The following is a 57,374-nucleotide window of genomic DNA, read 5'->3' as shown; positions in this document are numbered from 1 at the left end:
AATCTTCTCCCGTCGATACGACACCGCCACCGGCATAGTCGATCCCTGCATATCCTTTATAATTGGTGATCTTATTTTGATTGGCATAGAAGTCTGCGACAGCTGTAGTTTGTTTATCTAGTGGTTCGGAATCGTATAATATAGATGAATTCATCATTTCGAGAGGTTCGTAAATATATTGTGTGATCGCTTCATGGAAAGGCAAGTTAGTAAGGTTTTCAATGATTAACCCCAATAGATGGTAGTTTGTGTCTGTATAATTAAATTTAGTACCAGGAGGAGCGATAGGATGTTGATGATTTTTAGCCCAAGTGATTGTCTCCTCAGGACTCATGTAGAAATCCGGATCGTTAAGAAGTTGTTCGAATAATGGTCGGAAATTGTCGGGTAAGCCAGATGTATGATTTAATAGATGTTTTATTTTGATTTGATGCGAATAGTCGTTCCCGTTGAATACATGTAATTTTTCAATTAGTGAGTCCTCTAAATACTTACTGATATGGTCATCGTACGTTAACTTCCCTTTTTCAACCAACATACCGATGAGGACGGATGTAAAGGTTTTCCCTACACTAGCCATATAGACGGGTTGATTCGAATCGCTCAGTCCTTCCTGAATATTTAAATGAATATCGTTTGTGTCTGAATGAACGAGTAAGCAAGCACTTTTTACGTTTTGGTCTTTTTGGACTTGTTTCCGAAATGACTTTTCAATGGACTGGATCCCTTTTTCAGGTGATTTCGTTTTCATTATTTTTCCCCCATGTTTAATTTCCTAAGTCTACTTTAAAGCTTTAATGATACGGATCATCGCATGGAATGCCGCACTGTGACCGAACCCGCTTAATTGGTTGATGGTCCCTGTAAAATACAGGTCCCGTTCTGGATTGTAAAAGGCAAATGCGCCCGACTGTCCCCAAAACCCTAACACCTCTTGTATGGGGCGTAAAGGTGAGACTAACCGAGGAGTCCATAGCTTTTCTAGACCAATTCCATAGTAAAATTGTCCAGGAAAAAAGACCATATTCCATTGCTTCAGTTCCTCGATTTCTCCTTTTGGGAAAAAGCGGCCGGCAAAGAACGCTTTCATAAAGATCATCGTTTCTTTAGCGGTAGACACAATTCCACCTTCTGAAGGGATGGAAGTAAGATAGTTCGGCAGGTGTATTTTATTAGATTTATAGTTTAAGGATACAGGTTTTGTGTCATTTACATCTTCGTACACGTACGTTTTCGATAAGTTTAGCTCTTCGAAAATATAGGTCCGGAATACGTCCGCCATGCTCATTCCCGTTACCTTCTCTATAATTCTACCTAGTAACTTATAGTTCGTATCGCAATAGTTTACTTTGCCCTTTTGTCCTGGGGCGAACTTCGGTTTTAATCCTTTTACAAGAGTTACTGTTTCTTCCAGTGTCCATTTCTGATCTTTTCCTTTCATAAGCTCTGAGGCTACTGACTCTCCACTCGGTTGTTTGTAAGCAAAATAGTCTGGTAATCCTGAAGTATTAGAGATTAAATGTTTAATCGTGAGGTCTTTGGAATAATCGAATCCGTTTAAAACATGGAGACGATCCATGATATCCGCTGAAAAATAATTTGAAATCGGATCTTCCAATGCCAACTTTTTCTCCGCTCTTAGTTTTAATACAACCGCTGTCATATAAAATTTAGTGACACTAGCGATGAAATATTGATCGTCTACATTCAGGTTGCCGGCAGCTCCTTCCCATGAAAAATCTTTTCCTTGCTCTACACACAGAATTGCTCCAAAGTTGTTTTTCTTTTTAACCATTTGCCTTACTGTTTGTTGTAGGAACACATCGTCCAATTTTTTCCCCATCGTTCTCCTCCTCAAAAACTGAAAATATACAAAACAACTTCCCATGACCAACCATTATCCTTTTTCTTTTCTTAATCTGGTCGCACTTATAATGTCTTCGGCAGCACTTCCGGATAGCTCTATCATCTGATCCATCGTCAACTCCTTTGGCAATAATCGATTAGCCACCATCATCGTCAAGCCCAATTGAAATGCTCTCATTTTTAAAAAAATCATCATCAGTTCTTCATCTGTAAATCCTTCTAGCGTCGGATCTTGTTTCATCAGGGACACAAAGTCCATTTCTTGGTCGTATTCTTGGATATACTCGTTCGGATTCAATGCTAAATCCCTTACAAGTACCGGGTACTCTTCGGCAAATTTAAGACTGGCTATACCAAGATCTTTGAAGGGGTTCCCTGAATTTTGTTCTTTTATTTTTTGTTCACTTAATTCCATTACTTTTTTCATCACTGCACGCTTAAGATCTTCTACATCCGTAAAATTCACATAAATAGGTGCGATGGAACTTCCAAGTCGATCGGCTACCTTACGAATGCTGATGTGGCTGAGACCTTCATTCTTTGCGATTTCAAAAGCTGCATCGATAATTTGCGATTGAGAAAACTTCTTCTTTGGCGGCATATATGACAAGCACTCCTCTTTTTATATCACTCGATATATAACAGGTGTTATTTAATAATTATTATACATATTATTCCTTTTGTGTAAAGCCTATTTTGAAAATTCTAATTAGAGCAGGTTATTGTAGTAACAGGTACATTGGAATGGGTTAGTAATGAAAAATTGGGAAAATGATATATGTAGTATGGAGCTATCTCTGGTGACGATGACAACTGCATCAACAGAAAGGTCTTAGAGTGAGGCGCATTGCAGTTAATGCTAAGGGCACTGAGAGGCCTTTATTTAGAGAAAAACCGACTGATAAGCAGTTATGCGGACTTGAGAGGCCCTTATTTGCTCAAATACATGTGATTTAAAGTGAAAAATCATGAAATAAGAGCCCTGGAGTTCCCTAAAGTACAATAAAAACTAATTTTTATGAAAATAAGGGCCTGTGAGTGCCTTGCTTATTGTTTTACATAAGTCCACCTTTGAGAAATTAGCTTTTAAATAAAATAAAGAAGCAAGGGGAATTCCCTTGCTTCTTATTAGGCGCACCACTGAATAGGTTTATCTGTTCGTTTAATAAGAATAGTAGTGTAAGACAAAAAAGATATTAAAATTTGGTCCAAAGTGATTTTTTAGATCGTTTACTTTTAATATACAAAAGGAGTAGCAAGTTGAGGCTATAAACAACAATGTATACTAAAAATGACATATAACTTTTCCAGCCATTAAATGTAAAGACATTGAGTTCCACTGCAACCCATTCCAAAATTGTGGTTAAAAATGCACATACAATAATAAAAAGAACAATTTGTTTTTTGGAAAAAGCTCGAGGCTTAAAGTAATTCATGGCAAAATAGGCAAAGGGAAAATAACCAAAGAAAAACATAATAAAATCAAAAATTTCATGTTCCAGTCGATCCATAGTATCATATAACTCTACCGGTGGGACGGCAAGTGACATATCTGCTGTAAACACTAAATACACATTTAGAGTCCAAATCAGAAAAATTTCAAGAGCGCTTAGATGTCTCTGGATAGCAAATACTAAAATCCAGACAAATACTAATAGAATAATGACGAATATTTCATTTTCATCCATTTTTTTGGGCGGGTAAAGTAACATTAGACAGTCAGCTCTTTTATAATTAATTTCCTAAGAATTTTTGCGTATAAGGCAGTAAAAATAATAACTCCAAGGTAGCGTAAAAATTCATAAAATGTGTTCCATTGAACAAATTCTAAGAATCCCACTTTAATAAATAGCAATTCAAAAGAAACTAGACTAGAAATTAATAATGTTACAATGATGCCTTTGCTGAAGAATTTTAAATTAGAATAGATAATAAATATGCACCAAATCACTATTATTGGTTTAGTCCAGATGGATGCTAATTTTTGTGTCCATAAACTAATGGCTTGATCGGGACTTTGTGTGAATTTTAAATTAAGGTTAATTAAAATACCTGAAAATTCAATTAAAATATTTGATGACATATAGCACCCAATAATGCTCAACCAATTCATTTTTTGTTTCAGGATGTATAGTGAAGTCATTAACAATATGGTTAAGATGATGAATGTCCATAATATTAACATAGCTTAGTTCTCCCACCGTAAGTTTTCAAATTAATCATTCCATTTTTCTACATTAATGATTAGTATGACCGTTATTTATTTATTTATATATTTAATGTCAAAGAGACGACCTGAAATTTGTTGAGATTATTTCCGTTGTTATACAACTCTACAATTATTGGTAAATTAAAAGCTAGGGTATTTAATGGGGGACCACAACTAAAGAAAGACCTTTTTGAGAGTTCCCAACCAATCTAGTTTTTTAGAAGTAAAGTGTGGTAATGCTAAGCGGACTGAGAGGCTCTTATTTAGAGGAAAACCGACTGTTTGTGAAGTTAAGCGGACTGAGAGGCCCTTATTTGCTCAAATACCTGTGATTTTAAGCGGAAAATGAAGAAATAAGGGCCTTGGAGTCCTCTAAAGTACTGAAACTACTAATTTTAATGAATATAAGGGCCTGTTAGTCCGTTAAAATGTTCTACTGTCACCAATTAAGTAAAAGGCCGTGCGCTAACAGCAACGATTTTTACCTGATGAATTCCAATAAAAAAAGCCTCCCCCCTAATAGTGGAGACAGACGTTCTTCATATATGGTCAGGCAGATCTTCCGCTGCCCTACTTAGAAAATTTATTGTAGATCTTTTTAGCATACTGTTTAAACGACTTGGTTTCTTTTGTCTGTCGTTCCTCTAATAAGTCGTCTAATTTGGCACCTTTCGTTTGCTCCTCAATTTCTTTTTCAACTTCTAAAGGATCAAATCCGGCATTCCGCAACATTTGATAAGCCATCTTTGTTTCCTGGGGCATTCCTGGCAGAACATCTTTAAACACGATCGGTTTCCCCATGCCCTTCAAGTTATCGAGTTCCCCATTTTTGATGGCTGCCTTAATTTTATCCTCAGCTACAATCCAAATTGCATCCACCGTCGACACCCCTTTCAATTTATAACATTTACTACATAGAGTGTTCATTACAAGTCTTTAAAATCGTTCATGCTAATAACGGCATATCTAATATTATATAATCAAGGCGAACAAGAAATCGATAATAAAAAAATGTAAATAGTATGGGTCTTAAAAGTACTCTCACCCTATTTAAGAAGAGTACAGTTTAAGCTACAAGATCATACCTTCGCGATAACCACTGGTGTTTACAGATATCCTTAAAGGAAGAAAAGGAACTGTCGATATCCTGGCTGAAACCAAACTAAAAGGACAAGATGCATTAATAATTGTTCATATCGAACCACAATCCTATTATGATAGTCATTTCAACGACCGTATGTTCTTCTATTTTAGTCGCCTATACGAAACTTACCGCCGTCCGATTGTACCAATTGCCATATTTAGTTACGATCAACCGAGACGCGAAGTGGATCACTTTATTATTCATTTCCCTTTTAAAAAAGTACTTTCATTCAATTACCTTACTGTTCATTTGAAAAATAAAAACTGGCGTGAATATATTAATCAACCAAATCCTGTAGCGCTTGCGTTATTAGGGAAAATGGGCTACGATCAAAGTGAAAAAGTAATGATAAAACTTCAGTTTTTACGGATGCTGCTCAAGCTTGAACTTGATCCGGCACGACAACAATTAGTCGCTGGTATTTTTGAAAACTATTTTAATAGTAGAATAGAAGTACCGCCTTGCACACCCTAAAAAGTGACACATTTCAATACTCATTCCCATTTCTTCTATTGCCTCTCGCTTCAAACATTCTTCGTGTGTCTCATTGTTTTCTATACCACCACCTGGAAGAAAAAACTTCTCATCACTCGTTTGAATAATCGCAACTTTTTTTCTTTCGTCTTTGAACATAAGGCCGTATACAGCAGGTCTCCATATGTATTCTTGACCAAACTTCCTTTTTACCAAATGTAATGATACTCATAAGAAAAAACGACCCCCTCTTCCACTCATTCTTATTAAACCAATTACGTCATTAGCACATCAATTGATATGATAATTCTTTAATTCAAGTTTTTTTGGTTAGACAAAAGATAAAGTGATCATCAGGATTCCAAACGTGCAGATGATCAGCAATGTAACCGCGCAGCCACAGCTCGCCTTTCATTCGTCTAAGGTAAAAGCCTTTCGGAAATTCATCCTCTTCAGCGATTATCTCAGATGCTATTGTGATGGAACCCGTTGGAGCTTGATGTTGCTGTGAAGGACTTACCGAACAACTTTCAGGCTGATCCATGTACTCTAGCCTTAAGTAAGGCCCGAGTTCAAGCGGACACAAATCCAATCCGAGTTCGCTCGCTCTCTTAAAAACCTGATCCGTAGTACCTCCATCAGGAAAGCCCAAGTCCATAACGGTTAGTTCAACGGTCTTCAATCTGTACTTTGTATTAGAAGTAGGAAATCTCTCATCAGAAAATAGCCTATCTCCATACTCATTCATCAAGATGGAGTATTGTTGCATTTTCGCATATAGCTGCGATTTCGTTAATCCGCCAACCTCTATTGTTCTAGTAATCATTGGACAATCAGGATATATTCCCATTTGTTGGTCACTCCTTACTTAGTCAATACCTGGATTAAATCTAGTTACCTACTATGTCCTTAATAATTCAAGGTATTATAACTCTTTAGTAAAAAAACATAAATCATGCAGATGTTGAAAGCCGACTTTTTTATATAAATTAATGGCCTTTTGATGATTGGAATTAACGCACAGTTGAATAGACTTTATATTTTTAATCGTAAATAGCCAATTTAAAGCCGCCGATAATAATTGACGCCCATGCCCACTCCCACGTTCAGTTTCTTTTACCGCAAAAAATTCAATACTTGCTTCTCCATAAGCGGGTTCTGCTTCTACATAAATATATCCACATAAATCATTGTTATTTTCAATAATAAACACTTTTCTAAACTCATTCATTCGGTCAATAATTTGTTCACCGCTATAATACGTATCAGGAAAATTTGCATCATGCAAGTGGATCATATCTTTAAAATAGACTTCGCTTAATTCTACAATCGAAACGTCTTCTAATTCACTTTTTCTATTTATGCTGAAATCCAATATTGTTTGTTCACTATGCTTATTAAATGAGAGATCATTAGCTACCTCTAGCACTCTTTTATTTTTCTTATTTGGAAATAGACTTATCGAACTTATTTTATCTGGTATTAACTCACTCAACTGTTCCCACATAGCCGGAACAATATCCCATTTATTTTCTTTAATGAACGGTCCCCATATCTCAGCACAATTCCCTTCAAGATCGGCATCAAACCCTAAAACCCCAATCAACTCATTATGTTCATATGCAGTTAGAAAACTTTTGTTGTAAGGTATATCTGTAATGTCTTCTATAATTGAATTGGTTATCTCTACACTATCTTTTCCACAGTAGCCAATATGGGAATGTTCGTTCTGGTTCAACTCTGAAATAAATGTAGAGACCGATTTAATTTCCTCTTCTATCATTAAGGATATGTTCACCATATCGTAATCTCCTCCCGATTGATCACATTCTAAGCAATCTGGTAGATTTATCCCTTTTAACCATAATAAATATATACTAACATTAACTCCCTTTTTATTATAACAAAAAGAAAAAGCGTCCCTGTAGCAAGAACGCACGTTAGTTTAATAGGTTTCAGCTCAAATGTTGAAGTTTATTTTTGTTCGACTTGCTTCACATGATACTCCATTGCTTCATTTAACCATTTTTGTTCATCGTCTGTGAAAGGTGAGGTTGTATTTTCTATTTCTTGAAGATCTAGCTCTTCAACGTCAGCATCGGCTAGCTTTTGCATTACCTCCTCACCAAGAAATGCAAAAGAGGCTTCCAAATAGTCCTTAACCATCGCTTGAACTTCCAAATCCTCTACTGGCTTACCAAATAATTGTTTCACTTTTTTAGACAACTGAATAAAAGTTTTATCTAAAGCGATTTTGTCTTCTTCCGACTTCTTGGATAACTCTTCTGCGACATCCGTTAACATTTGTCGTTCCATCCACTCTTTGTGCATCTCTTCCGTATGCATACCGTGAATTAGACTAAATAATACGGTGCTATCCACTTCCCCTTCTTCCTCAACTAACCGAATGACTCTTTTAATCGCTTTTATGGATTGTTCGATTTTTTCCTTTTCTTTTTCTAATGCTTGCAACTGAAGAGATAAACTCTCATTTAATTCAACGGTAAAACTTGTTTCATCTAACAAACTAATGATGTCATCTAAGCTATACCCTAAGAACTTTAAACTTAGGATTTTTTGTAAATTGATAATATCTTGATAATTGTAAATGCGGTGCCCTGAAGAAGGATTTTTTTCTGGTCGTAATAAACCAATTTCATCATAATAATGCAGCGTACGAATAGATACTCCTGTCTTATTTGAAAATTCACCAATGGAAAACGTATTATTCTTGTTCATCAATATCCCTCCCAATAAATTTATAATTTAATTATAGAACCTCACGTAACTAGAGGTTCAAGAGGAAATTTGAATTTAGCTTAACTTATTTTAAAAGTTTGAATTAAACACGGTTCATCATCAATTATGTCTTCTTTTTCTTCAAAGTGAATATTGAAATCAGTATAAATCTTTTTCCAAAAGCAAACAGCAGGTGCATTTTCGACAAGCTCAATAACAAAATATTCCCCTTGCTTTTCTTGAAATAATTTTTCAAGAGCTTGTTTACCAAACCCTTTGCCTTTGTATTTGTTCAATATAAACAAATCATTTATTCCAAAGTCCTTATCCTTTTTCAAAAAAGGGCGCTCTAATAATAATATAAAGCCTATAATGCTTTTTTCCTTTTTAATAAAATACGGTGAGATTCCATCAACTTCCCAAAACTTCTCTAGATCCTCATATTCAAAAAAACCATCTGCTCCAATGTCAATAAATGAAGTGAATTTTGAAAGGTCATGGAGATACAAAGAGTAGAGGTTTCTTAAAATATGTTTTTCCGTTTCTAGTACGCCTTCTAATGTTATACACATTTCGTCATTTCCCCTTTACCATTCTTCTCGATATACGATACAAATAAATTCATATAATCATATTTTAACATAAAATTCCATAGCAGCCTTCATAGTCTTTGTAAACTTCAGAAAAAAGCACTTCTTCTAATTGAAGAAATGCTCTCTTAGTAAAAACAACTCACCAACAATGAGTTGTTTGTGCTTTGTACCTAGCGACGTCCCTCTAAATCTTTCTTTCTTACGGGACATTAGACGGTGAATTCATTAGTGCTGCTCTTTAGACAATTATCAAACTATGGCATAGTCATTTTAGAAGATATTTGACATAGCAAAGTTGTTTTAGAGCAGGCTTAAAGCAGCTGTAAAGAGTTCCCGTGGAAATAGGGACCTGGAAAGCCCTTATTTATATAAAAATCATCGTTTTTATGAATTAGGAGCACTGAGAGGCTCTTATTTACACAATTTCATGTGATATTGACGAATATTTCTTGGAATAAGGGCCTGTGAGTTCCCTAATTTGATCAAAAAGGTATTTTGTTCTCAGATAAGGGCTTCTAAGTGCCCTTATCACTAAGCATATTAATTTTTTTGTTTTGTATAACTCCACGCTAGAATGGAATAAGTAGAAAATTAGTATCTACTAAAAATATGCCCTAAGATATCAGGTCATTATAAAAAAGAAATTAGTTTGAGATTTTCACTTTAAAAGAGTCAAACTCTACCGGCTGGATCATATGCCCTTTATATTCTAATTCCTTTTCGTTGCCGTCTTCGTCTATTTCCACTGCACCGCCTGCAGATGGAATGACTACATAAGGAGTAATGGTCAGTTCAGTAACATCAGAACCAATCGGATCGAATTGCTTATTACTCTTGAACTGTAACTTATCCTTCACCCTTTCACCTGTTACGCCACCGGAGCGACCTGTAATTTCATTTCCATCTTGATCAACTACCAAGAATTCGATATTTCCTCCTCGACTTAGATCAAAATCCGTTTCCTCTTCCAAACTCTCGTAAGCTATACTTACACCTGTTTTACTAATAGACATTTCTTTAACAGTTAGGGTCAAACCATCTACCGTTTGTGAATGTTGAACAGGGATATTATGAATGTCAGAAATTTTTTCAACAGGAGTTGAGAAGTACCACGTTTCCCCGTTTTTTCCATGTAACATCAGTCCTAGTTCGAACTCCTCCGGTAAACCTTCCTTTACATTGATTTCTTGAATAGCAGTCAAAGTGGTTGGCGAAAGCATCTCTTCACCGTAACTTCCAGAGGCTGCGGCAGGGAATTTTCCATTAATCGTAAAATCCATCCCAGCGCCAAAATAAAATTCATCGAGTTCCTTATCAGATTCAATAAAAAGGCCAATCGTAATATTGTTTTGATCATACAAGATTTCATCAAGCGTAACGGAAATTCCATTGATCGTCTGTGTTTCACCAATTTCACTCGTCAACCCATTCTTTTGAGCTTGTTGTAAACCGATCAGGTCAGAATTCCCGAATACAGAGCCGATAATCGGTAGTTGGAACAAGCTGCTTGCCAAAGCGGGTGAATAGTAAGACGAACCAACCAATAGTCCAAAAATGGCCGCGGCACTAGACAAAGCATACACTATTTTTCTTTTCCCATTAGTCATTCTAGTACGAGGTGTATTGATTTGCTCTTTAGCTTGGGTGACTCCCGAACGAATAGCTGAACGAACTTCGTTTTGTGGAAACTCCTCGAAAGGCTCATGTGACTTTTTCATTTAATTGATAACTCCTTTCTAATTCACTTTTTAATTTTTTCCGCGCTCTTCGTAAATTCGTTTTCACTGTAGCAACTGGCTTCTCCATCACCTCAGCAATATCTTTAATAGACAGGTCATGATAGTAAAATAAGATGATGGTTGTCTGATAGGATGAATTTAGCCTTGATAATGCCTCGCTCAAATGAAAAGAATCGATTTCTTCATTCTGCTTACGATCTAATCTCTTCAATAATTCACTTTCCTCATAAACAATCATTTGGTCTCGTTCTCTTAGCAGACTACAACATTCACGTATTAAAATTCGAAACAGCCACGTTGAAAAATACTCCGGATTTCGCAATTGTCCTATCGCAAGAAATGCTTTGCACGCCGTTTCCTGAATAGCATCTAAAGCATCTTCTTTTTTACCAACATAAGAAAGCGCCTTGTAATATAGCATTTTTTCTTCTTTAATAAGCAATTCTTCAAAAGCATCAGCATCTCCATTAATGGCTCTTTTTACAGTGTATAGATCGTGTTTCATCGTGTCATCACTCCCTCCTCTCACTAATTAGAGTGATACGGATATACAAAATGTTTCACCTTTTATACTTTTCTTCAATTATTTTTCATTCTATTACCTCTTAAGTGTAATTTATAGAGATAAAGACAGACACTTAATATTCGTTTAGATATTACTATAATATCTTGCTTAACTAAAAGGCCTTTTGCCGAATAGGAAAAGCTATTCTCCTTTTGAAGAATAGCTGCCTGTTATTTAGTATCCCAACTCATTTTGTCGAAAGCATAACCAAAATTTATTCCTTTAACTTCTCCATTAAAATGTCTAAATGACAGCTCTAGATTATTTTGAGTATCAACATACCCTATGATATAAATAGTCTGTTCCCGGTCTTCGTAAGTAAAATAATTTTCACCATAGGTGGCTATAACTTCTTCAATAGACGAACCTCTTTTTATTCCTAATTCACTTGAAGATCTATTATTGGTTTCAAGAATTCCTACTTGTAAAATTTCTTTTGTTTCTCTATCGACACTCATAATGATATCTTTGTTCCAATATTGATCATAATTTCTTTGGGAGGCATAGTGTTCATTAGCAGGGTGCTGCTCAAAGTCTCCATAACTGTTGGCAAAGCTAGCATCAATTATAGACATGCCCATTCGAATATCATCAATGTTTTCATTAGACAAGTTAGTGGATTTAACTTCTCTCATAACATCTTCCATAGTTTCCGAACTACATCCCGTTAATAATAATTGCATGAAAGTAAAAATACACATGATATAAATCCACTTAAAGCCCATTTATGATCCCTCGTCTTTCACACTAGTTGTGACTGTACATGAGAGTCACCTGTGTCCTTTATGTAATTACCTTAGAAAATAAGCCACGAATATGCTCTAACCCCAATAATTTTTCATAATACCATGAGACCATTTTGGTTGAGTGATCGGTTCTTTAGGAAGGAACTCTTTCATGACTGGCTTTATGTCTAAAATCGGTGTTTCATTAATACAATCAAGCCCCGACACGGTTAATTCTCTTCCTACTCTTTTAATGACCTTTACAGTTGTAAGACCTAATTGATTTGGCCTATTTTTTCCGCGTTGCGCTAGTATTCCAACTTTAGGAAGACTTTGATCATTTCTTGGGTACCTGGCACCGGTAACAATTTTATTTTCTTCTACCCTATGAAAGTGAAAAATAATGTCTGCATGAGAAAATGACTCAATTTCGTATAGTGCATCCTCCGGGAGAGAACGATCCAATACAATCTTACTAACGATCTCACCCCAGTAATCGTCTTCAATCTCGTACCTCTCATTATAAGCAATACCAATCGGATTTAATGTAATCATATCGTTTCCCCTTTCTAAATTACGACTCTACTATTTTAATTTTACTTCGCCACGTTCAATCAATAAACTATCAACCACCGATGCGAACCAAGGAAACCCTATTATTTAAACTTACTCGGATCTTCAATTCTAATTGAAACAACTTCACCACAGTTCAAACAAAAAGTGTAAATCTTATTAGACCCCATTGAGAACTTCTTTTCTAATGGTTTAATCGGCATAAAATCAGTTCCTTCTGCAAATTCAATCCCGTTGCACTTTGAACACTTAGTATCTTTCAACTACACCATCTCCTCAGTGTCTATAAAAGAATATACGGTAAACAGTACAAATAAGTTTCGGTTTTTCTTAATACTTTGTTAAAATCTAGTTATATTTTACATCCGCAACAAAAGGAACTGTCATTGCAACAGCTCCTAGTTAAAATTTAAATATGTTACCTCTTAAAACGCTTTTCGCTGATAAATGAAAGTCGTAACTCCCCAAGATAGAGCATAAAGTGTCAGAACCACAACTGTCGCTCCAGCATATAAAAACGAAGTGGATGAATTGACAATAAAATCAGTGATCGCCGTTAAATGTGTCGCTAAAAACCTGACAAAAGCTGGTCCTACCGCTGCTAAAATAAGAAAACTGACAATGACAACCATGGTAATAGAACCCTGTTTGAATATATAAAATAGCGGGAAAGTAAATGCGGCAAACACTAAGAATAAGCCTCCACCAATTGAAATATCAGTCATTGTAAACGGTCGATTAAAGACAAATAATGCTAGACTTGTAACACCAATAGCTAAAAGCATATAAATGATAGCACCTAGATAGCGGGATGCTATAATTTCGCTACGTGTGTACGGTAAGGAATTTAACAAGATATTTACCTCCGCTTTTTCATCGTAAGCGTAAGCATTAAAAGGGATAAAAATACTGGCAACGAGAAAAATGAGAGCTGGGTGTGAATCCATAATAATAAAGAATAAGATAAAAGGAATAAAGGTTATTATGAGCTTCTTTTGTAGGATCACATCTCGTCTTATTAAATTATACATAGCTTTTCCCGCCTTTCATATAATACATAATATCTTCTAGAGTTGCCGGTTCAATAACAACCGATTGACCAAAAATATCTTTTACACCTTTAATATTATCCGTCAATGCTTCAAAACCTGTTGGTGCACGATGAATACGCACAAAAGCCTTTTCTGTGTCGCTATCCAATAGGTCCAGGCCGCCTTTAACGAGTTTATAGTTTTCAGCTACGTCGTGAATCGACTGATTAAAGATTAACTCGCCTCTTTGTATAAAAGCGATATAATCCGCGATTCGGTCTAAATCTGATGTAATATGGGTTGAAAATAAAATTGTGCGACTTCCATCAACCATTAAATCCTGTAACAAACCTAGAAGTTCGCGTCTGAAAATTGGATCCAAGCCTGCTGTTGGTTCATCCATAATGATCAGCTCTGCATGATGTGACAAGGCGATCGCAAGCGATGCCTTCATTTGCATTCCTTTTGAGAACGTTTTTATGGCTTTATTAAGTGGTAGTTCGAATTGTTCCACATATTGATAAAACAATGGATCATCCCAGCGTTTGTAAGCGGGTCCAACAATACGCTTGATATCTTTTAAGTTCATTCCTTCATAAAACACATTGCCATCGTATACAAACCCAATGCGCTCCTTGATCGCCTTCTCATGCGTTTTGTAGTCCAAACCGAAAAGCTCAATCTCTCCGTCATCTGGTTTTATCAGATTCATCATCATTTTAATCGTTGTCGACTTACCAGCGCCATTGGCTCCAATGAACCCTGTTACAAAGCCTTGCTTCACCTGTAAATCTATATTTTTTACGGAAAAATCTTTATAGTTTTTCGTAACATTCCTTAAGTCAACCACATTTTCCATTGCGTTCACTCCTCATATAAAATCTTTAATAATTGCTGCAGTTCATCAAGTGACAGTCCTATTTCTTTGCTGTTCGTTATGACCGAACTCAATTGCTCCTCTATGACTTTCAGCTTTTTCTCTCTAATCACTTCTAGATTTTGCTCTGCGACAAAAGAACCTTTACCGACAATGGAGTAGATAAAGCCAGCCTTCTCCAATTCCTCATAAGCGCGTTTCGTCGTTATCACACTAATTTGTAAATCCTTTGCGAGCTGGCGCATTGAAGGTATCGCTTCCCCCTCCAGTAGTTCTCCAGAAAGAATAGATGATTTAATTTGATTTGTGATTTGTTCATATATCGGCTCCTTTGAACTGTTGGAGATAATTATTTGCATGCCAATCCCTCATCTTTTATTATAATGTATATATACTTTATATACATTATATACACATATATAGTTTGCTGCAACCCATTTATTTGAAATAAATGGGTATTTTAACAAAATGGCGACTCTGATGATAAGCTGGGTATAACTAGGTTTCATTCAACCTGTAAAATGGAACAAAAAAAGCATGCTTTGAAATGTATCCTCAAAACATGCTCCGATTAGAATATGTATTTGTAATAAGCGTAACGAAGTTGTAAGGTCTAGATGATCAGTGTACATAATGGTGAATGTAAATCGTGTAAAGTAATAGATACTTAAATGATATTAAATAGTGTCAATGTAGCAAGCATTAATGTAAAACCGGAAAAAATAAAATACCCAACTAAACTCTTTTCTAACATTGTAGTGCAGCCCAAAGTAAATACGCAAACTGGGTGATGATCAGCATGCTAAACTCAAATGCTGTCAGCTTTCTTTCCTTTTTCAATTTTTTTAGATGTCTATAAAAAAGAACGTGCATAGGAGCAGTAATAATACCGACAATTCGTGTATGTTTTCTAAAAGACTAACCAAAATTCGCCTCCTTATAATGCTGGGTTAATAGAACAACAACAAAAGCAATTAGACAAATGTATAAAGATTTTCATCAGTTTGTTTATAGATCTTAGTATTTAAATTATAACAAATACTGTATAGTATGTTATATATATCCTACTCAATATTATTATAGGAGGAGGGTGGAACAAGAGCTTTACGCCTTAACCTGAATGAAAACTCGATAAATATAGAAAAACAGCACGTCTGAAAGTTAATCAGTAACGTGCTGCTTAAATATGATTTTAAGTTATCTACTTATACAAAATATCGTCTCTCAGTGAAGCCACTTTACTTAAGGCCTCATCGATATCAGCTTCACTCACTCCAAAGTGTGCGAGGGCATCATGAAGATGTTTTGCAATAGCATCAAAATGCTCAGGTTGGATGTTCATTCCCTCATGAGCTTTCGCCATTGATTGACCAGAATATGTATGAGGACCTCCAAGGGCATAACTTATAAATTTGGTCTGATGAAGGCGTTGCTTTTCCATATCTGTATTTTTGAAAAAATGATTAACCGTATTATCTTTTAAAACCAATTCAGTGTAAAAATAATCTACTACTTTTGCGATGGCCTCTTCGCCACCTACTTTTTCATATAATGTTTGTCCCAATTAGTTGCACCTCTTTATTAGATTTTTCCTAATTATTGTTTTCAAATTGGTTAATTTTAAACCTGCTCCTCATAAGTTTGTAAACTTGAAACTTGATTGGCTGCTGTCTGTACATTCGAGGTGTTTAACTCGTATAAAATAAATTAAAATGTAACAATTTGTGAAGTTTCCATGAGGAGTGTCAGGACTAGTAAAAAAAGAGGAACTACCTGGACAAAATAAAAATGGCTCGGTATGTGAACCGAACCATTAATTTTAAATAGAATGATATGTTATTTTTTAAATGTAACTTGTTGAACTTGTTCATTCATTTGAACAGTCGTTACACTTGGTTTCGTTTCCGAAATGATTTTTCCGTTACGAACCGAATATCGCACAGGAACTTGGCGACGGATCGCATCATATTCATCTTCAGCGTGAAGAACAATGAAATTCGCTACTTTTCCTTCTTCAATGCCATACTGATCTTCAATGTGTAACGTTTTTGCGCTATTCTTCGTAATAAGGTCGATCGAATTAACGATCTGATCATAGCCTAACAGCTGACAAACATGAATTCCCATATGAAGAACTTGCAGCATGTTCCCTGTTCCAAGTGGATACCAAGGGTCAAAAATATCATCATGCCCAAAGCAGACGTTAATCCCTGCCTCTTGTAATTCCTTCACTCGTGTAATCCCTCGTCGTTTCGGGTACGTATCAAAACGACCTTGCAAGTGAATGTTCACAAGTGGATTAGCTACAAAGTTAATGTTGGAAAGTTTTAACAGACGGAACAGCTTAGAAGTATAGGCATCATTGTAAGAATGCATCGCTGTAGTATGGCTCGCCGTCACACGCTCTCCCATCCCGAGACGATACGCTTCGGCGGCAACAACTTCTACGAAACGTGATTGTTCATCGTCAATTTCGTCACAGTGAATATCAACGAGACGATCATATTTCTCAGCAAGAGCAAACGCCTTTTTCATCGACTCAACACCATATTCGCGAGTAAATTCAAAGTGCGGAATGCCTCCGACGACATCGGCTCCCATTCGAAGCGCTTCCTCAAGTAACTCTTCCCCGTTAGGATAGGATAAGATCCCTTCTTGAGGAAAAGCAACAATTTGTAAATTAACATTTGAAGCGATTTCTTCTTTTACTTCTAACAAGGCTTCTAAGGCAATTAAAGAAGGATCCGTCACGTCAACATGTGTACGTACATGCTGAATTCCTTGTGCCATTTGCCAAGTTAATGCTTTTTTAGCACGCGTTTTTACATCTTCTTTCGTTAACGACTCTTTTCGCTCTGACCAACGTTGGATACCTTCAAAAAGTGTTCCACTTTTATTCCACTCAGGCTCTCCCGCTGTTAGTGTAGTATCCAAATGAATATGGGGCTCTACAAATGGAGGAAGGACAAGATTACCCTCCACATCCAAAATTTCTCCTTCATATCCTTCTACATTTTCAGAGATCATTTTAAATTGATTGTCTTCAATTAAAATTTGCCAAAGGCCATCACGGCCACGTAATTTTGCGTTTTTTACTAACAATTAATTCACCTTTTTCTGTTCAATGACTACCTCTTCTTGTTTGTTTCTACGGGTTTGTATTAATGTGAGCACAACATATGCAAGAGCTGATGCGAAAAGTGCATTTAACGGTGCTATCCCTGGAATAAATGTTGCCGCTAAAACCCCGATCACCCATGCCGCTAATGCCGTCCAGTTCACGACTTTGATTGCACTTTCTTTTAAACCTTGTTTACGGCGAACAAGAAAGTAATCTGCTAAAATAATCGCACCGATTGGCGGTAATGTTGAACCTAAAAACGTTAACCAACCAACAAAGTTATTGTACAGCCACATCGCGAATATCGTACCAACAATCCCGTTAAAAATGACAACCTTGTTTTTAGAGATCTTTGTAATATGTGAAAACCCTAATCCCGAAGCATATAACGCATTGTCATTCGTTGTCCAAATATTAAGGCCTAGGATAATAATAGCAGGAATGATTAGCCCTTGTAAAAACATCACTTCTGAAATATCAGATTGCCCTGTTGCAATCGCACCGACAGCTCCAAAAAGAAACATTAATGAATTTCCAATAAAGAAAGCAATCACCGTTGTAAAAAATCCTGTCTTTTTCGTTTTAGCAAAACGAGCGAAGTCTGGTGTTAATGTTCCCGCACTAATAAACGAACCGATACAAATCGTTAAGGCTGCAGCGATCGCGATCGTTTCCGTCGGTTGATACTCGAGTAGTCCACCAAGACCTCCAACCGTATTTGCCGCTTCGAACGTCGAATAAGTACCTAGTACAGCAATCGATGGTACAGCGATAATACTTAAAACCGTTAGTGCTTTCATTCCAAGATAAGCCGTTGCTGTCATTAACACACCAGCAATCGCAATTAAAATATAAGAGTCAATACCTGTCACTTTTTGTACAGGTAAAGCAAACATCGCAACGCCTACTCCAAACCAGCCGACTTGTGTTGCCGCTAGCATGAATGATGCAACATAAGAGCCTTTTTCACCAAACGCGTAACGAGCTAAAAGATGTGTCGATAACCCTGTTTTGGCACCGATATAACCTAGCGTTCCCGTATAAAGACCAAGAATTAAATTTCCAGCAATGACGACCAAAATAAACTGCGTAAACGTTAACCCTGCACCAAGACTTCCCCCAGACCACATACTAGCTGAGAAAAAGGTGAGTCCTAGCATCACCGCGAACATTTTCCAAAATCCTTGTCGAGCCGATTGCGGGACAGGTTGTAGGGCATAATCTCGATCAACTGTTTGTTTCATAATACATTCCTCCAATTATTAGGTTTCTGGCACCATGGAGGTTGAAGCTCTCGTTACAATCGGTGGTTTTTAGACAACAAAAAAGGTTTCTCATCAACCTTTTTTGCTGACAAGAAACCTAGATACGTATAAATAGACAAGGCTTCAAAAGACACACGAATCCCCTATCTGTAACGACCTACCTTGTCAGCCTCACAGGACTGAATTAAAGGTACCAGTATTAAATTAAGATTATTATCTATGAAACTTGAAATTTTGTCAATATAGTAATTTCAACTTAATCTTAAATGGATCAATGAATAGTGCAAAACCGTTGGTGCTGTACTCATAGGCTATACCTATTTCAAAAAATTATAGGTAGTTACATACCCTTTCATCCACCCAAACAAAATTATTCTAGCTGGTGTAGGAGTGGGACTCTTGTTAAGCGGACTGAGAGGCCTTTATTTGTTACAATATCAATGATTTCGCGGTCGGAACGGACTGAGAGGCCCTTATCTAGCATAATAGCGTCGATTTTTACGTGATTTATAGGAAATAGGGGCCTCTCAGTCCCCTAACACTTCTCCAATGGCGGATTTTCTGAAAATAAGGGCTTCTCAGTCCCCTAAATAAATCTCACCCACCTGCCAACGGGCTCACAGCCGTCTTATTCAAAACTTTAACTTGATCGGAAATACAGTAAGAGAACTAATTCAAGGCCCACCTAAACGTTTTCATCTCCCATGGGTAAAATGATGGAGGTGATGCACTTATCTGTGACGGAAAGTAAATCGTGGGATGCATCTATCTAGACTGTCTAGCACATTAAAATATAATAGGAAAACACACCACATCATCGACATACTATTTACAGGGGTATTTAAGATACGGACACACATCATGAATAACAGAAAAAAAAGCTTAGTCATGCGGATTCTATCTTACGCAAACTAAGCTTTTATCTTGGCTATTAGAACTGAAGTTATCAAACATCTAACTCTTTCAAACGAATATTTGAAAGCGCTACCATTTTAAGATAAGATAAGGAACACTGCAGAGATGATAATCCCTGTGTATAGTAGAGTAATCACTGTAAAGCCCATAATATCCCGTATTTTAAGCCCAGCAATTGCTAATAACGGTAATGCCCAGAATGGTTGAATCATGTTGGTCCACGCATCCCCCCATGCAACAGCAAGGACAATTTTCGCTGGGTCAACGCCTAGCTCGATGGCAGTCGGTAAAAAGATTGGTGCTTGAATGGCCCATTGACCACCACCAGAAGGAACAAACATATTTAAAATTCCAGCTGCAAAGAATGTGAAAAGTGGTAATGTTTTGGTCGTTGCTATATCTGCAAAAAGATTAGAAATCCAAATAGCTAGCCCTGAAGCTGTCATCATCCCCATAATTCCAGCGTAGAATGGATATTGAAGAGCAAATTGTCCAACACTTCCTGACGCTCTTTTTAAACCAGTTCCTAGTTCTTTAACACTTCCGTAAAGGAGGAGTACAAATGTTAAGAAAATTAAGTTTACCGTATTTAGATCTAGTGCAAAACCATTTGTGTAGAAATGATTGATCAGATAAGCTAACCCTAAAATTCCACCAATCATAACAATACTTCGACTGCGATCTAACTTATCATTAATGGCATTTCTCTTTTCTTCTTTAACTTCTTCTGCTTCTTCCTGGAGTAACTTTTGATCAATAATAAAACGATCCTCTTTCTTTTTTGGATGTATCATTTTCATAATAAAAGGTAACGTAAAAAATACAATACACACGATTACAATATTAATTGCAGAAAATAATGTTGTTGATGTAGGAATGATGCCTACCATTTCTTGAAAGTTATGACCTTCTGTAGCTACGAAAAGTGCTGGTGAAGAAGATAAACCACCTTCCCAAATTACAAAACCAGAGTAACCTGCAGCAACCAGTACTCGGTAATCTACATCATGGACTTTTTTTGCTACTAGCTTTGCCATAATTCCAGCTACAACAAGTCCAAATGCCCAACTAATAAGTGATGCAGCTAACGCAGAAAAAGTAACAACGATGATTGCTGTATTTGGTGTTTTACATAGGCCTGCAACCTTTTCAAGACCACGAGCAACTGGTTTCGTGAGTGCAAGAGCATAACTCATAATAAATGTTGTAATGATTTGAGCAGTAAATGTTAATAGTGACCACATTCCATCTCCCCAATAAGTCATCATCTCAAAGGGACTACTACTAGTAATAAAAATTCCACCTAAGAAAGTAATTACTGTTAATAGAACAGCAAATACAAACGCATCTGGAAGCCACCTCTCTGAAATTTTAGAAAAGAACATGGCAACTTTCGCTAACAAATTATCCCCTGTACCTTTACGAGGTAGATTTTGTTGTGGCATTTGTTCAGGTTTCATAGTATACACCCTCTCATAGATTAAAAGTTATATTAAAGGGCGATAGTCCCACCCTTATTAGCATTTACACCTTTTTGTTTAAATCACGAAGTTTAGCTTTTTGGATTTTCCCAACGGAGGTACGAGGGAATTCATCTATGAATTCGATATACTCCGGAACTTTAAATTTAGCTAGTAATCCTTGACAATGTGAAATGACCTCTTTTTCCGTTAAAGGAGCTCCTTCTTTCAGGATGACAAACGCTTTAAGGGCGACATCGCGAATCTCATCATCTACTCCAACAACTGCGCTATCCGCAATTTGCGGATGTTGATTTAATGCTGTTTCAATTTCACTCGTCGCTATATTTTCTCCTGCGCGCTTAACCATATCTTTCAAACGATCGACGAAGTAGAAGTAACCATCCTCACCTACTCGAGCATTGTCTCCTGTATAAAGCCACCCGTCCTGTAAGGTCTTCTTAGTCGCTTCTTCATCGTCATAATAACCAAGCATTAACGTGCGTCCTGGTTCACCTTTAACAATAATTTGACCTACGTCACCTGTAGCTACATCATTTGCATGTTCATTGACAAGCCTCACCTCATACCCGAGCCCAGGGTTGCCAATACTCAGGTTTTTACAAATCCCGTCTATCGGATTCATGAGTGGTGTTCCAATCGTTTCAGTCATCCCATAAATTTGTGATAATTCCACATGATATGTTTGTTCAAATTCAGCGAGCTGTTCTTCAGTAACAGACTGTGCAAATATTATTTTCTTAAGCTGATGATCGCATGTATTACCACTTCCCCGGCGCAGGATCATTTTAATAGGAGCTGCAAACAATGAGCCGATCGTAGCCTCAAACAAAGCAGCTTGCTCAAAATATCGAGAAGCACTAAACTTCTCTGCTATTGCAACCGTACCACCAACAGTTAATAATGGCATCGTTAAATAATATTGGCCATTTCCATGGAACATTGGAAGTACAACTAAACCACAATCCTGTTCAGTCATCTTTAGCATTCGTGACATGTATTCACCCGCATATATATAGTTAGCGTGTGTGATCATTACACCTTTTGGATTAGAAGTTGTACCGGATGTATATAAAATGGCAGCTACATCATCACTATTAATATCAATTGGTCTACTATAAGTTGAAGCAAGGTTCATTAAATGATCTAAATGTTTATCTTGATGTTTTGTTCCTTTATACCTAGAAAGTAATATCTCCACATTTAGGTCTGTAAACTTTTCAATGTATTCTTCTTCAGTAATAACCATTATTGCTTTAGAATGAGTGACAAGAAAATTCATCTCCGCTTTAGCTGACAGAATATTTGTCGGTACCATAACCGCTCCCATTCCAGAAATAGCAAACCATGAAATCATAAAATTCATTGAGTTCGGCAAGTGTAGTAATACTTTATCTCCCTTTTTAATACCCATCTCGTCTAGTACCGTCATCAGTTTCCGAACTTTTTCTGCAAACTGTTTATAGGTAGCCGTTTCAATGGTACGATCATCCGATTCTACTTTTAGAAAAGTTTTATATGGATTTTGTAGAATTTGTTGTTCAAGTAAAGTGTTTAATGTTTTATTTCCAATAATATCCACGGTATTCCACCCCCATTAGAATTTAAAGCGCTTTCATTTATCCGGAAGTAAAAAAGTATAACTCCTCCTTTTCTAACTGGAATTAATAATATACAATTTTTAGTAGTGAGACATACTACAGTCTCTTTTATAAAAAAACAGACTGTAGTCTCTATAAAACATTTAAACAGACTGCAGTCTCAATGTCAATATTTTCTGAATATTTTATAGAAATGAGTGGATGTCATTGACTATTAAACATAAAAAAGGACAAGAAACAAAAAAGAAACTTTTAAATACTGCTCTACATTTATTTGCTGAAAAGGGATTTGACAATGTTTCCGTTGATGAAATAGTAGCAACAGCCTCTTCCTCAAAAGGTGCATTTTATACTCACTTTAAATCAAAGCATGAAATTTTCTTAGAAAAATTTAAGGAAATGGATAAGTTTTATGAGTCATATTTTTCGACTCATGACCAAACTCTTACAGCTTACGATCAGTTGCTGTCTTTCTTTAAAGCTTTGATGACATACATGCGAGATGAAATTGGATTAGACATGCTAAGAGTTATCTATATAAATGAGCTTAACCCTAATCGAACGAGCTTTTTTACCAATCCTGATCGTACCTTATACAAAGTTTTGACTACTTACTTCCAAAAAGGAATCGATGAAGGTGATTTTAGAACAGATGTCACTGCGGAATATATGACGAAATGTATGGCACGAATCGTTCGAGGATTAATTTATGATTGGGGACTATACAAAGATGAAGTGGACCTTGTTCAAGAGTCAGCTACTTATTTACGCTATTCTTTAGATGGATTTGTAAAGAAATAATTTTTTGTAAAGATCCATCTAGTTTGATAACCGATTATAAATTTATCTTCGGCTCATCTAATGAAATCATGTTTTTTATTGGTTATTTTCTTAGTATCATCCTAGGTCTCACCCTTAAATTAACATTACTCGACAATATTCGTGTAGTCACTGGGTACACTAGTTAGGGTGCGTTAGTTAAAAAGAACATCACTGGTTTTTACCATATTTCAATAAAGTGGGCACCCCATAAAAAACAAATATTCCTACAATGGCAGATAGAAAGATATCAAGTCGGATGACTCCCATTATATAGAGTAAAACCAATCCAAATACAACGAAAAGCCTCCAATACAAAACAAAATTCATAAAGTTCTCCTTTTTATTAATCCACTAGATAACTAATTTATGAGGCGAAACAAATTCTTGCTAAATTCCTAGTTAACACAATAGCAAAAGGGAGTTGTTGTTATGACAACTCCTTTATTCCGTTCAAGTTACCCACCTTCATGTTTAAGAAGTTAAATGATAAAGATTATTTTTTATTCAATAAATACAAAGTGGCTGCAACCTTTTAAGATTATTAAACTAGTTTGCGATAAAAAAGAAATTACTTTAATAACCCTGTGATCAAGAAAAAATTAATCTCTATCTCTTGCCTTCTGGGTATCTCTAATATTCTTTTGAACTGTGATGGCTGCAAATAAACTAAGAACAAATGCCATGCCATAAAAGCCCTTTTCGCTTAGAACGATACTTCCTGCATTGTATAAACCGATTCCCATTAACGAAACTGATATAATCAGTGCAAGCCAACTAATGCCATAATAAATACCAGTAACTGGGATACCTTCATCTTTATCCCTTACTGCTTTTTGCAAAGATACTGCAGCGTACAGTCCAAAAACTAAAATAGCGAAATAATACCCTTTTTCATTCAGTTCCATTGATGCATTAAACAAACCGATGAGGTAACCTGTTACACCTATTAACAACGCAGCCCAAGTAGCCCCTTTAAAAGCGGTAGTCGGTTCCCCGACTTTTCTCTCTTCTTTCATTATGGAAGCAGTTGGTTTTTCTTTTTCGTGATCAAATACAACCTCGTTTTCACTTGACATTAACTATTTCTCCTCCTTCTGTACAATTATTAAAAAGGAGCACTACATATTACTGCAGAGCCTACCTCATTTATTATATAGAAATTTCTTACAAATAATAGATGTTTTTCCTTAATTTTCAATAATAAATGAAGATTTTCTCCTTTTGGTTTCAAAAGGGAAAGAATCGGTCAGATATGATCAGAACTAAAAACCCGCTCATATTTGAAGGTAGCGGGTTTTTATTGTTCAACAACATCAGTCCGTTGTATCCAAGGCTGCCTGAACAGCCGGACTAATTTCCATGTGAGGATAATTAATTCGTTCTTCAAATTCTACCCAATCGAGATTTGCCATCAGCAGCAGGTAACGTTTACCGCTCGCTGGGTCACTGATGATGATATGGTCACGGCCAGCCGTTTCAACACGCCCTTGATAAACCATTGCATTCCATCTGTTGTTCCCTTGGTAAGTAAAGTAGAAGGTACCAACCTTGCCTTTGTTAAAGCGCAGGATATTTTCGATAAATGATTCTTCCACCCTGCCTGTCGGTAGCATCTGTCCAGTTCCCATCGGAACAACTGGCACAGAATATGCGGGTCCAGAATGCATATTCATCGGGAAACCAGTTGGCTGTTGTGTGGCAGGTGCTTGCATCATAGTAGCTGGATAATAACCAGGGGAATAGCTCATTGGATTATAACTAGAATTTCCACAAGTCATGATAATGTCATCTCCTTTTTATTAATCATCTATAAAACTCTGGGCAATAGCCCGGTACACCGACATAGAAACAATGATTTTTGTGTGCAAAATCGAACTGAGTCATGGGTGATCTTGGCATCGTCGGGGTACAAGGGTCACGGAATGCTTGCCCTGGACTCGGATTAAAAAACCACAAATTCATTCGGGCTCGAGGATTCCTATGACCATTCAACAAATTCCGGGCCCTCTGCAGGTCTTCTTCTGTGGGACGCTGTGTATACAAGGCTCCATTTAAAACAGGCTCAAAGTGAGGTATTCCAGTTCCTGGTATCTCATGATAGATAGCATGTCTGATATTACGTAAATTTCTGAAGTCAGGTTCACAATCTGCCTCAACCCGATTGGCCACAACCGTTCCTACCATCTCCATCCCTTCGGCGCCTTCACCAATCGCCTCTGCCAGCATAAGCCTAGCTAACGCATCCACGTCATTGGAAGTATGTTTTATTCGTCTACCCATTTTCTCACTCCCTTCAGCTTATACAGTAACTTATTGCCTAAAGTCCGTTTTCGTAGCTTGCCTATCCGCCCAAACTTTGAAAATTGCACATTAAAAGCAAAGAGTCTTGTCCCTTCTTAGATTTTCAATACATAAATAGGATTAGTTGAAAGTTCGGTTGTGAAATACAAAGCACAATACTCAAGGGTGTTAATCGCCTAATATTAGACAATAAACTGCACAGAAAAACGCAGAGGTTTTTAGCACCCTCTGCGCTGACAAGTCTCGATTTAATAAAGTTCCATCTAGATCAAATATTTTAGCTTTATTAATTTTACCTCTACTCTCTCCTGTAATCGATTTTAGTAGAAAGAAATAATTTATTTGGTTTCGCCGATTAGATGATCAAGCAAATGATTTACGTTGCCGCTCAAAAGTGCATTGGCTAAATTTTATCGAAATGAGGAAGAAACCGGTTCGAAAAGAGAGGAACTGATCCCATATTCCCACAATACGTAAGTTCAAGAACTGCGAATTACAATTCAGCTAGTCCTTTGAAAAGTTCAACCGCAGTTTCGATGATCTCATCTCGGAAATCATAGTGTACGGTATGGATATGAGGATAATCGTCCCCATTTCCGATATAGCAGATCGCACCCTTTGTCTCTTTTAAATAGTGACCGAAATCTTCGGACGCCCGAAAGGCTTTCTTCATCTCAACAAGTTGCAACCCTTTTTCTTGACAGACTTTTCGTATCTTATCCGAACTTGATTTGTGATTTACCGTTTCTGGAAAGGTATCATTGTATAAGAAACTCGTTTTCAGTCCGTATTGTGCTGATAGAGAAACAGAAAGATCTTCAAGATACTTTTGAAGCATCACTAATTCTTCTTCATAAAAAGCACGGATGGTTAATAACAATTCTCCCTTGCTCGCCGATATGCCAAACGCTCTTTCCCCAATATCGACATGAACTACCGTACAAAGTACCATCCCTTTGTTCTTCTTTGCCGCTGTAAACTCGGGAATGGAATCAATGATCTTTGCGATTGCAAAAGCCGGATTGATCCCATCTTCTGGTTGACTGGCATGTGCGTGAGCTCCTTCCATACGAATGGTCATTCCCTTCGATGCACAGTGAGCAGTCCCATCAATTACATGAATTGAATTCAAAGCCATACCACTCATATTATGATAGGCAAAAATTTCATCAATGTTATGATCCTTTATAAACAAGACACACTCGGCTGCGCCATCCCCTGTTTCCTCAGCATGTTGAAACAAGAAATAAATGTTTTTGTCAGCACCTTTCTGATCGACTTCAAGAGCAAAGCCAGCTAAACAAGCGGCATGACCATCATGCCCACATTTATGAGAAACGCCTCGGATCTTTGAAGCATGAGGGATATCAATCGTTTCTTCGATAGGAAGCGCATCAAAATCAGCCCGGAACGCAATGTTCTTTTTACCTTCACCTGCCCAATAAATCGCATAAAACCATTGACCCTTATCTACAATTTCTAGTTGGGTATGTTTTTTTAGAAAATCAATTAGATGCTGTTTTGTCCAAACTTCTTGATTAGAAAGTTCAGGGTGCTGATGTAATTCATGACGTAATTTTTTGGTTAACTCTAGATTATTCTTTTCCATGAATCTCTTCCTTTATTTTAAAATTGATGGTTAATCGCTTGGGTCCATTGTAATTGATAGGCTCCTTGATCTTAGTTTTAAGCTGTTATATCTATTCTTTTAAATTTTTAATAGATCACTTTCTTTGATGAAGTAAATGCTCCTCATTGTCTACCCCGCCACTCATTAAACTCCAATGATTTTCTTTTATTATAAAATAGTAATTCTGTCATAAACAACCAATTTCAATACTACTTTAATCTCTATGTAAACATATTGTAATACTATTCTATTTTATTCTCTCATAAGGATAGAGTTGTAGAGTTACATTAGAGCTCACAAAAAACAGAATTACTAGGAGGAGAACTATGAAAAAACTAATTTTCTTACTAACATTGCTGGCTGCTCTATTTTTTGCCGCACCAGTTTTGGCTTATACAGTTGAAAAAGGTGACACAATGACGAAAATTGCACAAGAACATGGCTTAACATTAGATGAATTAGCAGAGGCTAACCCGCAAGTTAAAAATTTAGATCGGATCTATGTCGGTGAGCATATACATATAGGTAAACGTAAAAACAACTTCAACCCACCAAAGCAAACAAGCAATTCAAATAACGTAAGTCGTAGTAAAGGGCCAAGCAACGCTAATACAGAACAAAAAGAAAACTACGCTAACAAACTAAAACTCACAGAAGCTGAACTCGATTTATTGGCAAGAATTGTACGAGCCGAAGCCCAAACCGAACCTTTTGAAGGAAAAGTTGCAGTCGCCGATGTCGTTTTAAATCGACTTGAAAGCTCTCAGTTTCCAAATACTATAAAAGAAGTGATTTATCAACCTAGGCAATTCCAACCTGTAGCCAACGGTCAAGTTAATAAACCCGCTGATCAAGAATCCATCAAAGCAGTACAAGCCGCCTTATCCGACATGAGAAATATCGCAAAAGGTTCATTATTCTTCTACAATCCAGACATTGCGACGAGTCGTTGGTTAGATTCTAGAGAGACAACCATTGTGATTGGACAACATGTATTTAAAAATTAAATCCTATGTTTATTTTTAAAGTGTCACTGTTATCATAATCCTGTAAAGCTATGATGATCACTATGACATGATTGTCTATAAAAAAATGAGGCCGCTCATTCTTATGCGGCACTGAGAAGCCCTTATCTATTACAAAATCAATGGTTTTCGAACGTTACGGCATTGAAAGGCCCTTATCTAGCAAAAAATCAATGATTTTTACCTGTTTCATAGTGAATAAGGTCCTTTCAGTGCCACAAACACCTCTCAAATCCCGTTTTAATGAAAATAAGGGCTTCAGGAGACCACAATAGTTGAAAGTCCACTTTCTACTAATTTATCGAGTCTCATGACACCACCTTTCGTACAACACGATCCATTATATATAATGAATTCAAAGAAACCTTAAATGGTAGTCACAACATGCGTCAAGAGCGGCTGACCGAATGAACGTTAAATAGACAAAGAAGAAGTAACCATCCTATCCACTGGGCGAAGCGAAGGCGGTTACTTCTTCTTTTTATTGGCGACATATGTGCAAGAAGGGCTATATCAGTCTGTTAGTTCAATTGCTCCATCATTTTTCCGTACCACAATTTTGTTTCCTGACTGTCCCTTGAGTTTATAAACAAATAATCTTCACCTTTTTCAACGAAAATAAAAGGAGGATGATTACGGTATAAATATAATCTGCCACCACCTAACCCTTCCAGGCGGAAGTGACCTTTTAATCGATTAGCAAAAGAAAAACCATTTGTTCTTACTTGGACATTGGGGATCGTATCGACTAATTCAACATTCGTAATTTCATCCAAAGGCCACTCTACTCCGTAAAATCCACTAACGTGCAATCGATCATCCGAAATTGTCACTTCATTCGGTTGAATACCAATATAAGCAACCCCTCCTAAAACACCAAACGTAAACACGATCGTAATGATTAAAATGATCGAATTACGCTTCTTATTTTTGGTCGTATCTAATTTACCGATATAGAGTAAGCGGGTAAATAAATAAATGATCATGATGAGCCATGAAAACTCCACCATATATGGAATCCTCATTAAATATAAAGCTAATCCACCTAGTAAAATAAAACCGGAATTTATTAGTGCTCTGCCTGCTGCTTGTGGATAGCCATTTTGAATAAGTATCTGTTGATCTTCCTTAGATTTCGCAGAAAAACCAGATAGAAGAAAATAGGCTTCTCTTTTAACAATGAGGTACCCTAGTAGAAAAAACAATAAAATCATAAATAGTTGGATTATTGTAAGTGTGATCAAATTATTCCGCTCCCTTGTATAATTTGCTTTCCAAATCGTCTACTCGTTTTTCTAGTTTTTTTATTTTAGATTTAAATTCAAAATAGAAATATACAGCCAGTACCAGCAATACAGAACTAATTATTTCCACATCAAATCCCCCTCTTAAGCTATCGTTTTTTAATACGGTTTAAAAAAATGGTGAAGCTCCGAACATCACCTATAATAATCTCAAAAATTTTGAAGCAGACTTATCAAATAGTCTTGCCAACTCATAAAGGGTATCGCTAGACCCTCATGCTTTTCATTATTGAAGCAGACCCTCTATTTATGGTACAGCTTTTCTTCTTTCTTCAGTTGGTTAATCCTTCTCATATACATGATCACTGCGAAACCGAGAAGTAGAATAGCAGCCCAATTTAGTAATGAAACATACATATTAATACGAGAGATAGTCATATTATAAATAGCTGGGATGAGATTGATAAAAATAAAGAGACTCATAAATGTTACGATATTGCTATAATGCTTAATCTTGGACTTGTAGTCGGAAAAAATTTCAAAAGGACCATCTGCAGCTCTTTTGCGAAAATAAACCCAGCGCATAGAAGAAGCAATATACTCTACCTCGTTTTCCTTCATAAATTCAATATATTCCTTACTTTCTTCGTGATTTGGTAAATTATCCAATAATTGAATTCGATAGCAATACTCTGCTGGTTCGCCCTGTTGAAAAAAATACGTTGGAAAACTATAGTTCACTAGGTGTAAACCTTTAGCAGCCATTTCATTCAACCACTTTTCTTCTTTTTCATAGTCGATAAAAATTTTCTTCTTTTTAATTGTCATTCTTCTCACCCCGAATAAATTGATTTCCGTTCCTAACTAGCCCTTCTAAGCGTTCCAGTTCCATTTGAAGTATTTCTTTTCCTGTTTCTGTTATTTCATATTCTTTTCTCCTGCTGTCTTCTTTTTGCTTTACTGGCTTGATCCAGCCCTTTTCCAGTAAAGATTTAATTGCCCCATATAATGTTCCGGGACCTAATTCGACTCTCTCTTGACTAATTTCCTTTACAAATTGTGTAATTCCATACCCGTGCATTGGTTGATTTAGTGCGACTAATATATAATAAATAGCTTCTGTCAATGGAACATGATCTTTATTAACTTTCATATGCACCCTCCTACAATAAATATCGCAAGACGTTATATCGTCTAACGATACATCATAAGACGATTATATCGACACCCGATACATTTGTCAATAAAGTGAAACTTTATTCAGTGGGGGGTTCCTTCTTCCCCCACTGAATATTAGTTGAACCAATCGGGTTGTTACTGAGGCCCACACGATGTGGGTCACACAGACGTTGCCACAGGACGTGGCGACCTTAGTCTGTGTTCAATCGTCTCCCACTTAACCTTTATCGCATCCTCAAAGTCTTGAAGTGGGAGTCTTAGCGCCAGTTAAACAGGATAAAGTAAATTCACATCATCTAGCCGCACAATCAAGGACTGTGAGAGGAAGATGAGGGAAACTGAGCAGCACGCAAATTGTATTTCTAAAGATAGGTAAACTCAAGGCAAAGTGATCTTCTCTCCGTAAAGCAGAAATAGGGATCCCATATGATGAGATCCCTACATGATTAGTTTTGATTGTTGCTATTTTTCTACACCTAAACTTTCTTTTGCCATTTGCTCATATTCTTTTAAACCCGATGTTTCTGCAAATTCGGCAATATCGATGGCAGAAGTTGCTTGCTGCTCAATGATATGCTCTTTCATGAGTGGCCATGTAACTCCACCTGCTGCTTTATAGGATGCAATGATTTGTTCTAACGCCTGTTCACCGAAGATCATATAAGGACCGACAAAATCTTTTGACACATCTGTTACTGCTACTTCAGTCCAGTCGATTAAACCAGTCACCTCGGCTTGTCCATTAATAAGTGTATGTCCCGCATGAATATCACCATGAATGAGCCCGGTATGCTTTGGCCACATCCTGTCATTGTCCACCCAAGCTTGCCACCTTGCCCATAATGTTTCACTAACACCGTACTTTTCTTTTACTCCGGTCATTCGTTTTATCATCTCTGCTCTCGCTTCATCGGCCGTCTGTATTTTTAGTCCAGGAATAGTCAATAACTTCTTAGGTACGTGATGCAACTCTGCTAATACCTCACCTAGCGATATGAGATAGTTTTCCGGAACATGATTTACATCGAACTCCCAAATATAATCTTGAATGCCCGGATCTACAGTCCCTGCTGGTGTACCTGACAATTGCTTATAGGCAATGAAGTCTTCTGTATATACCGACCATACTGGCACTTCAAATGAAACATGCCGACTCACCACATCTAACACGTTCTTTTCTACAGCCGTTTTCACCATCGAGTCTTCTCTTCTCGGTAACCTCAAAATCCATTGAACCCCTTCTTGATCGACAACATGAACAACTTGAAAGTCCAAGCCTGACTCGTTGATTTTTACAGAACTCTCCTCTAGTAAAATCCCATTTCTATATGCCATTTCTTTGATCTCTTTTACTTTTTTATTCATATCGTTAAACCTCTACTTTCTAAAATTAAAATTGTTGCTCTTCCATGTGAATGACAACATCAGATCTACGACCAATGACATTCGATCGTGAGAACAATAACTTTTCACCAGTGTTTCCCAAAATAAAAAAACACAGGACTGCTGCCTGTGTTTTTGAGTAAACGGATAGATAGCTAATTTATGGATCTTACGTACAGTCGTCTCACCCCAAATAAGCCAACTTCTTCTACAAAAGAAGAGCAGACCAATGGCCAATAGCCTCATTTATTTTATACTTTTCCCGTTAAGCAGCATTAGAAGAACTCGGCTATCGCCAAGACACAGCGAAACCTTAGAGTTGTTCTTTACCTCAATCCTATAGGGAAGTTTTTCTAAAAGTATAAAAAGAAAGGCAGAACGAATCTGCCTCTCTACATATAGCATATAATTATGCAAAATGAAGATTATTAAAAAAGGACAGACTGATCCCGTCTACTCTGCCTACACAAGCAGAGCCTTTGAACATATGAAATTACTTGTTCAAAGCACGGAACCGAATTCTAGATGGTAACATTTTTTAATAATCCTCCTTAAACTTTAAAATAAATTACTTACAAAATTTTAATGCTAGATTGTTATTATGTCAATAGGACATCACGATTTGTCCTGGGATTGTAGGTTAATCCGGTTTCTATTTAAATTATTGAGAGATGGCTCAGGATCCACTTGGATTAACTCATCATTCATATTCATATAATCCGAATGTTTTTGTTTCCCCACAGACTTGTATCTAATATGAACTTCTTCTAAAAATTCAGACATTTCTTCTTCTGGAGACGACTGTTTCATGCCAGATAACCATGTCTCGAGTCTATGGGTTCCTCTTTCAGTGATTTGACACAGATCTTCAAGAGATCGGACCAACTCACTTAAACAATCCAATCCATTTCTCAATATAACAATCCCTTTTTCTTTTGCGCTTTCAACAGAGTGTTCCATCCTGTACAGGTTATCCTTATACTGAAATTCAATATAGCAACTGCTGCGATTCCAATTGAAATTGTAATGGGAATCATCAATTTTTAACCGCCTCATAACGGCTATTAGCCTTCTTTCACACATTTCTTGTTCATTATGGAACATCTTTTTGAACATACCTTTCACCTTCCTTGAGCGATTTTTAATCCTTTTCTCCTTATACCAATGATTTCTACAAAATCGACAAAATCCCTGTCAGAATTTTTTGTCGATTTATTTTTTCAAAATAAGGATGAATTAAAGGAGCTCGAAACATAGGAAAAAACTACGCCTTTTCATAGATTAGTGAAAAAGGAAAAAGGTTCTTTTTCATAAATATTGTAAAAAAATAGTATCCAAATACTCCCTAAAAGTTAAAAGGTTATCATGAAAATGACTAAATCGTACCGTTTCTAATTCCATTGTGCGTATGTATTTGAATGTTCTATTACTGTTGCGGTTAGTGACAGTGACTAATATCAAATAACTTCACTATGTGCTTATAAATGATCATTAGTGAGGTATCCTAACACCTGCCAGTTTACAAAAGGGAGTGCAACTATGAACATTCAACGATACGAATTACAAAAATTAGATAAAGCACAAGAGGAGTTCGCACTGGTTGTACACCTTGATGACCACCAAGTGGAATTTGCTAATGAACTAGGAACAAAACCTCAATCCGAAAAAAAATTAAGAACGATTGCGCTTAATATCGTATACGCAAAATATCCAGGCATTAAGGTAACAGTCGTTAAAGTAATGGTTGGAGGAATGCTCGCAACCACTCTCCCACTATTAACCAATACCCAAACTGTGTCAGGACAAACATCTACGGATTCCTCACAGTCTACTCAAAATACATCCATTTATTATCAGGTCGCCCCTGGTGATACACTTTGGATGCTATCAAGAATGTATGGAGCGCTAACAATCTGCGAACGGACGTACTACAAATCGGGCAAATTTTAACCATACCAAATGGAACAAGTTCGACAGCACCATCAAATACGGTTCAAAATGGCTCAACTGCTCCTGTAACGATAAGGAACATCAACCATACGGTACGTTCAGGAGATAATATGTGGAATATAAGTACACAATATGGGGTGCCTTATAATGATTTACTAAGACATAACAATATGACAGCACAGAGTACATTACGAATTGGACAAGTAATACAAGTGCCGCAATTCCAAGTTCCTGTTAGGCCAGTTGTCTCAGCAAGACATGGTGAAGTGTTAGATTGGTGGACTGAAGCAAGGTATGTGTTCTCAACTGGAAAAGTTGCAACCATAACAGACTTTCAAACAGGAAGACAATTTCAAGTAAGGCATACAATGCGTGGAAACCATGCAGACAGTGAACCTTTAACATCAAGGGATGCTCAAATCGTGCGGGAAATTTGGGGTGGCAGTTATTCATGGACACCGAGAGCCATAATTGTTGAAATAGACAGAAGACGTTTAGCCGCTGCTATGCATTCTATGCCGCATGGAGATCAAATCATTCGTAATAACAACTATAATGGACATTTCTGTATCCATTTTCTAAATAGTCAAAGACACAGTGATGGCCAAGTTCAATCTTCTATGCAAAGGCAAATCGAGATTGCTGCTGGAAGGTCGATTAGATAGTCATTTATTAGCAAAGGAGCTCTTTTTTAGCTCCTTTTTCATTGAATTCTATAAGTCGACGACACTCTATTTTAGCAAGACCCATCGTTAGCCAGCGTTTACCTCATTTGCAGTTATAAACCAAGAAAAGGAACCGATTGTTAAAATCGATTCCTAAAAATTCATCTCAAGTATTTTTTTTAAACTCACTAAAAGCCTCACGTTGCAGAAGCTAGTGTGTTTATCCTTAAATTACCCGGATTACAACCTTAGTTGGCGTGTTAAATAGAAACAACCGCTTCTTTTATAGGTGTATTTCCAGTTACGATCTGAAATTGCTTACCAATCGTTGTGTCATTTTCTAAAGTGGCCATGATGACGCTTGCTACGTCCTCTCTTGGAATTTCCCCTCTGTCTACTTCGTATGCAGCGTTTACTTTTCCTGTACCTTGATCATTCGTTAGCAAGCCCGGATGGATAATCGTATAGTCCAAATCGGAACGCTTTAACCATTCATCGGCGTAATGCTTGGCTGCCACATAGGGTGCAAACGACGGTGGCGCAGCTAAAATGGCTTCACGTCTCGTGTCAAATGAGCTAATCATAATAAAACGCTTCACCCCAGCAACTTTTGCGGCCTCAATCGTTTTCACAGCACCGTCCAAATCGACCATTATGGTTTTGTCTTTCCCTGTATGTGCCCCTGATCCTGCTGTAAATACAATGGCATCCACTCCCTCAGCTGCTTTGGCAATGGACTTGATATCCTGTTCTAGATCGACCACTACGGTTTCCGCACCCAAATTTTCAAAAAAGGCCGATTGCTCCTGATTACGGATCATTGCCTTAGCTTTTAAACTATCACTATTTTGCATTAATGTAACAAGATGTTTTCCAATCTGGCCATTTGCGCCAACCACAAGAACTTTCATGATCTCCACCCCTTCTAAGAAATATAATGAATCCAACCTATTATGAATTCTGTACGTTCATCGTAAATCAAAAAGAAGTACTATGTCTAGAAACCAGCTTACAGCAAAACGTTCAGCGGTGACAGACACTTCTCCTGCATGATAAAATTATTTAAACAACTCAGACTTGGAGGGATGCTTGATGTGGAAGTGGATTGTGATTTCACTTTTTATCATAGGTAGTTTAGGATATTGGGGATATAACTTTTTTATAAGCAAAGCCTCTGAAGTCTTGGTGGAACAAATTACAAATGATATTTTAAACGATGAGGAAGAATACAATAAACTCATAAACGACCCGCACATACAAAATCTAATCAATGAATTAGATGAAAATGACACTGCTGAAAACTTACCTTTCCAAACAAAAGAAGATGCAATGAAGACGATTTTAAGAGAATTCTCAACGAGTGAGATCAATGAAGTGAAAGATCAAGCACTCCGCGGAAACGTTAATACCCTTGATGTTCTGAATAAATTGCAAGAACGTCTAACACCTGAAGAAGTCGCAGCTATTCAGGTCATTTTAGCAAAAGAATTACAAAGTCAATAAAGAAATAAAAACGCGTAATAGCGTAAAGCTTTTTCTATGGGTTTCCTTGAGCAAAATTATGAATGAATGAACCCTATGACATGGAAATTAATCATTAATTCGGCGGATCCACTTCGCTAAGCGGCACTGAGAAGCCCTTATCTGTGACAAAATCAATGGTTCAACGATGTAACGGCACTGAAAGGCCCTTATCTAGCAAAAAAACGATGATATTTACGTGATTCATAGGAAATAAGGGCTTCTCAGTGCCGCAAACACCTTTCAATCCCCAATTTTATCAAAATAAGGACCTCAGGAGACCCCAAAGACCAAAGGAATTGACCGTGGCCCGCACAAGCGGTGGAGCATGTGGTTTAATTCGAAGCAACGCGAAGAACCTTACCAGGTCTTGACTCAGGAGACCGCAAAGACTTGATCAACCCTTATCTCCAACGTTCGAAGCCCCTCTCTTTTTGCTTCTTTTTCTTATACAAGCCCTTAATGACCCTTTTATGACATCGCTGGAAATTTCAACAACAATTTATTTAACGTAAAAAGATGAGATAAATATTAAACAACACATAGAAGGCCACAGTAATGCTATGGACAAACCAGTATTCCTTTCGTTCTTTCTTTGGGTAAGTGAAAAGGTAGATATAACCTATAATCATCCCCACAGCGAATAATATATTAGCAGATATAAGCCCAGCCTTAACGGAAATATAATCGTGATCGCCGCCTAAATAGGAGATGACAAATAGAGATGCAATTAGAAAAATAAGATACCCATTAACAATCTTTTTTGCTTTTTTTGAGCTTATAAACGTTATTTGCATAGGCTTCACTCCCAAGGTGCTTTATATTTATTTCTCCTTGCTTAGTCTCGTACATGATGTTTTAATAACTACTTATCCTTTTTTTATAGTACCTCAAGTCTTACTCTTTTAAAATATTACTAGATAAAATTCGTGATGTGCTTTTCGTTTGGCAAATGAAAAAAGCAAGAGACCCGTTCCCCTTGCTTCTTTGCACGTTTTTCATTTAATGATTAAGCAAATACTTGGCTTGCCTTCAATAAGCTGTTTCTTGCTTCGATATATTCCTGATGAAGTTTATCAACAAACTCTCCTGCACCTGTCACTTCGTTAATCACACCGATTCCTTGACCTGCCCCCCAAATATCCTTCCAAGCCTTTGCTGAACCGTCTCCAAAATTCATTGTGGATGGGTCACTTTCAGGAAGGTTTTCAGGATCTAAGCCCGCTGCACGAATCGATGGAGCAAGATAGTTTCCGTGAACTCCTGTAAATAAATTGCTAAGCACAATATCATCAGACGTGGACTCAACGATAGCTTGCTTGTATTCCTCTGCTGCTCGTGCTTCACGAGTAGCGATAAATGGTGTACCGATATAGGCAAAATCAGCACCCATCGCTTGAGCCGCTAATATCGATTTTCCATTTGCAATAGAACCTGCTAACGCTAATGGACCATCAAACCATTGACGAATTTCTTGAACTAAAGCGAATGGACTCTTGCTTCCAGCATGTCCACCTGCCCCTGAAGCAACGGCAATTAGACCATCTGCTCCCTTTTCAACGGCCTTATGTGCAAACTTATTATTAATGACGTCATGTAATACAATTCCGCCATAGCTATGAGCAGCTACATTTACATCTTCACGGGCACCTAGAGAAGTGATTATAATTGGTACTTTGTATTTCGCACAAAGCTCCATATCATGCTCAAGTCGGTCATTTGACTTGTGTACAATTTGGTTAATGGCAAATGGTGCTGCTGGACGATCTGGATTTTTCGCATTGTAATCAGCTAGTGTCTCCGTGATCTCGGCTAACCATTCATCTAGTTGCGAGGCTGGTCTAGCATTAAGGGCAGGCATAGAGCCCACAATCCCTGCCTTACATTGTTCAATTACAAGCTTTGGATTACTGATGATAAACATTGGTGATCCAATGACTGGAACTCTTAAAGATTTCATGACAGATGGAATGTTTGACATTCTAACTCCTCCAATTTCTAAAAGATATTTAGTGAAAATAAATAGTTCATTGGGAATAAGAAAAGAATCAAGCTGACTTTACGAAAATAGAAAACGTTTTCAATAAACCCTCATACTAGTAGTACTATATTTATAGGGTTATAGTCAAGTAATTTACTGAAAATTCAAATGAATAGTTAGGGGTCATAGAGACAGTTCTTGTGAATCCTTTGTTTAGCGAAAACGTAAAAGCAAGGAAACGTTTCACTTGTTTCTTGGTAAGAGGACTGAGAAGCCCTTATCTGTGACAAAATCAATAGTTTCACAATCGTAACGGACTGAGAGGCCCTTATCTAGCAAAAAAGTGTTGATTTTTAGGTGTTTCATAGCAAATAAGGGCCTCTCAGTCCCACAAACACCTCTAAAAGGGTTTTTATATGAAAATAAGGGCCTCAGAGTCCTCAAAAATTTCAGAACCCCTCTATCAGCTTCTCTTTTTAAAAGTACTCGACCCTATCTTGACGAAAAGATCACTATCAAATAAAAAAAAACGGTGTCACTATGAAGAAAGTTCTCTAATATTAAATAACCTGTTCCCTCTAAAAGGGATTCCTCTACTAATGTTGCTTTAAAACTATACCCTCAATCACATTGAAAAACCATCTAGCACAACAAACGGCTAGATGGTTCTCTTTTTTACACACTACTCTTCTTTTGATCCGCACTTCGATAAAATTGAAGCGGTGCTAGGCTTTCAGGTAGTCGTTGAATTGATTGGTTGACCGCGTCTAACTTTTTTTCGACGCGATGCAGCAAATAGAGGGTCACCATCACAGGAAAACCAAACTCACTCAAAAGCGGCAGCCACATTTCCATCGTTTGTTCCTCCTTACGTTATTAGAGTATAGAGAAATACGGACTGAGCCCGCCTTACTAATAAAACAAGGTGAATGCTACTCAGCCGATTTTGACTTTCGGAAAGGAGTTAGCGAAGTCTCACTAATCGCTCGGCGCTGAAGCTAGACACCTTCAAATTGTAAAAAAGGAAGAGGCCAAGCCTCCTCCCTTCCAAACCATCATCAATTAAAACTCAATCGTTTCAACCGTGCGATCAACAACCCGCGCACTTTTTTTCGTTACCAAATTACCGCCAGACGATGTAAAAGCATTTTGTGCGATAATTTCATCCATCGCTGCACTAATAGCAGCTGGATCCACTGGATAAACAGGGTTGTCCAATGAAATTGTAACGGTTTTAGCTAATTCGTTTTCAAATACTAATTCCAATTTCTTCGTCATCTAAGTTCCTCCTTTCTATTCATTAGTCTTAGATCAAATTAAAGATCAAGCGCATACGTGTTGGCACGGTCCACTTTATAAGGCGTCCAGCCTTGAAGCGGAATTAACGCATCGGCAACAGCTTTTAACTGTTCGTTTGTAGCAGCTGTTTTAATGTTATTGAAGCTCTTCGTTTTCAAAATCGGTTCCCCAATTTGGTTGTAACCTGACTCAAACACAATAACTAAACGTGAATTCGAAAGCATCCTTGTCACCCCCTTTCACTATGTATATATGGAGTTGAGGATGAAAACGGTGAGGGTGGATATAAAAAATTTATATTGATGAATTTTTGGAGCTGAGATTAAGGTCGAACGTAAAGGATTTTGGTTTCTTCCTCTAGAAGGTCCGAATGTAAAAACGTAGATTGTATATCCTAAAAGTGCAACGAGATATTCCTTCTAATAAAAGGAGAGGAAATGATGAATAATTTTTCTAACAAAATCGATATCGGTGAATTAATAGCAGTTTCTGATTTTTTCGGATTAAATACATTTCGAATGCTCAACTTTCTAGATGATGGTGTAATGGAAGTATATGAAACGAAGGAAGCTTTCACGAAAATATACGGGAACGATGAAGAAGCGGCTGAAAAAATAGAATGGGTCGAGTTAAATAATGGAAAAATCTTCACTAAACCCAAGGGGGAAATGGAATAAGGAGGCACTTGTATGCCATATCAAAAACCGAATGAAAAACCGGGTCCTATGATGAACCCCAATATTACTGGAACTGATCCGCAAAAAGTTAAAAAAGAAATCCAAAAAGATGTAAGCCAAGGTCAAGGGGCAATGACTGCTCGTGAAGCCGGAGCCATGCGAAAGTAGAAAGCTTATAGCACATAAGTCAGCAATTGTAGATGATAAGAAAACACACCAAATATTGTTCAATTGGTGTGTTAATACTATTTTAATTCATTGGACAAACGCCTACATTCTACCTATGCGGACTTGAGAAGCCTCAATTCTTTTTCTCTTTTATAAACTCCTATTAATAGTTTAGCTGTCTGATAGCAACCTGCTATATCTAAAGTTTCCTCGTCCGAATGCTCATGCATGTAACCGACCGATAGATTTACGCTAACCAGCAAATACTCCCCAAAAAATATGAAGAGATGAATAAACGAAACATCACCTGAAGTGGTGTATTTCATCTTCGTTCTACTTCTCTTTTAATGTGCGGAGCTGTTTGAAATTTCGAGTGGAATATTTGTTTCCAATATATCCAAATTGGTCCAAGTAAGCGAAGCATTTGTTTCTCTGTTTTTTCTTTGATTGGCATTAAATTTAATATGATAATTTTCAAAGTTATGTTGAAGAAGAGTAGTCTTCTATTAGCTAGTTTAGTTTCATGTTTTGTCCACGTTCGAATAAATTTAATACCCTGATGATGATAACTATTTACTCTCAGAGAATCTGTTTGGAGAATTTTATCAAGCATGGTATCTTTTCTTATGTACACCTCGTTAGTGAAGAGGAAATTTGTTACTTTTCGATTTGTCCTAAGTATTTCTCGACTAATTTTTAGTTTCTTTTATACCTTCATCAGTAAGGTAAACTGATTTTGATCGTTTACTTCCTCTAATAAAATCTTGTTCAGTAAGTTCATCTAGAGTTTCAAAAGGATAGCCTTTCCAAAACAGTCTTTCCCCTAGCTAGAAAATAAATAAAATCACCGAAACCTGAAATACAAAACACTTTGGTATTCCCATATCAAACATTATTACATTATTAGTGAGGTCTAGATGCACAGGCTCGAATCCAACTATTCCATTATTTTTTCCTTTCAGGAATAAAAACTGTAGCAAATGTCCTTCTACGTCTCTTATGATTAGGTTCGTTATCTGAATATCTTTTTACCACAGCAACTAGGTCCTTCTTTAAATTAGAAAGCTCCTCATCATCTAAAAATAAATCAATGTGACGATAACCAAACCCATCTTTCTCCATATCTAACTCATCACCCTCTAAATACTCTTCAACACCTTGCATGAGATTGGTGAAATAAGTCATAAAATACTTCATATGTTCTTCCTTACTCAATTCATGGGCTTCTGAAGTAGAAAAAGTAGCAGAATCTCTGTTTAGTGAATATGTTCGTTCAAATGTACCTCTAACCTTCCTCTCATTTGAAATGTATATCACATGATTAGATGTTAACACCTTTAATTGCCTATATAATGTAGCTTGTGGAATATCAGGAAGCCATTCCATTAGCTCTTGAACTGTTAATGATCGTTTTAATAATGATTGAATAATTCGCATTCTAACTGGATGTAAGATAACATCTCCCTTTGCCACTTTTTTACCTCCCTACATGTTTACTCTCTAGCCAATTCGTAATGATCTGCATTAGGTCGGGATGTAATGATTTACTCGCTTGCGCTTGGTATTCGTTTTTTACTTTTTGAATGGAAACATCACCTTCTTGATACCTTAAAATATGATTCATCCCTTCAATCACATGTACTTCCGATGGCCCATTAACAAGTTCAGGTACTTTATAAACATTTTCAACTTTCGTTTGTATATCTTTTGTGCCATTGATCGCAAGGACTGGACAAGTGATATTTTCCATTGAACCATAAAGGTCAAATTGGAAATGCTCTCTAAACCATTTAGCTGGTAGCTTGGCAAAAAGTTGAACTCGAATTTCATCTTTGTCACTCGTATCCATTTTTTTGAAAATCTTTTGAGTTTTCTTTTCTGCTTTATCAGTAATTTTTAACTTTTTAATTAACCAACCTTTGATTCCTGACTCGTTATTTAATTCTTCATAAGCTAATTCTCGCTGATACTTAGTTGCCTCTTCTATTGTATCAGCAGCTCCTGCGATAAGAATTAACCCCGCTAGTGATGCTCTCTCATTAAGAGCCGTCGCTAATATTGTTCCCTCACTATGACCCAACACATATATCTGCTCTTGATCAACGTTAGTATGATTTCTTAAAAACTGTAATGCACTTTCAGCATCATCAACTAAATCCCATAATCCAGCTTTGTTTAAATCCCCTTCACTTTCTCCGACACCTCTTTTATCATAGCGAAGGGAAATATATCCTGCTTCAGCTAATCCATCTGCAATCAATTTATAAAGATTAAGTTGTAAATTAGGCATGTTCCCATCCCGGTCACCTTCACCCGACCCAGCAATTAATAAAACGGCTGGAGCCTTTTTTTCAGTCGATTCGGGAAACGATATTGTTGCACCTAACAAGGCTTTTCCTTCGATTTTAATTCGTTCTTCTTTTCTATTCATCATAAATTACCTCCTAAATGGGCAACAGGGTATAATATTATCATTATCAATAATGATAATACTATACCCTGTTATGAGCACTTAGTATATACTGTACAATAAAGAAAAAATTTGTTTAAATTTTTCCCGTAATCAATTAAAGTGGTTGGAACGTCGGCCTGCTTTGAACCCATACGCTAGAAACTTCTTCATCGACTTTATGAATATGAAATTCTAGTTTATCACCCCATGTTTGAAAGTTCACTCCTGTCTTTGCTTGTATGATCCCTTTTTCTAAATTCTCATAAGTAATTTTGGTACCGTTAATACTAGAAAGAGAGTTTTTGCACAGCTCAAAGGAGTCTTTGTAAGGCAGGTAAATTTCGATTTCTTTTTCTTGTCTTACACTACTTTCAGCTTTTCCACCGACTCGTTTGACTAAAAGATAGTTCATAGCCCCTAAAATAACCGTCATAAAAATTCCAAAGGCTAAACCAGATGTGATACTGGTTGAAACATCACGACCATTGATAAACATCGTCAATCCAAAAGTAATCGATGTGGCTAAAAAAATCATTAGAATTTTTTTCATAAAAGGATCACCTCATTTAAGTACTGAACCGTTATTAGTAAACTCCATTCAGTTTGTATGATAGTTAAACGTGTTAACAGTAAAAGGGTTTCACATTCAACCGGATTGGATCGGAGTGAAAAAGCGTTTCTGCCATCTTGCAGAAACGCCCTTAGCTGCCACCCTAATTCATTTACACTACACATCTTGATCTTTTTTCAGCTCTTCAATTTCTTTTTTTAACTCTTCAATTTCATTGTGTAATTCTTCGATTTTCAAGTCCTTTTCTTCGCTGGATTGTTTTTTTACAAACTTAATGACGTTCGCCATAATAGCAATGACAAACATTAAAAAAAATAAAATAACTAAAAAAGTAACTAGCAATCCGATATCTCCATTAGCTAATGACATAAAAATACTCCTATATTCTTTAATTTAGTGTCTCTACCTTGGTATGCAATATGAATTTGTTAACTTGATAGTACCATAACTTCATCATCTATACCTATATCAAACGGCTAATGGAATTAAAAAGGGTGTTGTAACGACAATTTTTGTAATAGAGCTCCCTAGTATTCGCACCCTTTCCGCTACAACTACCGAATTGTGTGTTTAGCGGACTGAGAGGACGATATTTGAAAAAAATCCTATGATTTCATTATCGTAACGGACTCTGAGGCCCTTATTTAGCCCAATTTCGTTGATTCCGGCGTAATTCCTAGCAAATAAGAGCCTCTCAGTCCGCTAAATTCTACATCACTCTATTAAAAGAGGGATGCAAGACTATTTCTTTAGATAGGAGTTGATGAATCGCTCTCTAATCAGCGATTACACCCCTTCTAATCCGTTAACACTTCAACTTCAGCAGCATTAATCATGAAGTTATCTTCATTGTGAGGTGTAATCCAAACCCCAACTTTTTGATAATTTCCATCTGAATCACCTGCAGGTCGTGAAAAGGACGACAATTGTGCAGGAGATATTAAGGTTTTTTGATTATCATTTTTAAGATAGATTTTAGACCTTTCGCATAACTGAATGTATCCATACCCTTTATAACCCTCTGGAAATGTAGAATGGTGTAGATTAGTATTGATGATTGGCTTTGGTTTACCTATAAATCCACTATTATGTTCTGGTAGAGTTAAAATCCTCATCATCATGAAAACAATACTTGTTAATGGTAACAGCCATTCTCGGTGAGCTTCGAAGGGCCTGAAAATTAATATTACTCATGTTTTAAAAAACAACTTTCACCGTAAAATTAATAGATTTTTTAAAATTACTTTATCTAAAAATTCATAATAATTAATATACTTAATACACTTATATTATACTAAATATCTTAATGAGGTGAATAGATGAGCACTGCTTTAATTATTATTGATATTCAAAACGATTATTTTCCGAACGGAAGAATGGAGTTAAGTAATCCACTAATAGCAGCTGATAATGTAGGTAAAATTCTTGAATGGTTTAGACAAAATAACCAAGAAAATATTTTTCATGTTCAGCATATCGCAGCTGACGAAGGGTTAGGCTTCTTTCTTCCAAATACAGAAGGAGTCGAAATAAACGAAGCTGTTTCACCATTAGAAAATGAAAATATTATCATCAAACATGCGCCTAACAGCTTTTTCAACACTGAACTAGAAAGCCACTTAAGAGAAAATGGAGTGACGAAGCTAGTCATTGTAGGTATGATGACACATATGTGCGTGGATGCCACAGTAAGAGCAGCAATGGAGCTAGGCTTTGAATCCACACTTATTGAAGATGCATGTACTACAACGGACTTAGCTTACCAAGGGAAGGTCGTGCCAGCTGAGCAGGTTCATTATGCATTTATCAGTGCACTTAACGGAATATATGCCAATGTAATTTCGACAGAGGACTTCCTTCAACAAGAAGTGGCCACAAACTAATGAATTAGCTGATTAAATATAAAAGGGAGATTGTTTCGAAAACAGCCTCCCTTTTTTCTGATGTTTAAACTAATAAATAAGAACCAAGCTTAGTTAACAACCAATCGATTTCGACCACTTTCTTTCGCTTGAAATAATGCTCTATCCGAATTATCTATAAAGTCATTTATCGTTTCACCATGATGTTTTGACAGACCCAAACTTATTGTTAAATAAATAGATTGATTTTTGTATCTAAATTCAGTCTTTTCTATGGCTTCACGTATTCTTTCGCAAATTTTTTCTCCTTCTTCCATACTTGTATTAGAAAAAATGACAGCGAATTCTTCTCCACCCAGCCTTGCAACTACATCCGATTCTCGCACGTTATTTTTGATTGTCTTAGCTACATGTTGTAATGCAAGATCTCCGCAAACATGCCCATAGTTGTCGTTAATTCGTTTAAAGAAATCTATATCTATGATGCTTAAGATTACAGCTGGTTTTTCACTTAAACTTACAGCTTCTTCAAGATACTGATCAAAATACCTTCTATTATAAACTTCAGTCAACGGATCGGTTATTGCTTTACGGTTTACTTCATTTAATAATTTTTCATAGTTTATTCTAAAATAGGCCAAGAATAAAATGATTATCCAACCCAGTATCGAACTGCTAATATGCATGATAATTCCAAAGATATCCCACCAACGCTGCCCTATAATAACAACTGTAGCTTTAATTAAACTTAATATAATACCGGATGTAATGACTACTTTCCAACTAGGGTAAAAAATGGTGATTAAAGCAAATGGTAGTATGTGAATGGTCCATATAATAGGAAAATTAAAATGATGTAAATACAAAATAATATCAAGTCCAACCGGTAAAAATGTCATAATTATTATACCTATCCACAAAAATATCTTATTTTTTCCCATTCTATTCGCTCCATTCGATATTACCTATTCCAGCCATTTATAATAGCTTGGGTCCATAATCTCACCAGTAACTAGAGTTCACCTATCAAAGGAACCCAGGTTTTTCTCATTATTTAGATATCTATTCATGCTAAACACAATATTAAATTCCCTAAGGTTCTTATCACTTTTTTTAAAAATTCCGATATAAGCCTAAAGTATTAATTATATTATACTACAAAGTTAAAGCTACTTGGTATCTATATAATTATCATTTATTCCTAAAAATTGTGGTAATATATAGCCTCTTGTTAGATTAAGTATATTCTTTCAAAAAGTAAGCATTATATGAGGAAGACATTGTTGTAAATACAGAAGGCGTCAAAAAATGAAAAGACGATCACTTTGGGCGTAATCGTCTTAAGTAGGTTATTTATGTTAATTTGATAGTCAATTCTAATGATCCACGGTAGTCTGCCTGAACAAACCTTCAATAACTCTTTGAAATTATGCTACAGTTGTTTGTCCTCAACTCCTGGACAGCAAAACCAAACTCCATATACAATACTTCAATGTAAAAGTTTAAAAAGATATTATTTAGTACCATTAACTACGAGGTCTGCTCTTTCAAATGGTTTTTGTTCGATAACATAAATGTCTTCTGAAACCATCCAATTATTTTCCCACATATCACGAGCTTCTTCCCCATCTCTTTCAAGACCTCGCAAAAGCCTTGTTTCTCGTGGACAGTCAACCCAAATGGTTAAATCATATTTAGCTGCTAATTCCTCACGAATAGAATAGACACCTTCCACTATAACAATTCCTCCGATCGGAACTGTATGCCATTCTACTAAATCATCCTTCTCCCAATCATAGCGCTGATAGTGTCCTTCTTGATTATTACTAAGTGGTTCAAGAACTTGATTTAATACACGTTTCCAATCAAAGTCCGCACCAATTGGCTTTTTCTCTGGACTTAACTTTATAATTTGTGAAGTTGGTAAATAAAAATCATCCATATGGACAACAGTTATGTTAGAACCATGATCCTTTAATTTAGTTGCTAATGTACTTTTTCCTGAACCGCCACAACCGTCTATTCCAATTAACAAAGTTGATTGTTTTTTTGGAATTAAATCCATTGAACGAACCAATTGCTCGAAATTAGTGAACTCACCATTCTTAGATTTAAAATTCATAATATCACCACTTAGTTGTTAAATTTCTAACATACCACCAAACTTTTTAGTGAAGTAAATTTCCCTCCCCTGTAGCCACCACAAGTAGCAACAGCTTGTTGCATTAAAGCTCCTGTTACTTGAAGTGCAATCCTTCACAAGCTTATATTTTAGTAATTAACATTTACGATTCATCTTAATAGCTATTAATACCATAAAACCCGAACCTACCCCTTTTAAAATAGAGGAAAACATGTGATTTTCAACAAAAAAATCAATAACGATATAAATTAATAATAATATTGGCAATGCAAATAGTAGATAACGTCCTTTACTCATTTGATACCAATCCTTTCAACATTTTTCGTTAACGATTTGAATAAAATGATATATAAAGTATCACTACCCGTTTGTTGAATACGGATATAACATCCTAATCATACGAAATTTGTTAATAACCATGTTCCTCCTAAATATCCACCCCAAATGATATCGAAACATTATATTGTAAATCTTACAATTTGATATGCTTTACTTATATCCTCAACAAAGGCTACAGTATAGCAACTACTTCTATACTTAAACACTACTTTTCAATTTGCGAGTAAAAACAATCTACTTTATTTTATCTTCCAAATCTTTTATTCTTTTTTCTAATTTCCTATTTTTAATTGCCACTTCAACAAATGCACCAATTGCAATCGAAATCGCAATCCATGAAAATATCCAATCCATATTAGGCCCCTATAATACTTACCCTCGTTAGCTGAACAACGATAGCTTTTAATTAAGCTATCGCTTCCGTTACTTGAATAAAAATCTATTTCAAGTTTTTGGTCCTTGATAAAATTTCTGAAACACCTATCGCAATACTTGCATTAAGCATAGCGAGAACAGAGAAAATCATAGCTGTTCCGTCATATTCAGTAAAAAAATTCAATATGAAAAAAATGAAACTAAAGAAAAATACTACAATGCCAAAAAGAAATAAAAATCTATCCATTGTCACAGACCCCAAACTCTATTTTAATTTTTTCACTATCGCCTTCCTTTAGCTGAATAACTTATTCAATATTTTCTTCCAAGAATTTTCGTACTTCTTCAAAATCGTTTGTTTCGAGAAGAATTTTCTTTTGGTCTAATATATAAAAGTATGGTGCTTCGTTTGCATCTAATGATGGATATGTTTCTTCTGTTAAATGTAAATCATACACTAGTATACCTACATCTGTATTTTCTTCATGAAAATCAGTAAACCATTGAAAATGGTCAAAGTGTTCATCATCTTTATTTTCTGGTGCGATATAAAAGATTTTATATCGTTCCTCTGATTCTGCATAAGGTAAGTTTTGAGAACACCCTATTAATATTAATAATAAAAATAAAACCAAAACCATAGCTCCCTTTTTCATAACAGATAACCCTCCTCCTAATTGTTCAAACTCTAGAACTATTCTGCTCTTTTATCGTACCCGTTAGTTTAACTTATTGAGCGTTGATTTTTTCTGATAATTCCCCGAATTTTTTTATAAGGGAATTCTTTTCCCAATAACCAAAATCATTCATTTCTTTAAGTACAAATCCCACTTCACGAAGTATTACCCCTAATTCTTCATAATCCTTTTTATCCTCTTCCGTTAAATCGCTATAACTATCCAATGTTTCCATAGGATAACGTTGATAATTTTGCAAACTGCGAATCAAATTTTCAAGCGTTTCTTTATCACTATTTGAAAGCGTTCTTGATTCAGAACCGACATTCAGACTATGATAAATTCCATCGAATATTTGTTTTAATTCAGCAGTAACCAAACTTGGGTCTGACCAATCATTATCACTTTGATGAGAAATCTTTTCTTCCAACCAAAATAAATTATATGCGACATTCATCGTAAGAACCCGTTCTATAACGTAGTTATTTTTATTAACTCCCCAAGCTACAATTGCAATAAGTAATAAATTTAGTATTATAGAAATTCTGAAAATATTTTTTATTTTTTTACTCAATGTGATACCTCCTATTTAAATGATAGTAAACAATCCTCTTTATTCAAGAAACCTGCTTCGTTACTTGAATAACCATTGTTATAATTTTAACATTAATTTCCTTTTACGTTGTAAAAAAAATGCGTCTCTGCTTATTGCAGAAACGCTACCCTTTAGCTTAACAAGTTTCCAAAAAATAAAACGAAAGTTAAAAACACTGATAATCCCAATGTAAATATTATTTATGGAATAATCTATTGGACCTGAAAAAGAAACGATAAAAAATAATAAAATACAAATTATTGATAAGATAAATGACAAAATGTTAATCTTTTTCATCATTTGAAAACCCCTCTATTTCCTCATAGCTAAGATCCATTTTGTATCTTTTAAAAATAGTAATTATGAGCAAATCATTGTTTAACTAATTTTCCATTTTCATACCTGTAATGTATTTCAACAAATTCTTCACAAAATTTTTCCACAGCTGAGTTGGCAATATAGATTTTATTTTCATTAAATTGAATATAGTCCTGTTGATACGCTTACCGTTTGTTGAATTACCTTTTTCTTTTTAATATACGATTGATCGCATAGGCCATAACGATTATTGATAAAGGTAAAGTTATAAAATTGCTTATAGTTGAAAAAAACTTTGAATAAGAAAAACATAGGGAGATTTTAGTCTTCCTATGTTTTCATTCAAATTAGTTATCTGTTTGTTTTTCCTTCTTTTTCAAATACTCCGCACGTAATTTTTCGAGTTGCTGCTTTTTATCAACTTTCGCAGGCGTCTGTTTTTCTTGATACTTTCTCACAGCTACCTTACTTTTGGCATCCAATTGATATTTTCCCACTTTGTTTCACCTACTTTTCTTGTCTTTTAAACAGGAGCTATTCAACAAATATACTATACCTTATTTTACTGAGTAAACCTTATTACTTTATTATGTGCGCTACTTTTGTAAATATCAGTAAAACATTAATAACTCGTTAACGCATTAATTCAGACCCAACACTCTGCATTAGTCGCTAACTAAAGCTTCCTAACAATAATTTCCTGGCTGAATTTCCTTCAGTTTGTTTATTAAATTCTTTTACCTTTGAATAGTTCCACGATTGTTTCGGCAATCAAATAGTAAGTGGATAAGACTTTCGTAATATGGAAGAAATTCTTTCTTTTTGATCATCGTCAAAATTTCTTCCTTGCTTGCCCATTTCACGTTTTGAACCTCTTCATACTGTAAAGTGAGCGTATGTAATTGCACATCTTCTTGAATTAAATAAATGTCATCAAATCCATTCTCAAAATTTATCGTTAAATGAGGTCGTATATGCTGAAAATCTAATTTCAAGCCAATTTCTTCATACAATTCTCTTTGTGCAGCCGTTTGACTTGTATCCCCAGCTGTGGCACTCCCTCCTGCAGTGAGATCCCACAGATTAGGCCAACTTTCTTTGAAGGACTGCCTTTGTTGTATGAGCATTTTCCCGTTTGAGTTAAAAATACATACATGAATAACTAAATGAAAATCCCCAGGGGCAAGCTCGATACCACGAACCCAAGTACGATCTGTTTTGCTTCGATTTATATCATACACATCCCATAATTCCACCAGCGTACCTCCAATTTACAGTTGTCATATTTTGAGATTAAACGACTTAACCTTTATTTAAGCGATCGTATGCGTTATTGAAATCACACTACTTTTTATTGTTCTCCTTTAATTCTTCACGGATCTTTTTTAGTTCCTCGGTCTGCTCGAGGATATTATTGTTCACTTTTCTTATTGCGTCATATATTGCAAATAAACCAGCAAATAGTAGTACCAAAATTAACAATTCCAACTCGTTTCCTGCTTTCTGTTATGTATTAAAATTTCGCTAATAATCCAACCATTAATTTTATAAAATCATTAGGATTGTTAAGACTAATAATAATAGCTTGATAGAGGATTTAACCTTTTCATATTCTATCATTTCAGCCAAGAGGACTCCTTCCTCAAAAATTTGTTAGAATTTTAGGTGGGAGGTGAATTGGCGGTTTTGAGTGTCATCTCTAGAATTTCTTAACTTTTTTGGTAAAATAAATTTAGGAACATATGTTTGGAAGTGATATTGAAATGGAAAACTACAAAACAATCCAAGTTTGGGTGAAAAAGGGACATCGTATGCATTCTTACTTTCAAGAGATGTGTCGAAACGCAAAAAATATGCATAATACGACTAATTTTTTTATTCGCCAAATTTACACGGGTCTTTATTCAAGCAAAGAGCTACAACCCCTCCAAAAAGAAGTTTTAGAAATGTTGTATCAAAACATAGATAAAATGAACGAAGTTCAGACCATTTCTTGTTTTAAAAAAATGAAAAAAGAAATGCAGAAAGAGAAAGATACACAAAAAGACATCCAATGTAATTTATTTGAGTTGCCGTCAAAAAAGAAACCTTACGTAAATTACAACTTTTTGGATGCTTTGTTTAAGGTTTTAGCACAAAACGACTATCGCTCTCTCCCTGCTCAATCAAGTCAAGGAATAATGAAAACAGTATTCCAGAACTGGAAATCGTTTTATGGTAGTTTACGAGAATACAAATCCAATCCAAATAAGTTCAAGGCAAGACCCAAAATCCCAGGATATAGTCGTGCTAAAGAAAAAGAAGTCTCTTTTTCCAATCAAGATTGTGTGATTAAAGATAATAAGTACTTGAAGTTTCCCAAAACAAAAGACCGTTTGAATATCGGAAAGTTGGGTTATTCCGAAGGTAAACTCAAACAAGTTCGTGTGAACCCAAGGTACGGACATTATGTTGTTGAGTTAATTTTTAGTGTTCCTTTGAAACAAGAAATGAAAGTTTCCAAGAAACGTTATATGTCGATTGACTTAGGAAATGATAATCTTGCAACCATCGTCACAAACACAGGTAAAACTGTATTAGTGAAGGGCAAAAATATTAAATCTGTCAATCAACGGTATAATCAACTGAAAGCCCATTTCACGGGTATTCTTCGTCATGGAAAAAATGAAAAAGAGGGTTCGTTTACCTCCAAGCGTTTAGAAAGAATTAACCATAAGCGTTTTAACCAAATCAAAGACTTGTTTCATAAAGCCAGTCATCATATTGAGAAAATCGTTTTAGAAGATGATATTGATACCATCATTATCGGTCACAACAAAGAATGGAAGCAATGCTCCAATATGGGCAAAAAAAATAACCAAGCATTCACAACCATTCCGCACAGCCTTTTAATCCAGATGATTAAATACAAGGCAGAGAGACATGGAATCAAAGTCCATGTTACTGAAGAGTCTTATACTTCAAAAGTGAGTTTCCTAGATAACGATGATATTCCCGTTTATGGTGAAAGCAATTCGAAAAAATCATTTTCTGGCAAGCGTATTAGTCGTGGTCTTTACCGTTCGAAGAACGGAATTCTTATCAATGCAGATGTAAACGGAGCAGCCAACATCATGAGGAAGGTATTCAAACATGCATTTGAAGAACCTTTTTCAGACTATAAATGCTTACTGCAACCGACATCATTCCTAATCAAATAAAAGTAATCCCAAAGGCAAGACCAATGGGATAGCGGGGTTGGGTGTTTTTAGCACACCAATGTGTCAACTCCACTGATGGTTAATCGTCATTTCCAAAGTCGATACCTCAGAAACCCCCACTTCAAATTTCGTAGAAATTAAGTGGTGGGAGTATTCATATTCTAAATAAGGAACAACCCAATGATCAACGACTGTATCGATCTTTCTTTTCTCCCAAAATGATATTTCATTACTCACTTGATCTTTAAAATAAAAGTAAATATGATCTTGATCATTGGAATAATAAACACCTAATTGTGGAAATCCTTTTTTATATACGTGAGTAGCTATAATTTCATCTGGATGTACTTCTTCGTTTTCAATTAAATAGTTAACTACATCCTGTATTTAATTTACAATACTGCATCTTTATTTTAACATCATTTTCCAGTACAGAGGCATAAAAAACGAGCTGCATCTATTACAGCCCGTAATTTTTTACGATCGCACTTGTTAGTGTAAGAATATTAATTCAATATATCAACGTATTTAGCCCCTACACATGCTATTATTCGAGAGAGATATCTATCTTTTTGAAGGAACTTAATGAGCGATGTAAACTATTTAATTGCTATGTGAATCTCAATTTGACCATTGGGATAGTATTTTTCAAAATCTGTTGAATAAGCTCTCACCAAATCTCCTTCCTCTTCACGTCTCCATATCTCCTTCCAAACGTTAAGTATCCCAAATTCATCTGATGTATCCACCTCAAAAATTTCATATTTACTTTTGTTCGAAATTTTAATTGTGGGTTCGTTATCACTACTTTCAATGGCTACACTTAATGTATAATCGCCTTTATAATCACTCTCGTAATCATAATACAGACCATATTTAACTTCATCATGATGCTTCAAAATACTTGATGCCTCTTTCCACATTTCTGTAATCTTTTGCATAATAGCGTTATCGTTAAAATTATTAGTTCTAACACTCTTAATAATTGTTAGGTTCATTAAAATTCCCCCGCTCATTGTGTTTTTTACTTAATTCTATAAAAAACACAATTTCCCTTTTTATTAAACTATTGCTCTTCGTTTGTTTAAGTATAATAGTTCACATTTGTTGAAGGTTCTGCCACCCATCATCAACCACTTTAATAATGGGTATAACCCGAAGAAGAAATACCCTCGAATTCCGTCTTACCGTGAATCATAAATAAAATAGTTATAGTACAAATATTTGAAGGAATAAAATAAAGCGGAATAACACAAAAACGAATGAGGTGGGATTAACATAATATTAAACTATTGTTAAGACTCAAAGGAGTAGGGCAGGAAAGTATTAGTCGCTAATTTTAAAGTTACGTATCAGTTTTTAGTGTTAAATCTAAGCATCTATTTCATCTCAAAATTCCCTTTCATCCCACATCCTTATAATCAGTAGTTTTGAGTTACCCTTCCTAACCATAACTTACTTTATATTATAAAGTCTTATGAAAGGAATGAGCCGAATGTATAATATGTATAATCCCTGCTACTATCCTTACAGCATTACCCCAACCATGTATCACCCACCTAATATGCATAATACTACTTACAAAACATACCCATCTCCTCACTGGGGCAACACACCAATCTATACTCCTTACTTTAATGAACAAGACGGCATAAGTAATTTTATCTCAAACTTAGAAGAACGAGGTTTTATTGTACAGAAAGGAAACTTAAGATATATTGATATATTAAAGCTGGCCAGTGAAGGTAAAGTTGACTCGGCTTTCGGGAATATTGTAGGAGCACCCTATGCAACCTATCTCCTTCCCCCTGCACCAAATCAGGAACCATCACCTGGGCAGCGACCACCAAGTGGCTATAATCCTGACGACCCAAATAATTACCCACCCAATATTGATTATGCAATGACGGGGGTGTACTATAAGCTGCGTCCTGACGAGGCAATTGTTTTAATTGGAAAGACACCGCCACCGTCAGTTTATTTTAGTTTTAGAAGTTATCTGGGATTTGTTGAAAATAAACCTAAAAAGGACTACAGTGATACAGTTACAACAGGGGATCAACGTATTGGTTTTTATCACTTTATCGGTGCCAGCCTGGGGGATCAAATAAGTAACAACTTTATCTGGACTGATCGTACACCTTATGGAAGCCCCGGAAATCCCTTTGACAGTTCTACAATTATCATTACCACTGCAGACCAAGGAATTAATGAGCAAATGCGTAATGCTCTTGTTGCATCAGGCTTTAACACGGGTATCATGAACGATGATATTATCCCTATGGACCTAGTCAGAATGGGACTAGAAAGGGGCAAAGATCACTTTCAGTTTCTCACGAGAGCTGCCATTTTTCAAAATCCGGATATTGGCTGGGATTACATTTCCAATCTTGATGAGTATTTTACGGTGTTGCGTATTACCCCCAAAATCCCCTATCCTACTACAAAACCTTGGCCTATACCATCACTTAAAATAAGAGAGACAGGTACGACTGAATTTCAAATTGTCCCAAAAGCAAGAGAGACACTGGATTACCTGAGAAATCAAATTATTAGTAAATACGGACACCCGGAATATGATATTGTGGATTTGGATTTTAATCTCGCTATACCTGATGCCTATGAGGGGATATTACAGGATGTCAATGTTTGGCTTGATAACAGAGATACAATCTATGTTAAAACGGAAACCTTTCAATTAGCTACCGATGATGATTTTGTGATTATATATGGTGTCAACAACACTCAAACGGGATTTGCAACATATCTCAACCTTGGTTTATACGGAGATGATCTCTGGAATGGCGTTGCAGGAACCGCGTTTACAAATGAATTTCAGTATCCTGCCGATGAATATTTTCCTGAATGGTTTAAAAATGATAAGTTCTATTATGTAGCCAAAATGGCAAGAAGTACCACAGAAGGCAATGAAATTATTATTCCTTATAGTACTGGCAACCCTCTAGGATCTGCATATGGTATTGACAACAATCAAGATGCTTTTGTAGTCATAAGAAGTTATGTCAATCAAAAAACCAAAGTGGCTTCAGCTCCTTTTGACTTTATCTGGGGGCGTGCAATCTTATTTACAAAAAAGAGAAACAACTATAGGGATATAATAGACATCCAATATTAGAAATGGTAATTCTTCTTATCTAACAGCACTAAAATCTAGTGCTGTTTTCCTCTGAGGCCAAACAAAATGACTCTTTCATTACACCTTGATTATATGAGAGTTTGCATTTCTTCGTACAAGCAATCATATTTTTATGATGAGAAGAAATTTTAACTAATCTACTTCTTTATTTAAACCTCATTTACAATCTATTGGCTAAAAAACGTCTGCATCTATTACAGCCCATAATTTAACTATCGCCTCCGTTAATTGAAATAAAGATTTTTTTAATCATTTCTCTCGGTTTATCAATTCAAATGACTCTTCAAAATCATCCCATTTTACATTAACTTTGATAACCTCTTCCTCTTGTACTTTTGCCCCAGTGCTAGAACCACTCGTTGAAAACGTAATGTCATTAGGGGGTTCATCAAACTCCCTACTCCTACTACCTCCTTTAGCCCTTGCATCATAAGAAAACTCTAGATTTTCTATTGATTGGATATCTTCAACTGACCCTTTGTAAGTTATTCTAAATTCATAATTGGCTTCATTAGAATATGTGGTTACTCCTTCTTCTTCACCCCATATTTCCGCCCCCTCGTAAATATATTCAGCCTCCCAAAACTCACCTTCACCAATAAACGTGTACTCATAATTAGTCACTTCTTCATTCGAACATCCAGCTAGTATCATAATCATTATAGATATTGAAGTTATAAATAGATTTTTCATCTCTATTCCCCCTAAGAAATAAATTTATCTCTTATACCTTATCATGTAACAATAATACTTTGGTTAATAATTGGTAATTATTTTTTAAACAAACCTGCTTCGTTCGTATTATAAGGTTAGCCAGATAAGAAAATATTTCTGGTTGACCTTTTTTTATATGGTCTTATTATAACAGTAGCCAGGGTAGAACGTAACTGCTCGTGGGGCATTGATCCCGTCAACTAAACCG

The 57,374-nt window shown here is 36.0% G+C and carries 66 protein-coding genes (1 of these 66 running past the window's edge); 11 read left to right on the top strand and 55 right to left on the bottom strand.

Annotated features, from left to right (window positions below; genetic code table 11):
• The 5 genes from ACNSTQ_RS18790 to ACNSTQ_RS18770 all read right to left on the bottom strand — a co-directional run.
• Positions 1-751: the 5' portion of a serine hydrolase domain-containing protein gene (locus tag ACNSTQ_RS18790; RefSeq protein ID WP_418201327.1), read on the bottom strand. It extends 305 nt beyond the left edge of the window; only the first 751 of its 1,056 coding nucleotides appear in the window; its start codon is at positions 749-751; its stop codon lies beyond the left edge, outside the window.
• Positions 752-781: 30 nt separating this feature from the next.
• Positions 782-1,843: a serine hydrolase domain-containing protein gene (locus ACNSTQ_RS18785; RefSeq protein ID WP_418201326.1), complete on the bottom strand. Its 1,062-nt coding sequence runs from the start codon at positions 1,841-1,843 to the stop codon at positions 782-784.
• 54 nt (positions 1,844-1,897) lie between these two features.
• Complete coding sequence (locus ACNSTQ_RS18780) at positions 1,898-2,467, bottom strand: TetR/AcrR family transcriptional regulator (protein ID WP_418201325.1); 570 nt, start codon at positions 2,465-2,467, stop codon at positions 1,898-1,900.
• 595 nt (positions 2,468-3,062) lie between these two features.
• Entirely contained in the window at positions 3,063-3,578 is a 516-nt protein-coding gene (locus ACNSTQ_RS18775) for a hypothetical protein (RefSeq protein WP_418201324.1), read from the bottom strand.
• A 1,067-nt stretch (positions 3,579-4,645) separates the two neighbouring features.
• Entirely contained in the window at positions 4,646-4,954 is a 309-nt protein-coding gene (locus ACNSTQ_RS18770; protein WP_418201323.1) for a DUF1992 domain-containing protein, read from the bottom strand.
• A gap of 223 nt (positions 4,955-5,177) precedes the next feature.
• On the opposite strand from ACNSTQ_RS18770, the gene ACNSTQ_RS18765 reads away from it, so the two are divergent.
• Positions 5,178-5,693, top strand: coding sequence for a hypothetical protein (locus ACNSTQ_RS18765; RefSeq protein ID WP_418201322.1), 516 nt, complete (start codon positions 5,178-5,180; stop codon positions 5,691-5,693).
• Here the strand turns inward: ACNSTQ_RS18765 and ACNSTQ_RS18760 are convergent.
• From ACNSTQ_RS18760 to ACNSTQ_RS18675, 18 genes are all read right to left on the bottom strand, one after another.
• Positions 5,628-5,852 carry an NUDIX domain-containing protein gene (locus ACNSTQ_RS18760; protein WP_418201334.1) on the bottom strand — a complete coding sequence of 75 codons (225 nt, stop codon included), beginning with the start codon at positions 5,850-5,852 and terminating at the stop codon, positions 5,628-5,630. The two genes, ACNSTQ_RS18765 and ACNSTQ_RS18760, sit on opposite strands and share 66 nt — an antisense overlap.
• Positions 5,853-6,009: 157 nt before the next feature.
• On the bottom strand, positions 6,010-6,543 hold the full coding sequence (locus ACNSTQ_RS18755) for a helicase (protein WP_418201321.1): 534 nt from the start codon (positions 6,541-6,543) through the stop codon (positions 6,010-6,012).
• 75 nt (positions 6,544-6,618) lie between these two features.
• Entirely contained in the window at positions 6,619-7,494 is an 876-nt protein-coding gene (locus tag ACNSTQ_RS18750; protein ID WP_418201320.1) for an N-acetyltransferase family protein, read from the bottom strand.
• Positions 7,495-7,667: 173 nt separating this feature from the next.
• Positions 7,668-8,432, bottom strand: coding sequence for a MerR family transcriptional regulator (locus ACNSTQ_RS18745; protein WP_418201319.1), 765 nt, complete (start codon positions 8,430-8,432; stop codon positions 7,668-7,670).
• Positions 8,433-8,512: 80 nt separating this feature from the next.
• Positions 8,513-9,004, bottom strand: coding sequence for a GNAT family N-acetyltransferase (locus ACNSTQ_RS18740; protein ID WP_418201318.1), 492 nt, complete (start codon positions 9,002-9,004; stop codon positions 8,513-8,515).
• 665 nt (positions 9,005-9,669) lie between these two features.
• On the bottom strand, positions 9,670-10,743 hold the full coding sequence (locus ACNSTQ_RS18735; protein ID WP_418201317.1) for a DUF4179 domain-containing protein: 1,074 nt from the start codon (positions 10,741-10,743) through the stop codon (positions 9,670-9,672).
• A complete protein-coding gene (locus tag ACNSTQ_RS18730) occupies positions 10,727-11,269 on the bottom strand; it encodes a sigma-70 family RNA polymerase sigma factor (RefSeq protein ID WP_418201316.1) in 543 nt (180 codons plus the stop codon). Before ACNSTQ_RS18730 ends, ACNSTQ_RS18735 begins: the two co-directional genes overlap by 17 nt.
• A 230-nt stretch (positions 11,270-11,499) precedes the next feature.
• Complete coding sequence (locus ACNSTQ_RS18725) at positions 11,500-12,054, bottom strand: hypothetical protein (protein WP_418201315.1); 555 nt, start codon at positions 12,052-12,054, stop codon at positions 11,500-11,502.
• 96 nt (positions 12,055-12,150) lie between these two features.
• A complete protein-coding gene (locus tag ACNSTQ_RS18720; protein WP_418201314.1) occupies positions 12,151-12,609 on the bottom strand; it encodes an SAM-dependent methyltransferase in 459 nt (152 codons plus the stop codon).
• A 101-nt stretch (positions 12,610-12,710) separates the two neighbouring features.
• Positions 12,711-12,890 carry a hypothetical protein gene (locus ACNSTQ_RS18715; protein WP_275118970.1) on the bottom strand — a complete coding sequence of 60 codons (180 nt, stop codon included), beginning with the start codon at positions 12,888-12,890 and terminating at the stop codon, positions 12,711-12,713.
• A 162-nt stretch (positions 12,891-13,052) separates the two neighbouring features.
• Complete coding sequence (locus tag ACNSTQ_RS18710) at positions 13,053-13,658, bottom strand: ABC-2 transporter permease (RefSeq protein ID WP_418201313.1); 606 nt, start codon at positions 13,656-13,658, stop codon at positions 13,053-13,055.
• A complete protein-coding gene (locus ACNSTQ_RS18705) occupies positions 13,651-14,517 on the bottom strand; it encodes an ABC transporter ATP-binding protein (protein ID WP_418201312.1) in 867 nt (288 codons plus the stop codon). Before ACNSTQ_RS18705 ends, ACNSTQ_RS18710 begins: the two co-directional genes overlap by 8 nt.
• 5 nt (positions 14,518-14,522) lie before the next feature.
• Positions 14,523-14,894, bottom strand: a complete 372-nt coding sequence (locus ACNSTQ_RS18700) for a GntR family transcriptional regulator (RefSeq protein ID WP_418201311.1) — start codon at positions 14,892-14,894, stop codon at positions 14,523-14,525.
• 842 nt (positions 14,895-15,736) lie between these two features.
• Positions 15,737-16,099 (bottom strand): group I truncated hemoglobin, encoded by a 363-nt coding sequence (locus ACNSTQ_RS18695; RefSeq protein WP_418201310.1) that lies wholly within the window; start codon positions 16,097-16,099, stop codon positions 15,737-15,739.
• 272 nt (positions 16,100-16,371) lie between these two features.
• On the bottom strand, positions 16,372-17,637 hold the full coding sequence (locus tag ACNSTQ_RS18690) for a cytosine deaminase (RefSeq protein ID WP_418201309.1): 1,266 nt from the start codon (positions 17,635-17,637) through the stop codon (positions 16,372-16,374).
• Positions 17,638-18,900, bottom strand: a complete 1,263-nt coding sequence (gene codB / locus ACNSTQ_RS18685; RefSeq protein ID WP_275118961.1) for a cytosine permease — start codon at positions 18,898-18,900, stop codon at positions 17,638-17,640.
• Between the two features lie 1,013 nt (positions 18,901-19,913).
• Complete coding sequence (locus tag ACNSTQ_RS18680; protein WP_418201308.1) at positions 19,914-21,296, bottom strand: short-chain fatty acid transporter; 1,383 nt, start codon at positions 21,294-21,296, stop codon at positions 19,914-19,916.
• Positions 21,297-21,360: 64 nt separating this feature from the next.
• Complete coding sequence (locus tag ACNSTQ_RS18675) at positions 21,361-22,899, bottom strand: AMP-binding protein (RefSeq protein ID WP_418201307.1); 1,539 nt, start codon at positions 22,897-22,899, stop codon at positions 21,361-21,363.
• A 226-nt stretch (positions 22,900-23,125) separates the two neighbouring features.
• Here ACNSTQ_RS18675 and ACNSTQ_RS18670 point away from each other — a divergent pair, with 226 nt between their 5' ends.
• Entirely contained in the window at positions 23,126-23,719 is a 594-nt protein-coding gene (locus tag ACNSTQ_RS18670; protein WP_418201306.1) for a TetR/AcrR family transcriptional regulator, read from the top strand.
• Positions 23,720-24,339: 620 nt separating this feature from the next.
• Here ACNSTQ_RS18670 and yiaA read toward each other — a convergent pair.
• From yiaA to ACNSTQ_RS18650, 4 genes are all read right to left on the bottom strand, one after another.
• Complete coding sequence (yiaA, locus tag ACNSTQ_RS18665; RefSeq protein WP_418201333.1) at positions 24,340-24,756, bottom strand: inner membrane protein YiaA; 417 nt, start codon at positions 24,754-24,756, stop codon at positions 24,340-24,342.
• Positions 24,757-25,053: 297 nt separating this feature from the next.
• Positions 25,054-25,518 carry a spore coat protein GerQ gene (gene gerQ / locus ACNSTQ_RS18660; RefSeq protein WP_418201305.1) on the bottom strand — a complete coding sequence of 155 codons (465 nt, stop codon included), beginning with the start codon at positions 25,516-25,518 and terminating at the stop codon, positions 25,054-25,056.
• A 25-nt stretch (positions 25,519-25,543) separates the two neighbouring features.
• Positions 25,544-25,966, bottom strand: a complete 423-nt coding sequence (locus ACNSTQ_RS18655) for a cell wall hydrolase (protein WP_418201332.1) — start codon at positions 25,964-25,966, stop codon at positions 25,544-25,546.
• A 568-nt stretch (positions 25,967-26,534) separates the two neighbouring features.
• Positions 26,535-27,650 (bottom strand): amidohydrolase, encoded by a 1,116-nt coding sequence (locus tag ACNSTQ_RS18650; protein ID WP_418201304.1) that lies wholly within the window; start codon positions 27,648-27,650, stop codon positions 26,535-26,537.
• Between the two features lie 347 nt (positions 27,651-27,997).
• On the opposite strand from ACNSTQ_RS18650, the gene ACNSTQ_RS18645 reads away from it, so the two are divergent.
• The gene (locus ACNSTQ_RS18645; RefSeq protein WP_418201303.1) at positions 27,998-28,678 is read left to right on the top strand and encodes a cell wall hydrolase; all 681 of its coding nucleotides are present in this window, start codon (positions 27,998-28,000) and stop codon (positions 28,676-28,678) included.
• A 539-nt stretch (positions 28,679-29,217) separates the two neighbouring features.
• Here the strand turns inward: ACNSTQ_RS18645 and ACNSTQ_RS18640 are convergent.
• From ACNSTQ_RS18640 to ACNSTQ_RS18615, 6 genes are all read right to left on the bottom strand, one after another.
• Positions 29,218-29,940 carry a DUF3784 domain-containing protein gene (locus ACNSTQ_RS18640; protein ID WP_418201302.1) on the bottom strand — a complete coding sequence of 241 codons (723 nt, stop codon included), beginning with the start codon at positions 29,938-29,940 and terminating at the stop codon, positions 29,218-29,220.
• A gap of 1 nt (position 29,941) precedes the next feature.
• Positions 29,942-30,070: a hypothetical protein gene (locus tag ACNSTQ_RS18635; protein WP_418201301.1), complete on the bottom strand. Its 129-nt coding sequence runs from the start codon at positions 30,068-30,070 to the stop codon at positions 29,942-29,944.
• A 173-nt stretch (positions 30,071-30,243) separates the two neighbouring features.
• Positions 30,244-30,768 carry a DUF2812 domain-containing protein gene (locus tag ACNSTQ_RS18630; protein WP_418201300.1) on the bottom strand — a complete coding sequence of 175 codons (525 nt, stop codon included), beginning with the start codon at positions 30,766-30,768 and terminating at the stop codon, positions 30,244-30,246.
• On the bottom strand, positions 30,758-31,093 hold the full coding sequence (locus tag ACNSTQ_RS18625; RefSeq protein ID WP_418201299.1) for a PadR family transcriptional regulator: 336 nt from the start codon (positions 31,091-31,093) through the stop codon (positions 30,758-30,760). Before ACNSTQ_RS18625 ends, ACNSTQ_RS18630 begins: the two co-directional genes overlap by 11 nt.
• A 488-nt stretch (positions 31,094-31,581) precedes the next feature.
• Positions 31,582-32,484: a macrolide 2'-phosphotransferase gene (locus tag ACNSTQ_RS18620; RefSeq protein WP_418201298.1), complete on the bottom strand. Its 903-nt coding sequence runs from the start codon at positions 32,482-32,484 to the stop codon at positions 31,582-31,584.
• 633 nt (positions 32,485-33,117) lie between these two features.
• Positions 33,118-33,618 (bottom strand): hypothetical protein, encoded by a 501-nt coding sequence (locus ACNSTQ_RS18615; protein ID WP_418201297.1) that lies wholly within the window; start codon positions 33,616-33,618, stop codon positions 33,118-33,120.
• A 423-nt stretch (positions 33,619-34,041) separates the two neighbouring features.
• Here ACNSTQ_RS18615 and ACNSTQ_RS18610 point away from each other — a divergent pair, with 423 nt between their 5' ends.
• Both ACNSTQ_RS18610 and ACNSTQ_RS18605 read left to right on the top strand, forming a co-directional pair.
• On the top strand, positions 34,042-34,452 hold the full coding sequence (locus tag ACNSTQ_RS18610; RefSeq protein WP_418201296.1) for a hypothetical protein: 411 nt from the start codon (positions 34,042-34,044) through the stop codon (positions 34,450-34,452).
• Positions 34,380-35,117: a LysM peptidoglycan-binding domain-containing protein gene (locus ACNSTQ_RS18605; RefSeq protein ID WP_418201295.1), complete on the top strand. Its 738-nt coding sequence runs from the start codon at positions 34,380-34,382 to the stop codon at positions 35,115-35,117. The genes ACNSTQ_RS18610 and ACNSTQ_RS18605 overlap by 73 nt, the downstream gene beginning before the upstream one ends.
• Positions 35,118-35,377: 260 nt before the next feature.
• On the opposite strand, the gene ACNSTQ_RS18600 is transcribed toward ACNSTQ_RS18605, so the two are convergent.
• The gene (locus tag ACNSTQ_RS18600) at positions 35,378-36,028 is read right to left on the bottom strand and encodes an SDR family oxidoreductase (protein ID WP_418201294.1); all 651 of its coding nucleotides are present in this window, start codon (positions 36,026-36,028) and stop codon (positions 35,378-35,380) included.
• A 181-nt stretch (positions 36,029-36,209) separates the two neighbouring features.
• Here ACNSTQ_RS18600 and ACNSTQ_RS18595 point away from each other — a divergent pair, with 181 nt between their 5' ends.
• Entirely contained in the window at positions 36,210-36,620 is a 411-nt protein-coding gene (locus tag ACNSTQ_RS18595) for a hypothetical protein (protein ID WP_418201293.1), read from the top strand.
• Between the two features lie 524 nt (positions 36,621-37,144).
• Here ACNSTQ_RS18595 and ACNSTQ_RS18590 read toward each other — a convergent pair.
• From ACNSTQ_RS18590 to ACNSTQ_RS18570, 5 genes are all read right to left on the bottom strand, one after another.
• Positions 37,145-37,435 (bottom strand): hypothetical protein, encoded by a 291-nt coding sequence (locus ACNSTQ_RS18590; protein WP_418201292.1) that lies wholly within the window; start codon positions 37,433-37,435, stop codon positions 37,145-37,147.
• 212 nt (positions 37,436-37,647) lie between these two features.
• On the bottom strand, positions 37,648-38,619 hold the full coding sequence (locus ACNSTQ_RS18585) for an NAD(P)H-dependent flavin oxidoreductase (RefSeq protein ID WP_418201291.1): 972 nt from the start codon (positions 38,617-38,619) through the stop codon (positions 37,648-37,650).
• 675 nt (positions 38,620-39,294) lie between these two features.
• Positions 39,295-39,474: a YvrJ family protein gene (locus ACNSTQ_RS18580; RefSeq protein ID WP_418201290.1), complete on the bottom strand. Its 180-nt coding sequence runs from the start codon at positions 39,472-39,474 to the stop codon at positions 39,295-39,297.
• 207 nt (positions 39,475-39,681) lie between these two features.
• Positions 39,682-39,897, bottom strand: coding sequence for a DUF2922 domain-containing protein (locus tag ACNSTQ_RS18575; protein WP_418201289.1), 216 nt, complete (start codon positions 39,895-39,897; stop codon positions 39,682-39,684).
• 38 nt (positions 39,898-39,935) lie between these two features.
• Complete coding sequence (locus ACNSTQ_RS18570) at positions 39,936-40,142, bottom strand: DUF1659 domain-containing protein (RefSeq protein WP_418201288.1); 207 nt, start codon at positions 40,140-40,142, stop codon at positions 39,936-39,938.
• Positions 40,143-40,358: 216 nt separating this feature from the next.
• On the opposite strand from ACNSTQ_RS18570, the gene ACNSTQ_RS18565 reads away from it, so the two are divergent.
• Both ACNSTQ_RS18565 and ACNSTQ_RS18560 read left to right on the top strand, forming a co-directional pair.
• Positions 40,359-40,595, top strand: coding sequence for a hypothetical protein (locus tag ACNSTQ_RS18565; RefSeq protein ID WP_418201287.1), 237 nt, complete (start codon positions 40,359-40,361; stop codon positions 40,593-40,595).
• 12 nt (positions 40,596-40,607) lie between these two features.
• Positions 40,608-40,763 (top strand): hypothetical protein, encoded by a 156-nt coding sequence (locus ACNSTQ_RS18560; RefSeq protein WP_418201286.1) that lies wholly within the window; start codon positions 40,608-40,610, stop codon positions 40,761-40,763.
• Between the two features lie 322 nt (positions 40,764-41,085).
• Here the strand turns inward: ACNSTQ_RS18560 and ACNSTQ_RS18555 are convergent, their stop codons facing one another.
• The 7 genes from ACNSTQ_RS18555 to ACNSTQ_RS18525 all read right to left on the bottom strand — a co-directional run bounded on the left by ACNSTQ_RS18555 (position 41,086) and on the right by ACNSTQ_RS18525 (position 44,907).
• On the bottom strand, positions 41,086-41,445 hold the full coding sequence (locus ACNSTQ_RS18555) for a gamma-glutamyl-gamma-aminobutyrate hydrolase family protein (protein ID WP_418201331.1): 360 nt from the start codon (positions 41,443-41,445) through the stop codon (positions 41,086-41,088).
• 7 nt (positions 41,446-41,452) lie between these two features.
• On the bottom strand, positions 41,453-41,578 hold the full coding sequence (locus ACNSTQ_RS18550) for a DUF6429 family protein (RefSeq protein ID WP_418201330.1): 126 nt from the start codon (positions 41,576-41,578) through the stop codon (positions 41,453-41,455).
• 130 nt (positions 41,579-41,708) lie between these two features.
• Positions 41,709-42,236 carry a helix-turn-helix domain-containing protein gene (locus ACNSTQ_RS18545; protein WP_418201285.1) on the bottom strand — a complete coding sequence of 176 codons (528 nt, stop codon included), beginning with the start codon at positions 42,234-42,236 and terminating at the stop codon, positions 41,709-41,711.
• A 4-nt stretch (positions 42,237-42,240) separates the two neighbouring features.
• A complete protein-coding gene (locus tag ACNSTQ_RS18540; protein ID WP_418201284.1) occupies positions 42,241-43,197 on the bottom strand; it encodes an alpha/beta hydrolase family protein in 957 nt (318 codons plus the stop codon).
• 133 nt (positions 43,198-43,330) lie between these two features.
• Positions 43,331-43,765: a hypothetical protein gene (locus ACNSTQ_RS18535; protein ID WP_418201283.1), complete on the bottom strand. Its 435-nt coding sequence runs from the start codon at positions 43,763-43,765 to the stop codon at positions 43,331-43,333.
• Positions 43,766-43,942: 177 nt separating this feature from the next.
• The gene (locus ACNSTQ_RS18530) at positions 43,943-44,155 is read right to left on the bottom strand and encodes a hypothetical protein (protein ID WP_418201282.1); all 213 of its coding nucleotides are present in this window, start codon (positions 44,153-44,155) and stop codon (positions 43,943-43,945) included.
• A gap of 428 nt (positions 44,156-44,583) precedes the next feature.
• On the bottom strand, positions 44,584-44,907 hold the full coding sequence (locus tag ACNSTQ_RS18525) for a hypothetical protein (RefSeq protein ID WP_418201281.1): 324 nt from the start codon (positions 44,905-44,907) through the stop codon (positions 44,584-44,586).
• A 198-nt stretch (positions 44,908-45,105) separates the two neighbouring features.
• Between ACNSTQ_RS18525 and ACNSTQ_RS18520 the strand changes: the two genes are divergently transcribed.
• Positions 45,106-45,669, top strand: a complete 564-nt coding sequence (locus ACNSTQ_RS18520) for a cysteine hydrolase family protein (RefSeq protein WP_418201280.1) — start codon at positions 45,106-45,108, stop codon at positions 45,667-45,669.
• An 89-nt stretch (positions 45,670-45,758) separates the two neighbouring features.
• On the opposite strand, the gene ACNSTQ_RS18515 is transcribed toward ACNSTQ_RS18520, so the two are convergent.
• The 7 genes from ACNSTQ_RS18515 to ACNSTQ_RS18485 form a co-directional block, all read right to left on the bottom strand.
• On the bottom strand, positions 45,759-46,589 hold the full coding sequence (locus tag ACNSTQ_RS18515) for a GGDEF domain-containing protein (protein ID WP_418201279.1): 831 nt from the start codon (positions 46,587-46,589) through the stop codon (positions 45,759-45,761).
• Positions 46,590-47,161: 572 nt separating this feature from the next.
• A complete protein-coding gene (locus ACNSTQ_RS18510; RefSeq protein WP_418201329.1) occupies positions 47,162-47,713 on the bottom strand; it encodes a uridine kinase family protein in 552 nt (183 codons plus the stop codon).
• Between the two features lie 1,100 nt (positions 47,714-48,813).
• A complete protein-coding gene (locus ACNSTQ_RS18505) occupies positions 48,814-49,161 on the bottom strand; it encodes a hypothetical protein (protein WP_418201278.1) in 348 nt (115 codons plus the stop codon).
• Between the two features lie 73 nt (positions 49,162-49,234).
• Positions 49,235-49,756: a hypothetical protein gene (locus tag ACNSTQ_RS18500; protein WP_418201277.1), complete on the bottom strand. Its 522-nt coding sequence runs from the start codon at positions 49,754-49,756 to the stop codon at positions 49,235-49,237.
• 686 nt (positions 49,757-50,442) lie between these two features.
• Entirely contained in the window at positions 50,443-50,592 is a 150-nt protein-coding gene (locus tag ACNSTQ_RS18495; protein WP_275118883.1) for a hypothetical protein, read from the bottom strand.
• A gap of 240 nt (positions 50,593-50,832) precedes the next feature.
• Positions 50,833-51,351, bottom strand: a complete 519-nt coding sequence (locus tag ACNSTQ_RS18490; RefSeq protein WP_418201276.1) for an NUDIX hydrolase — start codon at positions 51,349-51,351, stop codon at positions 50,833-50,835.
• Between the two features lie 88 nt (positions 51,352-51,439).
• Positions 51,440-51,583 carry a hypothetical protein gene (locus ACNSTQ_RS18485; protein ID WP_275118880.1) on the bottom strand — a complete coding sequence of 48 codons (144 nt, stop codon included), beginning with the start codon at positions 51,581-51,583 and terminating at the stop codon, positions 51,440-51,442.
• A gap of 275 nt (positions 51,584-51,858) precedes the next feature.
• On the opposite strand from ACNSTQ_RS18485, the gene ACNSTQ_RS18480 reads away from it, so the two are divergent.
• Positions 51,859-53,295, top strand: a complete 1,437-nt coding sequence (locus ACNSTQ_RS18480; protein WP_418201275.1) for an RNA-guided endonuclease InsQ/TnpB family protein — start codon at positions 51,859-51,861, stop codon at positions 53,293-53,295.
• 599 nt (positions 53,296-53,894) lie between these two features.
• On the opposite strand, the gene ACNSTQ_RS18475 is transcribed toward ACNSTQ_RS18480, so the two are convergent.
• A complete protein-coding gene (locus ACNSTQ_RS18475; RefSeq protein WP_418201274.1) occupies positions 53,895-54,293 on the bottom strand; it encodes a GyrI-like domain-containing protein in 399 nt (132 codons plus the stop codon).
• Between the two features lie 497 nt (positions 54,294-54,790).
• Here ACNSTQ_RS18475 and ACNSTQ_RS18470 point away from each other — a divergent pair, with 497 nt between their 5' ends.
• Positions 54,791-56,431: a hypothetical protein gene (locus ACNSTQ_RS18470; protein ID WP_418201273.1), complete on the top strand. Its 1,641-nt coding sequence runs from the start codon at positions 54,791-54,793 to the stop codon at positions 56,429-56,431.
• A gap of 270 nt (positions 56,432-56,701) precedes the next feature.
• Here the strand turns inward: ACNSTQ_RS18470 and ACNSTQ_RS18465 are convergent, their stop codons facing one another.
• Entirely contained in the window at positions 56,702-57,145 is a 444-nt protein-coding gene (locus tag ACNSTQ_RS18465; protein ID WP_418201272.1) for a hypothetical protein, read from the bottom strand.
• Between the last annotated feature and the right edge of the window lie 229 nt (positions 57,146-57,374).

Source organism: Alkalihalobacterium sp. APHAB7 (assembly GCF_048323755.1).
Lineage (GTDB): Bacteria > Bacillota > Bacilli > Bacillales > Bacillaceae_F > Alkalihalobacterium.
The sequence above is the reverse complement of the archived record's forward strand: the minus strand, read 5'-3'. Positions and strand labels throughout refer to the sequence as shown.

Coding starts and splice junctions, on each gene's coding strand:
- ACNSTQ_RS18515 (WP_418201279.1), bottom strand. CDS start 46,589: ATGGGAAAAAATAAGATATTTTTGTGGATAGGTATAATAATTATGACA.
- ACNSTQ_RS18520 (WP_418201280.1), top strand. CDS start 45,106: ATGAGCACTGCTTTAATTATTATTGATATTCAAAACGATTATTTTCCG.
- ACNSTQ_RS18645 (WP_418201303.1), top strand. CDS start 27,998: ATGAAAAAACTAATTTTCTTACTAACATTGCTGGCTGCTCTATTTTTT.
- ACNSTQ_RS18505 (WP_418201278.1), bottom strand. CDS start 49,161: ATGAAAAAGGGAGCTATGGTTTTGGTTTTATTTTTATTATTAATATTA.
- ACNSTQ_RS18510 (WP_418201329.1), bottom strand. CDS start 47,713: ATGGATTTAATTCCAAAAAAACAATCAACTTTGTTAATTGGAATAGAC.
- ACNSTQ_RS18745 (WP_418201319.1), bottom strand. CDS start 8,432: ATGAACAAGAATAATACGTTTTCCATTGGTGAATTTTCAAATAAGACA.
- ACNSTQ_RS18540 (WP_418201284.1), bottom strand. CDS start 43,197: ATGATGAATAGAAAAGAAGAACGAATTAAAATCGAAGGAAAAGCCTTG.
- ACNSTQ_RS18705 (WP_418201312.1), bottom strand. CDS start 14,517: ATGGAAAATGTGGTTGACTTAAGGAATGTTACGAAAAACTATAAAGAT.
- ACNSTQ_RS18590 (WP_418201292.1), bottom strand. CDS start 37,435: ATGCAAATAACGTTTATAAGCTCAAAAAAAGCAAAAAAGATTGTTAAT.
- ACNSTQ_RS18470 (WP_418201273.1), top strand. CDS start 54,791: ATGTATAATATGTATAATCCCTGCTACTATCCTTACAGCATTACCCCA.
- ACNSTQ_RS18650 (WP_418201304.1), bottom strand. CDS start 27,650: ATGGAAAAGAATAATCTAGAGTTAACCAAAAAATTACGTCATGAATTA.
- ACNSTQ_RS18735 (WP_418201317.1), bottom strand. CDS start 10,743: ATGAAAAAGTCACATGAGCCTTTCGAGGAGTTTCCACAAAACGAAGTT.
- ACNSTQ_RS18620 (WP_418201298.1), bottom strand. CDS start 32,484: ATGAATAAAAAAGTAAAAGAGATCAAAGAAATGGCATATAGAAATGGG.
- ACNSTQ_RS18580 (WP_418201290.1), bottom strand. CDS start 39,474: ATGGAAATGTGGCTGCCGCTTTTGAGTGAGTTTGGTTTTCCTGTGATG.
- ACNSTQ_RS18560 (WP_418201286.1), top strand. CDS start 40,608: ATGCCATATCAAAAACCGAATGAAAAACCGGGTCCTATGATGAACCCC.
- ACNSTQ_RS18480 (WP_418201275.1), top strand. CDS start 51,859: ATGGAAAACTACAAAACAATCCAAGTTTGGGTGAAAAAGGGACATCGT.
- ACNSTQ_RS18535 (WP_418201283.1), bottom strand. CDS start 43,765: ATGAAAAAAATTCTAATGATTTTTTTAGCCACATCGATTACTTTTGGA.
- ACNSTQ_RS18615 (WP_418201297.1), bottom strand. CDS start 33,618: ATGTTCAAAAAGATGTTCCATAATGAACAAGAAATGTGTGAAAGAAGG.
- ACNSTQ_RS18760 (WP_418201334.1), bottom strand. CDS start 5,852: ATGTTCAAAGACGAAAGAAAAAAAGTTGCGATTATTCAAACGAGTGAT.
- ACNSTQ_RS18725 (WP_418201315.1), bottom strand. CDS start 12,054: ATGGGCTTTAAGTGGATTTATATCATGTGTATTTTTACTTTCATGCAA.
- yiaA (WP_418201333.1), bottom strand. CDS start 24,756: ATGAAAGAAGAGAGAAAAGTCGGGGAACCGACTACCGCTTTTAAAGGG.
- ACNSTQ_RS18785 (WP_418201326.1), bottom strand. CDS start 1,843: ATGGGGAAAAAATTGGACGATGTGTTCCTACAACAAACAGTAAGGCAA.
- ACNSTQ_RS18565 (WP_418201287.1), top strand. CDS start 40,359: ATGAATAATTTTTCTAACAAAATCGATATCGGTGAATTAATAGCAGTT.
- ACNSTQ_RS18625 (WP_418201299.1), bottom strand. CDS start 31,093: ATGAAAGTTAATAAAGATCATGTTCCATTGACAGAAGCTATTTATTAT.
- codB (WP_275118961.1), bottom strand. CDS start 18,900: ATGAAACAAACAGTTGATCGAGATTATGCCCTACAACCTGTCCCGCAA.
- ACNSTQ_RS18595 (WP_418201293.1), top strand. CDS start 36,210: ATGTGGAAGTGGATTGTGATTTCACTTTTTATCATAGGTAGTTTAGGA.
- ACNSTQ_RS18475 (WP_418201274.1), bottom strand. CDS start 54,293: ATGAACCTAACAATTATTAAGAGTGTTAGAACTAATAATTTTAACGAT.
- ACNSTQ_RS18740 (WP_418201318.1), bottom strand. CDS start 9,004: ATGTGTATAACATTAGAAGGCGTACTAGAAACGGAAAAACATATTTTA.
- ACNSTQ_RS18575 (WP_418201289.1), bottom strand. CDS start 39,897: ATGACGAAGAAATTGGAATTAGTATTTGAAAACGAATTAGCTAAAACC.
- ACNSTQ_RS18600 (WP_418201294.1), bottom strand. CDS start 36,028: ATGAAAGTTCTTGTGGTTGGCGCAAATGGCCAGATTGGAAAACATCTT.
- ACNSTQ_RS18465 (WP_418201272.1), bottom strand. CDS start 57,145: ATGAAAAATCTATTTATAACTTCAATATCTATAATGATTATGATACTA.
- ACNSTQ_RS18710 (WP_418201313.1), bottom strand. CDS start 13,658: ATGTATAATTTAATAAGACGAGATGTGATCCTACAAAAGAAGCTCATA.
- ACNSTQ_RS18755 (WP_418201321.1), bottom strand. CDS start 6,543: ATGGGAATATATCCTGATTGTCCAATGATTACTAGAACAATAGAGGTT.
- ACNSTQ_RS18570 (WP_418201288.1), bottom strand. CDS start 40,142: ATGCTTTCGAATTCACGTTTAGTTATTGTGTTTGAGTCAGGTTACAAC.
- ACNSTQ_RS18525 (WP_418201281.1), bottom strand. CDS start 44,907: ATGATGATGAGGATTTTAACTCTACCAGAACATAATAGTGGATTTATA.
- ACNSTQ_RS18530 (WP_418201282.1), bottom strand. CDS start 44,155: ATGTCATTAGCTAATGGAGATATCGGATTGCTAGTTACTTTTTTAGTT.
- ACNSTQ_RS18585 (WP_418201291.1), bottom strand. CDS start 38,619: ATGTCAAACATTCCATCTGTCATGAAATCTTTAAGAGTTCCAGTCATT.
- ACNSTQ_RS18680 (WP_418201308.1), bottom strand. CDS start 21,296: ATGAAACCTGAACAAATGCCACAACAAAATCTACCTCGTAAAGGTACA.
- ACNSTQ_RS18655 (WP_418201332.1), bottom strand. CDS start 25,966: ATGCTGGCAGAGGCGATTGGTGAAGGCGCCGAAGGGATGGAGATGGTA.
- ACNSTQ_RS18780 (WP_418201325.1), bottom strand. CDS start 2,467: ATGCCGCCAAAGAAGAAGTTTTCTCAATCGCAAATTATCGATGCAGCT.
- ACNSTQ_RS18775 (WP_418201324.1), bottom strand. CDS start 3,578: ATGTTACTTTACCCGCCCAAAAAAATGGATGAAAATGAAATATTCGTC.
- gerQ (WP_418201305.1), bottom strand. CDS start 25,518: ATGACTTGTGGAAATTCTAGTTATAATCCAATGAGCTATTCCCCTGGT.
- ACNSTQ_RS18630 (WP_418201300.1), bottom strand. CDS start 30,768: ATGACAATTAAAAAGAAGAAAATTTTTATCGACTATGAAAAAGAAGAA.
- ACNSTQ_RS18730 (WP_418201316.1), bottom strand. CDS start 11,269: ATGAAACACGATCTATACACTGTAAAAAGAGCCATTAATGGAGATGCT.
- ACNSTQ_RS18610 (WP_418201296.1), top strand. CDS start 34,042: ATGAACATTCAACGATACGAATTACAAAAATTAGATAAAGCACAAGAG.
- ACNSTQ_RS18720 (WP_418201314.1), bottom strand. CDS start 12,609: ATGATTACATTAAATCCGATTGGTATTGCTTATAATGAGAGGTACGAG.
- ACNSTQ_RS18700 (WP_418201311.1), bottom strand. CDS start 14,894: ATGCAAATAATTATCTCCAACAGTTCAAAGGAGCCGATATATGAACAA.
- ACNSTQ_RS18750 (WP_418201320.1), bottom strand. CDS start 7,494: ATGGTGAACATATCCTTAATGATAGAAGAGGAAATTAAATCGGTCTCT.